Raw genomic sequence first — 57,671 nt, 5'->3', positions numbered from 1 at the left:
GTTTTCTTTCATAATCATTAGCCTCCTGTAAATTATCCAATCCTATAAAAGCTGTATCTTCCTTATTCATATTATAAGTATCTAAAGCAAGCAATGCACAGCCGTAAGCACCCATAAGCTCGGATATATCTGGGCGTATAACTTTTTTATTTAAAAATTTCTCCACAGAACGGAGGACAGCAGAGTTTTTGAAAGTACCGCCTTGAACAACTATATGCTCTCCCAAAACAGATGTATCAGTAATTTTTAAAACTTTGGTAAAACAATTTAAAGTAACACTCTTAGCAAGTCCTGCGGAAATATCGGAAACCGAAGAACCTTCCCTTAAAGACTGCTTAACTTTACTATTCATAAAAACTGTACAGCGGCTTCCCAAATCGCAAGGGCTTGAAGATTCGCAGGCAATATCGGCAAAATCCGAAACATTATAACCCATTCCTAATGCAAATGTTTCTATAAAAGAACCGCAGCCAGATGAACAGGCTTCATTAATTTCAATATTTTCAATTATGCCGTCTTTAATAAATATTGCTTTCATGTCCTGTCCGCCTATATCAAGTATAAAGCTTACATCTTTATCAAAAGCTTTAGCTCCTCTGTAATGAGCCATAGTTTCAACTATACCCTCGTCCATATTGAAAGCAGCTTTTATTAAATCTTCTCCGTATCCTGTTACAGCTGTCCTTACTATATTTATTTTTATATTTTTTTCATCTAATTCTTTTTTTATTTCAGTAAGACCTTTGGTAACAGCGCCTACAGGATTACCATTATTATTTCTATAATGTCTTAATACTACGCTTCCTTCTTCATCAATAATAACTATTTTTGTGGTGGTAGATCCTGAATCTATGCCTAAGAATGTATTTCTGCCATTAACCGATGATACATCGGAAGATTTTACTTTATCTCTGCTATGCTCTTCTTTCCATTCTTCGTATTCCTGCATACTTGAAAATAAAGCTTCCCTTGTTTTAGAATTAGTTATTTTTGCTTCAGCAGAAATATTTCTTACTAATTCTGTAAACTCTGAAACTTTTATTATGGTTTGATCCTCACTTTCTGAGAAAGCAGCTCCTATTGCAGCCGTCAATTCAGGGTGTTCAATAGTATACATATCGTCTTCCGAAGCATTTAAAAGCGCTAGGAATGTTCTTCTCAATTCGGGAAGAAATGTCAAAGGACCGCCTGTAAATAAAATTTTAGACTTTATTTCGAAACCTTTAGCCAAAGTATTAACTGTCTGAACCGCCACCGCTTGAAATATACTTTTAGCAATATCAGCTTTAGGAATATCACGGCTTATTAAGGTCTGAACATCGGTTTTAGCAAATACCCCGCACCTGCTTGCTATTGGGTAAACAGATACGGATTTTTCAGCTAATGCAGAAAGTTCCGAAGGCTGAATATTGAGAAGCGTTGCCATTTGGTCTATAAAGGCTCCAGTACCTCCAGCACAGTTTCCATTCATTCTTATATCGGCTTTAAAATTATTGTCAAATACTATGATTTTAGCGTCCTCTCCCCCGATATCAATTAAAGTTCTTCCATAAGGATAAATTTTTCTTATAGCTGCCGAAGAAGCGATAACCTCTTGTACAAAGCTCACTCCCGTTTTTTCGCATATACCCATACCTGCAGTACCTGTCATAGCAAGAGAAAGATTTAAATCACCATGCATAATATGCAGACTATCCAGTATTGACAATAATGTATCTTTTATATCTGCATTATGTCTCACATAAGTCTTAAATATAATATTATTATTATCATCGTATACAACCATTTTTGCTGTAGTTGAACCTATATCAATACCAGCTCTAAAAATTTTTCCCATAATCTCTCCTAAATATAAACTATGCTTTATCTATTATAATATTATTTATATTAACGAATATAATTTTAGCTTTATGTTTCTTTATATTTTCCTCAGGTATATGACCGTAAGAAAGAATTACTATCGTATCATCTTTTTTTGCATAATGAACATTGCTTCCGTTGATTCCGATAATACCTGTATCTCTTATGCCCTTAACCGCTACCGCTTCAAATCTATTATCATTGCTTAAATTAATAACAGATACCCTATCCCCCTCAATTATATCAGATTTATCTAATAGAGCTTCATCTATGGTTATAGAATCTTTAAAATTTAAATCAGTTCTTGTTACGGTAAGCCTATGTATTTTGGATTTTATTATAGTTCTCATCATAATAAATAAAGCCGTAAAGCTAATTTTTTAAAATATTTAACCTAATATTATAAAAAATGTCAATATTATAAACAATAATATTTATTAATAATTATTACATGCTGTAAACATTTCTAATTAATAATACATATTATACACTTGATATAAAAAATATTTTACTAAAAAAGCTTATAAAAACATTAAATAAATTACAATCTGTAATTATATCCTAATTAAAAACTTTTTTACTGCAATCCTATAATTAACATAATTATATTTTTCATACGATATTATCTCTATAAAATAAATTTTACTCATAAAAAAATACCTCTTTATTAAATGAATCAGATATTCTATTAAGTAAAAACTACGCCGATTCATAGCCCCGTTATTTTTCATAAACTCTAATTCCTGCAATTATTTTTTTAATAAGTTAACTCATATATAATAATATTGCCTTGCAATAAAATTATACCGATTTATTAAAAGCTAAATAATATATTGATAATTATTTATTTTTATAATAAAATTATTTTCAATATATTAAAGGAGTTGTCAATGAAAAAAGACATTTTCACAAGCTCTGCAGGTGTTATAATATCGGGTGCTGTTATAGGAGCTATAGCTGCTTGGCTTTCCGTAATGGGCAATCCAGCCAATATGGGAATATGTATAGCATGCTTCACAAGAGATTTATCTGGAGCTTTAGGGCTGCACAGAGCATCTGCAGTGCAATATATAAGACCTGAATTAATAGGACTTATTATCGGGGCTGCAATTTCAGCACTATTGTCTAGAGAATTCGTCCCTAAAGGTGGAAGCTCTCCTATTATAAGATTCTGCTTAGGATTTTTTGCCATGATAGGAGCATTAGTTTTCTTGGGCTGTCCTTGGAGAACTCTGCTTAGAGTAGCGGGAGGAGATATTAACGGAATATTCGGTTTAATAGGTATCATTTTAGGAGGAGGAATCGGAGTTTTATTTTGGAAGCAGAACTTTTCTCTAGGTCAGCCTAAAGCCTATAAAAATAAATTAGTCGGATTTATTCCTTTAATTACAGCTGCAGCTCTTTTAATCTTACTCTTAAAGCAGACTAAATTTTCAGAAGAAGGCGCATTATTCTTTTCGCAATCAGGTCCGGGAAGTATGAAAGCTCCTATAGCAATTGCCTTAACTTCTTCTGTAATAATAGGATTCATAGCCCAAAAATCAAGATTCTGTACTGTAGGCGGACTTAGAGATGCAATATTTATGAAAGATTTTCATATGACTAAAGGCGTCATTGCATTTATATTAGCCGCATTAATAGTAAACTTAATAACCAACAGATTCAATTTTTCTATGGAAAATCAGCCTATAGCTCATACAAATATTTTATGGAATATAGTATCAATGATTCTCACAGGATTAGCTTTTACTTTAGGTGCAGGATGTCCGGGAAGACAAATGATACAATCGGCAGAAGGAAATACAGACAGCTTTATTTTTGTTATAGGTATGCTGGTAGGCGCAGGATTTGCCCATAATTTCAATTTAGCAAGTTCGCCGTCAGGTCCGACAATATACGGAATGGGTGCTGTTATTTTAGGATTAGTATTCTGTATAATCATAGGTTTTACAATGAAAGAAAATACCTGATATATTCATTTTGCATCATATAAATATATACTGTATAGTTCTTTTATAAACTAAAATAAAACCAATATTTATTATAATACAGCATATATTATAATAAATTATTACAGATGCAAAAAGGAAATTAATATGGCAAAAATTATTAAAATAGACACCAGAGGAATGTCATGTTCTCAGGCATCTTTTCATGCTAAATCTGCCGCTATCAATAATCAGAAAATAAATACAATTATAGAAGTATTGGTAAGCGGGCATTCAAGCTCTGAAAGTGTAATAAGAGGATGTGAAAAATACGGATATGAAGGTATTTTTGAAAATATAAAAAACAAGGATATACTCGTAATTCTAAAAAAAGTAAAATAATAATTATATTGTAAAAATACAAGGGCTTACTTAAATTGAGTAAGCCCTCTTATAGAATTATTTATATAAATATTTTATTAATTATTTCTTCTTAGAAGAAGTTTTTTTAACAGATGAAGCTTTTTTAGAAACAGCAGCCTTTTTAGAAACTGCAGATTTCTTAGCAGAAGTCTTCTTAGAAGCAGATGCCTTAGCCGCCGTTTTTTTAGCAGATGAAGCCTTTTTAGAAACAGCAGCCTTTTTAGAAGATGCAGATTTTTTAGAATCAGCTTTTTTATCTGTTTTAGAACTTATTATTCCCTGTGCAGCTGCAAGTCTTGCTATAGGCACCCTGTAAGGAGAACAACTTACATAATTTAATCCTATATCATAGCAGAACATAACCGTTGCAGGATCGCCTCCATGCTCGCCGCAAATACCCACTACAAGATTTTTATTGGCTCCTTTTCCTTTAGTTACCCCTATTCTTAAAAGCTCTCCTATACCCTCCTGATCTAAAGATTGGAAAGGATCTTTTTCATATATTTCTTTATTAACATAATCTTTTAAAAACTTGCCAGCATCATCTCTTGAGAAACCGCCTCCCATCTGAGTTAAATCATTAGTACCGAATGAGAAGAATTCAGCTTCGGAAGCAATTTTATCTGCAACTAAAGCAGCTCTAGGAACTTCTATCATAGTACCCACTTTATAACTTATTTTAGAATCCTCTTTTTCAAATACTTCTTCAGCTATTTTAATGATTCTTTCCTTAATCATTTTAAGCTCTTTTAAAGTACCTACAAGAGGAATCATTATTTCAGGGTGAACATCTACACCGTTTTTCTTAACTTTAACGGCAGCCTCAATTATAGCTCTTGCCTGCATATCATATATTTCAGGATAACTAATACCAAGTCTGCATCCTCTATGACCAAGCATAGGATTAAATTCATGTAAAGAATCTCTTATAGCTTTTAATTTATCAAAACTTACATTCATTTCATTTGAAAGTTCCTGCAACTGAGAATCTTCATGGGGAATGAATTCATGCAGAGGAGGATCTAAAAGTCTTACTGTTACAGGATATCCGTTCATAGCCGTAAATATTCCAATAAAGTCTTCTCTTTGCATAGGAAGAATATTGTCTAAAGCATCATCATAAAGTTTTCTAGGCTCTCTGTATAAAGCTTCAATCTCCTCAGCTGATTTTTTATCGCCGATTTTTTCAGCTTCTTCTAATTTTTCTTTTAATTTCTTTACTTCTTCTGCAACAAGTATAAGCTGTCTTACGCTTTTTATTCTGTCGGTATTAAAGAACATATGCTCTGTTCTGCAAAGTCCTATACCTTCGGCGCCGAATTTTCTTCCGATTTCGGCATCATGAGGAGTATCGGCATTGGTATGAACTTCAAATTTCTTTTCTTTTCTTTTTTCATCAGCCCATTTCATAAGTTTTCTGAAGTCTTCAGACATTTCAGCTTCTTTAGTATCAACTTTGCCAAGCATAACTTCGCCTGTAGAACCGTCTATAGATATATAATCTCCTTCATTAATAATATCATCGGCTACCTTCATACATCCGTTTGAATAATCAATTTCCAAAGCGCTGCATCCTGCCACACAGCATTTGCCCATACCGCGTGCAACAACGGCGGCATGCGAAGTTGAACCGCCTCTGGCAGTAAGTATGCCTTCTGCAGCATTCATACCTTTAATATCTTCAGGGCTTGTTTCTATACGAACCAATATAATCTGCTCTCCAGCCTCCTTCATAGATTCGGCTTTCTGTGCTGAGAATACCACTTTACCTACAGCAGCTCCGGGAGAGGCATTTAAACCTTTGGCAAGAACTTTAGCCGTTTTCTTAGCATTAGGATCAAACATAGGATGAAGCAGCTGATCTAAATCGGAAGGATTAACTCTCATTAAAGCCTCATTTTTAGATATTATTTTAGCTTCGGCAAGTTCAACTGCAATTCTTACGGCAGCTGCGGCAGTTCTTTTGCCGTTTCTGGTTTGAAGCATATAAAGTTTTCCCTCTTGTATAGTAAACTCCATGTCCTGCATATCGCTGTAATATTTTTCTAATTGATTTTTATAGCTTACAAGCTGTTTATATACATTAGGCATAACCTCTTCAAGAGAAGGAAATTTTCTTTTTCTGTCCTCTTCGCTTATGCCGTTATTTTTAGCCCATTCCAAGCTTCCTTCCAATGTAATTTCCTGAGGATTTCTGATACCTGCAACAACATCTTCGCCCTGCGCATTGATTAAAAACTCGCCGTAGAATTTATTTTCGCCTGTTGATGGATTTCTTGAGAAACATACGCCTGTGGCTGAAGTCTCTCCCATATTTCCGAATACCATAGACTGAACATTAACAGCCGTACCTAAAAGATTTTTTATATCATTTAATTTTCTGTATGCTTCGGCTCTTGGATTATTCCAGCTTCTAAATACCGCATTAATGGCATACCATAGCTGTACTTTAGGATCTTCTGGGAACTCCTCGCCTTTTTCCTCTTTATACATAGACTTATATTTTTCCACAACTATTTTTAACTCTTCAACATCTAAATCGGTATCTTTTACATCTTTTTCAGGTTTTCCTACTTTAGGCGCTATAATTCTTTTTCTCTCTTCCAATATTTCTTCAAATTTATCATGTTCTACACCCATAGCTACATCACCAAACATCTGTATAAATCTTCTGTAAGCATCCCATGCAAATCTTGGATTATTAGTTTTTTCTATAAGTCCTTCAACTACCTCCTCATTAATACCTAAATTAAGTATGGTATCCATCATACCCGGCATAGATATAGCGGCTCCAGAACGCACAGAAACAAGCAAAGGCTTTTTTGGATTACCGAATTCCGAATTCATTGCTTTTTCTAATTTTTTAATATTATCTTCCACTAATTTGTCCAATCCTTTGGGATACGACTTGTTTTTGGAATAGTAATCGCAAACTTCGGTAGTTATTGTAAATCCTGCAGGAACGGGTACTTTACTTTCTGTCATCTGAGCAAGTCCTAAGCCTTTGCCTCCTAAAAGCGCTTTAGTTTCTTTAGCTCCTTCAGATTTACCATTACCAAAGAAGTAAACCATCTTTTTTGATGCCATAATGAACTCTCCTATTTAAATAAAATATTTATATAAATTTAAATTACTACTATATTATATAGTATAATGTTATTTTTTCTAATGTCAATTTTTATGCAAAAATTTAGTTATTTTTTATTTTAAATAAAAAATATATTAATTATAACGACATAAAAAATATTTAAATTTTTTTATATATATTGTATAATTAATAAATGCGTAAAGAGGATTTTTTTAATATGATAAAAAAAATAAATATATTATTTGCTCTGTTACTTATAACATTAAATGCATACGGAGCGGTAGTAATATCAACATATAAAAAACCAAAAGAAATTCCTTATGAATATAAATTAACTGAAAGAGGCAAAGTTTTAATAGTGCCTGACAGCATATTATTTAATTTAAACAGCAGCGAAACGGATTTAAAAAAATATTCAAAAACTTTAAAATATGTGGGAGATTTAACCTATAATACCAACATAATAAGTATTATTATAGAAGGTCATATAAGCGGCGACGAGTATAAAAAATTCTCTAACGGTTATAGAAAAAATGATATCTTATTTCTATATAATAGAGAAACTATTGACAATTTATCATATAATAGATCTTATGATGTTTACTCAGCTATAACAAACGGCATATCGTCAAAATTAACTAATAACGGTATTCATGACTTATTAAATGAATATAAAGATATGGAAAAAAATAGAAGAGCGGAGTTTATTTTAATAGAGAGCAGCAATGACCTATATATATATACTAATTATATATACAATTTAATAATATCAAATAATTAAATTATTTGATAAAAATATTATTATGGCAGTCAATATTTTATAATAAATATATTAATTTTATCCCTGCTAATTTTTTGATATATTAAGTATTTTATTTTTAAGTTCATTTTCTATATTTCTAAGCTCAGTTTCTGCAGCTTTTCTTTTTTCTCTTCCCTCATTCTGTATCTTCATAACTTCGTCCAAAGTAGAAATAAGCTTCTCATTTGTATATTTTAATGTTTCAATATCTACTATTGCTCTTTCAGATTCTTTGGCTGTTTCTATTGTTGATGTTTTAAGCATTTCTGCATTTTTTCTCAACAGCTCATTTGTAGTGTCTGTAACGGATCTCTGCGCTTTTGCCGCCTCATTAGAATGATGAAGTCCTATAGACAGAACCATTTGATTTTTCCAAAGAGGTATGGTATTTGATATTGTGGATTGTATTTTTTCTGTCATTATAACATTATTATTCTGAACCAATCGTATTTGAGGTATTGTCTGTATGGAAATTGTTTTTGTAAGTTCTAAGTCATGTATTCTTTTTTCAAATCTGTTAGCCAAATCTTTAATATCTCTTGCTCTCTGAACATCTTGAGGAGAGTTACTTGCGGCGGCTTTTGATTCTAAAGCGGGTATTTCATCGGCAGCTAATTGATTGAGTTTCTGTTTTCCAGCTTCTATATATATTTCCAATTCTTTTAAATATTCCAAATTATAATTGTACATTTGATCTAGAACGCTTATATCTTTAAGCAGATTTCTCTGATGAGCTTCCAGCGTTTTTACTATATTATTAATATTAGCTTCAACATTTGTATATTTAATTTTTAATTTACTTAAATTATTGCCAGCTTTCTTAAAAAATCCTAATAATCCTTTTCCCTTAGTTTCATTTTCTATATTAAATCCCTTAAGCTCCGTTATAACATCGGCAATAGCATCTCCGACTTCTCCCAAATCTTTATTCATAACATTGCTTAAAGTGTTTTCAGAAAACTGCATCATTTTATTCTGAGCCGATGCGCCGTAAGACATTATTGAAACGGAGTCTTTTAAATCAATATTATCAGCCGTTTCATTTATTTTTTTTAAATCTTCTTTGCTGAACTTCTGATTTATATTAAACACTTCAGAATCTCTGTTTTTAGCATAATTATTATCTGCAGAATTTTGTATAGGAATATTATTTTGCTGAAACTCTATATTATTATCGTATAAATTATCAGACTGCATATTATTTAATTGATTATTATTTTCCATAAGAATATTCTCCGTATATTATTTTTTATTTATTATTAAAAACAATTATAAACCTTCTTTTTCAAGCATTGCTTTTAATACATCTATATCGCTGTTTATATCTATTAGTTTATTTTGATTCATATCTATAAGCATTTTTTTTAATGCTTCATTTAATTTTATTATAACATCTTCTATTTCTAATGCCGTTTTTTCCATATTTGAATTTTTTACAGGGAAACTGCAGAAATCCAGATATGAATTAAGCATCTTTACAGCTGCAGGAAGATGATACTCATTAATTTTTTCAAGCTTTTTTTCTCCTTCTTTATTTACTTTAGAATAAGAAGTCATTTCTTTTAACACCGATACCATATCTTTTAAAACAGTTTTAAGTTCTGCATCATCTATTTTTTTAGATAAATTTGTTATATTATCTATATTTCTTTCAGTTTCTAAAATTATAAGGCTCTCTTTATCGGAATAATTTTCATTTTTATAATTATTCAGACTGTAATTATCATCTTCTATAGGAAAATTTCTCTGTATATTCCGTCTTAATTTCTGAAAAATAATATTGTCCTCATCTTTTGCCATATTTCCCCCTAAATAAAACAGCATACTTAAACTATAAACTTAAAAATATATGCATCTTAATTTATTATAAATAATTAATATATTATTTGCAATATATATTATTAATATGTTATGCAGTAATGAAGATATTCTATAGTTTTTGATGATAAATTGCGTCTTTTGCTGTCGGCTTTGAATCTGCCGTATTCTTTTTTAAATAATCCGTATCTGCCTCTTGATGACATAATATTTTTTATATCTTCCGATGACATTAATCCTTCATTATTATAGCTTAAAAAAATATATTTTGCATTGGCATTATTTATTAAGTCTTTAAATATATTATAAATATTATTCTTACTGCAGTACAGAGATTTTATACCGTCTTTTCTAAGTCCAGTTTTTCCTTTTATTTCAGGATTATCATATTTTGCTATTGTTTCAAGTATATGATAATTATCAGAATACTGTCTTCTATTATACGGCGGGTCAATATATAAAATATCTGTATTTATTTTTTTTATCAATTTATTGGCATCTTTATTATAAACCTTATGCTTATTAAAGCTTAATATAAAATCTGCAGGGCTATAGGTAAAAGTTTTTGAAGCTGTTTTTTTTATCTCTTTTAAAAATGCTCCGTATACAGATGCAGTGTTGGCACATTTATCAATACTTTCAAGCAGACTTGCAAGCAGAAAATAATATTCATTAATATTAATTTTTTTATTTTGAAACCATTCTTCTATTTTTATTCTGACAGCATCGCATTTACAGGCATTTTCATCTGAAAAATATATCCTTTTATACTCTTTATTTTTAGTTCCGCCTAAAGAATAATTATTGTATATAAAGCCTTCTTTATAATCTATGCTATTTAAATATCTGCATACAATATTATATTTTTCTTTAATTTCAGTTTCTTTTAAATTTTCTATTTCATCATTAAGATTCCTGAAAAATAAATACTTATGATTTTCTATATAATGCTTATTTAAAACATAACTGTAATACTGAATATCATTAGAAATAACAGAAAAACCTTTGGTCTTAAAGTATCTTCCGACAATGCCTGTTCCTGCAAATAAGTCAGAGAATACGAAGCAGTCACTATCTATTACAGAATTAACAGATTCATATAAAAAATTCATAAGCGATAATTTGCTTCCTATATAGTTCATTAATTAAGCCTTAATAGTTTATAAAAATAATATTATAGTTTTAAAAACATTTCTATAAAATAATTTTTTAGGATCACTATTTTTATATAAGCAATAAATATAAACGGTATTTTAATTTTTATATTTTATCATATAATATAAAAATTATAAGCAAGATGAAGCATCTGACTTAATTTATTTAAGTCAAACTGAGCATAATAATAAATAATAATTTTTAAATGTTATAGTAATAAATTATAAAAATTGTGAGCCTCTGGCATTCAAAGAATGACAGAACCTTTAAGCGAACAATTTTTATTAGCAACAATAATAAATAATAATTTATAAGGAGAATATATTATTATGAGAATTATTATCACAAATGAAAGCGTTTATGAGTGGACTGCTTATTATACAGTAAAATGTATGCTGGATTATTCGGATAAAGATAAGCCTTTCGTACTGTCTTTTCCTTTAAGATATGTTAATAAAGCATATTATCAGAAACTGCTGTCTTTTTATAATGACAATATTGTATCATTTAAAAATATACATATAGTTTCATCAGGAGAATATATAGATTCTAATATATCTCAGAAATATTTAAAAGATAATTTTTTAAATTTTATAGATATACCTGAAGAAAATGTGCATTTATTTGACAGCAATATAGCAAACAGAAAAGAAGAAGCTAAAAGAATGGCTAATTTAATAAAAAAATTGGGAAATATAACATTATTAATAGATACATTAGCTGAGGACGGAAGTTTTCTTCTTAATACTCCAAGTTCTTCGCTTGAAGGAAGCGTAAGAGATAAGAAGATAAGCGAAATAATAAGAAGCTATGAATCTAGAAAATTAAATATGCCTATGGAAATGTTTCCGAAAGAAGGATTTACATTAGGATTTGAAGAGGCTTTTAATGCAAGATATGTGCTTGTAATGGCTAATGGATATGATGTGTCGGATTCTTTAGCCCATTGCGTAGAAGGTGCAATAAGTCAATTCTACCCTACTTCGGTACTTCAGGAGCATAAGAAACTAATAATAGTAGCCGATGAAGAGGCAAGCAGCGATTTAAAAGTAAAAACTTATAAATATGCTAAAAGTTTGGAAAGCAAAAGCCTGCATCCTAAAGAACTTATTAAAGGACTCTATAAATCCTACTATGCACTTACCAACATAAAAATATTTGACGGCGAGAAGTTTATAGAAGGGCACTGCATTGTTATAGAAAACAATGTTATCAAAAGCGTAGAAAAAGAAATAGATGTTGATGCAGTTATTACAAGAATAGATTTAGGCGGTAAAATAGTTGCTCCCGGCTATATAGATCTGCAAGTTAATGGCATAGGAGGTTATGATATTAATATTAATCCGTCTGCTGAAACGCTTAAAAATATTAATGAAGTTTGTCAGAGATACGGATGCACCTCATATTTACCTACAATTATCACTAACGGCGACGATTATATGCTTAAGATTATAGATTTATTTAATAATATAGAAGATTTATCTGTACTCGGAGTTTTAGGCATCCATTTTGAAGGACCTTATATTTCACATGAAAAAAGAGGCATACATAATAATAAATTTATAAGAGAACCTAATAAAGAAATGATAGAAAAAATAAAACTTTCAAAATGCGTTATGGTTACATTGGCTCCCGAAACTGTTGAAGGAGAAATAATAAAAGATTTTGCACAAGCTGGAAAGATTGTATCTGTAGGACATACTAACGGAACATATAATGAAATCAAAGAAAAAATACCTTACGGAATAACTTTTGCAACTCATTTGTTTAATGCTATGCGTCCATGGGGCTCAAGAGAACCGGGCGCTGTAGGAGCTGTGCTTGACAATAAAGATATATATGCAGGATTAATATGCGACGGCGTACATTGCGATTTTGCCTCAGTGGAGCTTGCATACAAATTAAAAACAGGTCATATATGTATAGTAACCGATGCAATTGCACCTGCCGCTTCAGATATAAAAGAATATATTTGGGCGGGTAAAAAAATACATAGAGATGGAAATAAACTTATAGATGATAATGGTACTTTAGGAGGAGCTTCTATTACAATGAGTCAGTCGGTAAGAAATGTAGTTAATCATGTAGGGGCTGCTGCGGAAGAGGCTTTAAAAATGGCTTCGCTTTATCCTGCCAAAGTTATGGGCATAGATGATAAATACGGCAGAATAAAGGAAGGATATATAGCAGATTTAGTTATATTAGATGAAAATTTAATAGTAAAAGGAGTCGTATTTAAAGGCAATTATAAAGAGTATGACTATGATTATGAATGGGCAACATATAATTAAAAATAAAGCGCAGCAATAAAAAATAATAATTTTTTATTTAAAGTTTTTAGTTGATTTCTTTTGTTTCTGCAGCTATACTTAATCTTGTAAATCCCGCATTTTTTATGCTGTCTATAACCGATATTAATATTTGAGTTTTTACATCTTCATCTGAGCGTATTTCAACGGGCTTTTCTAATTCTCCTTCAGTATTAGAAATCTCTTTAAGATCATCATTCAGATTCTCGGATTCATAGCCATTAATATATTTTCTGCCGTCTTTTGATATGCTTATTACTATAGTTTCATTCTTTTCGCTTCCCTTGGCAGATTCGGATTTAGGCAGACTTATTTCTATTTGAGGAGTTTCTATAATGGTAGAACCAACCATAAAAAATATAAGCAGGTTAAATACTATATCTATCATGGGGGTTAAATCTATTCCGCTTTTTATGTTGAATCTTCTTCTGAATTTCATTTATATTTTCCGCGCTGAAATATTATTCTATAGTTATTGTTCTTACATTGCTTAAAAAATGATGACCTTTATATAAAATAGATATTTTATACTCTCCTTTGCCGTACTCCGCTTTGAAAGTTTTTCCCAATATGGAATTGCCTAAATCTTTTAAATCATATATTACTTTTCCTATATATGTTTTTCCGTCATCTCCTATGATACGTGCTTCTTTATCTGCAGTTTCCACAGCTAATTTAAAATCGGTTGATGCGGCTTTATTTAGAATTCTGTATTTTATATTTATATCATCTCCTAATTTTGCAGTCGGATTAAAATCCACAGATTCTGCAACTATATCTGCAAATGTTAAAGCAACATATACGCCGAGACCTCTTTTTACTGCTCCTACACCTACGGCATTGAAGTTTTTATCTAATATATTTTTTTTGCTGTCAGGAGTTGCCATTAAATTTTTTACAATACTTTCAGCAGCTTTTTTATCGGTAAACGGAATAACATCAAGCTTATATAAACTTTCGCTTATATTTCCTACCATTTCAGGATATAATTTTATTTGTCTGTCTTTGGTAGTCAATCCGTCTAAGTCAATATTGCTTAAAAATTTATTATTAGCCATATTATCGGCATGATATAATGCCAAAGAATGCAGTCTTTGATTATTAGGAAGAGGAGCAAGAGCAACTTTGCTTCTTTCTAAATTAATTAATCTGAATATTTCATCTTCTATTGTATCGGCATTTAATGCTAAAACTGATATAAACATAAGTATTATAACTATTTTTAATTGCTTCATAGTTTATTTCCTCCCGCTCTAGTTATATTTTTATTATAAATTATTTTTATAAAAAATAAAAGTTTTAATTATATATTAAAACAGTATAAAATTAATTTAATAAAAGATTTTAATTTTTAAAAATTATATTATATAAGATTTTTTATTGCTGCTGATAAACTCGCTAAAACATTATTATTTTTTATTTTTGCTAATAAATACTGTTTACTTAAAGGTTATGTCACTCTTACGAATTCCAGAAGCCCTCAATTTTTATATTTCTGATAAAATTTTTTATTTTTATTTTATTATTCCTTATTTCTAATATTATCTTTTATTATTTGGTTTATTTGTTATTTTTTATACATTATTTAAATATATCATTAGTAGCATCATACCAAAATACGAAATCCAAATATTCCATAGGTATTTTTTCGCTTTTTGAATATTCTAATAGACTTTTTTCGCATTTAAGATAATTACTTTTTGTAAGGCTGGTTTTAGGAGTCATACCTTCAGGCAGAATACTAAGCTTATCCATTACCCGCATTATATGTCTGTCAAGTATAGCTATTTTTTGTCCGAATCCTATATTTCTAAGAAAATGGCTTGCCTCTTTAAGACCGTATCCTTTTACTTCTTTTGCTAAAGCATTTCTTAATTCAACCATAGAATCATTTTTTAAAGCTTCATTTATTCTGTATTTTAATATAAACTTTTCATTAGGAAAATACAGTTTTCTTGCCAATACTATATTCTCCGCTTTCATATTATGAAATCTTACATGCTTAATCAGTATTGAAGCAACTTTTTCTGCGCTTCCTTTAAAAAGCAAATTATTATTGTATAGATTAACTATAGCAGCGGCTCCGCTTCTGGCTTTTGTCTGAGGCGTACATATACAAAAAGCAAGCTCGGCAAATAATCTATGATCATTGTCTCTTTTAAAAACTCTTTCAAAATATTCAAGTCTCCTTTTCATTCTTTCATAAAGCTTTTTATTTTTATATATCTCCATTAAATGCTCAGCATATTTTATATCCATAAATCAGCTCCAAAATATAAGTATATTGATAATACCGCTATATAAATTAAATTTCAATACATGTATAAATAAATATTGATTAATTAAAATATATGATTTATAATACAAAGATACAGTTTTATTTTTTATTAATTTTATTTTATAAAGAAGATTATTTATGCCAAAATTATTAATGTCAAGCGATTTGCATTTAAGTGTTCAGGAAAAAGATTATTCTCTTTCTGTATTAGATGAAATAGCTGAAAAAGCCTTAGACTATGACGCTTTATTTTTTCTTGGTGATACATTCAATACTTTTGAAGATTTACAGCAGTTAAAAGATATATTTTCTGAAAAAATGGAAAATTATAAAAAGAATGTATATCTGCTTAAAGGTAATCATGAGAGTTTAAGGTCTAAAGGCATAACATTAAATAAATTAAATTTTCCTGAAAATGTTGCAGTAATAGAGGATATAAGTTTTTTTAATATTTATAATTTAGATATTTTGGCTTTACCCTACAGCGAAAAATATATTATAGACAATGATTTAAACAAAAAAATAAAAAGCCTAAATGGAGATAAAAGAATATTAATAGCGCATGGAATAATTGAAGGTACATTATGGGCTGTAGAAGAAAATGAGGAAACAGCAAGCATACCTATAGATATCATAAAAAAAATATCTCCTGATATAGCTGTAGCGGGACATATACATAAACAAATGCAGATTAATATTCAGAATATAGAAATAATATACACGGGTTCCGCCAGAGTTTGGAGAAGATCTAAATCTGAAATCGGGGCAAGAAGATGCTTAGCCTTAGAAATTGAAAACGGCATTATGAATAAAAAGTTTATTAATATAGAAAATGCAGGGGAATACAGAATATACAATATTAATATTGATAATTTATATAATTTAGAACAGAAGGCTTTGCAGTGGAATTCAAATGATACTATAGATATTAATATTTACGGAATAGCTGAAGATGAAAATGATATTTATGAAAAAATAAATTCTATAAAAAACAAATATTCAAAATATGTTCATGATTTTAATATAAAAACCAAAGAATTATTTTTACTTGAAAATGCTTACAGCGAAAGCATTATTAAAGAATTTTTATCTGTAGCTGATGAATATGAATTTAATACCAATAATGAGGAAGATTTGGAAATTGTCGAAACTGCAAGAAGAATAGGTATTGAAAAAATATATTCAGCATTGCAGAATAAAAAAAGATAAATAACGGAAAATAAAAATGACGCTTAATCTAAATAACTTCGGAAAGTTTAAAAATAAATCTTTTGAAATATCGGATAAACTTACATTATTTTACGGAGAAAATGAATCAGGTAAAACTACAATATTCGATTCATTAATGCTTCTGTTTTCAGAAAATAAAAAGACATCATCATTTGCAAAACAAATAAAATCAAGATACGGAGATGATATAGATATAAGCACTGAGCCAGAAATAGACGAAGCTTTAAAGATTCATCCGCAGTCTTATAATAATCTTTATTCTATAAGACAAAGCGAAATAATATTTGAGATGTCGGACAGCAAAAAAGATTCCAAAGATTGGGAAAGTGAAATAAAGAAAAAATTATTTGCTTCGGATGTAGATTTAGGAAAGATAATATATGAAATAAAATCGGAATACTCGGGAAAATCTCAAAGCTCTGTACCTGCTATGTTAAAAAAATTAAAGAATAGAAATGAAGAAATTAAAGAAGAGTTGGAAAATTTATACGGCAAAGTAAATACTGAAATAAGCGGCAAAGATAAATTAGAGGAGCTTAATCAATTATTAAAAGAAAATGATAATCTCATTAAAGAAAAAATTAACGAATATAATAAATTAAATCTGCTGAAAGAAGAAAAAAATAAATCAAAAGAAAAAAACAAGCTTCTTAATATAATAACTGAAATCAGTAATTTTTATAAAAATGACAAATTTATAAAAGAAAACATACATCTGCAAAATGATCATTCAAAAATAATAAACGATATAAGCATTAAAATAGATGAGGCTGAGAACAAAATATCATACTTGAAAGGCAAAATTGAAACTTTACAGAAATCTTCACTAGAAAGAAATAAAACCGACTATGAAAGCATAATGCTTAGGATAGATAAGGCTCTAAATAAGATAGATTCATTCAGCGAAAAAAATAATATAATACCGAAAATAGTTTTTTTATCCGCCGTAATTTTAATATCATCTTTTTTAAGTTTATATTTTAAAAATCCTTATTGGTTTTTAATAATACTTCCTTCTATACCGTTTATGCTTATAAAAGAAGGAAAAAATAATAATCTTATTAATGATATATCGGACTCTCTGCCCGAACTTAATATAAATGCAAATAATACTGATTTATCAAAACTTAAGGATATATTGACAAAAGAATCGGCAAAGATAGAATTGATGCTTGAAAAAAATAATGATGAAGAGCTTGATAATTACATAAAACAATTAGAAGATGCAATGCTTAATTTTAATGATTACAGCAGGCAATTAAATGATTTATTCTTAAAATTAAATGTAAAAAATAGAGAAAACTATTATGAAATAAAAACATATTTTGATAATATGCTGAAAAATACCGAAGAATTATTTTCAAAACTTATGACCGAAGCAAAAAATACGGGACTTAAGGATATATCGGCATTAGAGGCAAACTGCGGCAGAATATTAAGAGAACTTGATGAAAAAGGAATTAATCCTGACAATTTTAATGAAATGGAAATGAAATCCATAGAAAACAGATTGAAAGAATTAGAAATAGAAATCAGCGGCATAAAAGAAAATATGAATAAATTTATTTCAAATGCTTCATATATTAAGGGACTGCTTAATAGTTCTGATAATATACATAACAGCATAGTACATTTTGAAAGCGAATTTGCAGAGAATAATGAGAAGATAAAAAGCTTAAAAAAGAAAAAAAAAGCTTTGGAACTATTGGAAAGCATGCTTTTAAAAATAAATAAAAAAAATGACGATATATTCGGCTCTATTTCTAATGAAGCTAATGTTTTATATAACTGTATAACGGGAAAAAAATTATCCGATGAAGGAATATCTATGTCGGGTTTTGATAAATCTAAAATAATGGTAAAAGACAAGCAGAATGAAAGCAGAAATGTTGAATTATTATCTTCTGCAGCAAAAGATGCTGTTTATATAGCAATGCGTCTTTCAATACTTACAAAAATACATGAAAGCGGAAGATTAATATTATTAGATGATCCTTTTATAACATTTGACAATAACAGAACAAAAGAGGCATTATACTTTATAAAAGAATACAGCATAAAATATAATATTCCTATAGCAATATTTACAAAAGACGCCTATATAAGAGATATAATGAAGGAATATAAAGAAGCTGTAATACATGAATTATCTTGAAAAAAGATAATAAAGTATTTTATATATAAATTTAAAGCATTATAAAATTGCAGAAAATATATATTTTTACCGTACTTTAATATAAATTAATACTGATAATTAATTTTTTTATGGAATAAAATCACTTAAGTGTATGATATTTATATATATTTTTATATTGACAAAATTAAATAAATGTGTTAAAATAAATTGTATGGAAATAATAACAACCGACAACCGACAACCGACAACCGACAACCGACAACCGACAACCGACAACCGACAACCTTTTAAATTTTTTTTTTATATACTGAAAAAGTCATTAATTTTTCTTTTTATATATTTTACATGCCTCATACTATGCATTTTTTAAAATAAAATATCTAAAACCCTAAAACATTTTATTTTAATAAACTCCTGATAAAGCATAGTATGAGACACCTTATTTTATATTAATAATAAATATATAATATGCCTGTAATATTTTATAATCATAAAATAATTAAACTTATATGGTTATTTATTTTCTATGCATTCACAGAGTATTGAAACAGCTTTTTCCAATTCCTTATATGTTATTGTAAGAGGAGGAAGCAGCCGTATTTTATTTTTTGCAGTTAATGGAATAACCCCTTTTGATATGCATTTTTCCGCTATTGCTTTTGTATTTAATTCATCTTTAAGCTTTATTCCAAGCATAAGCCCTATACCATCAACACTCTCTATATTATCTAATTTTGATAATTTATCTTTTATATATTTAGATTTCTTTTCAACTTCTTTTAATAATTTTTTGTCTATTATATTTAATACTTCCAAAGCTCCAGCCGCAACCGCAGGATTTGCTCCGAATGTAGAGGCATGATCTCCTTTTGCAAACACATCGGAGCATTTTTTATTCATAAGCATAGCACCTATAGGAAGACCTCCCCCTAAACCTTTAGCTAATGTGGTTATATCGGGCTTTATGCCGAAATGTTCTGAACATAAAAATTTTCCAGTTCTTCCTGCACCTGTCTGAACTTCATCAGCTATAAAAAGTATATCGTTTTTTTCACAGTAGTCTCTGACTTTCTGCACATACTCCTTATTAAGAGGTATAACTCCTCCTTCTCCCTGTATAAGCTCCATCATTACTGCACATGCATTATCTTTAAGTTTTTCTACAGTATCTTCATAATTGCCTGCCTCTGCAAATGAAAATCCTTCTAAAAATGGGAAAAAGAAATTATGAAATATATCCTGACCTGTAGCCGAAATTGCAGCCATAGTTCTGCCATGAAAAGAATTCTTTAATGTTACTATTTTATTTCTTTTATATTTATTATCATGGTTTGAATATTTATTGAAAGAATATTTTCTGGCTAATTTAATTGCAGATTCGTTTGCTTCGGCTCCTGAATTACAGAAAAATACTTTATCATATTTTGTAATAGTGCATAGTTTTTCAGCCAAATAAATATAAGGTTTTGTATAGTACAGATTTGAAGCATGCTGCAGAGTTTTTAACTGATTAGACACGGCATTAATCCAATTTTTATTTCCGTATCCTATGCTATTAACTCCTATTCCGCTTCCTAAATCAATATATTTTTTTCCTTCAATATCTTTTAATTCAGCGCCTTTTCCTAATTCCAATACTAAATCAAATCTTTCATAGGTATTTGCCACATATTTTTTGCTTTTACTGATATATTCTTTTTTTAACTTTGATTTTTCATATCTTTTAATAGTTTTTTTCTCAGTATTTTTTCTCAGCATTTTTTCTCCTTAAATATTATCAATCTTTATAAAACATAGTTCCTATACCTTCATCAGTAAACATCTCTATTAACAGCGAATGACATAATCTTCCGTCTATTATAAAAACTTTTGAAACCCCATTTTTAACTGCATCTATGCAATGTTTTACCTTAGGAATCATACCTCCAGATATAGTTCCGTCTTCTATAAGATTATCTATATCTTTAATATTTATCTGACTTATTAAAGAACTCTCATCATCTTTATTTTTCAAAAGACCAGGCGTATCTGTCATATATATTAAAGTTTCTGCTTTAAGACTTTCCGCTATTTTCGCAGCTGCAGTATCTGCATTTATATTATATATATTTCCTTCATTATCGCATCCTATGGTGGCAACTATGGGAATATATTTATTTGTTATAATGGTATTTAATAAATCTGTATCAACATTATCAACATCGCCTACAAAACCCAAATCTCCTTCTCCTTTATATCTGCTTACCTTAAACATCTTTCCGTCAATACCGCATATTCCTAAGCATTTACCCCCTGAGTTTTCAAGAGAAGCTACTAAATCTTTATTTACTTTTCCAGCTAATACCATTTTTACTATTTCCGCAGTTTCTTTGTCCGTATATCTAAGTCCGTTTATAAACTTGGATTCCTTTCCCATCTTTTTCAGTACGGCTGTAATATCTTTGCCTCCTCCATGAACTACTATAACTTTTATTCCAACTGTGGAAAGCAAGGCAACATCGGTCATAACTTTATTTTTTAATTCCTGATTTTCCATAGCGCTTCCGCCGTATTTAATTACAATGGTTTTTCCAGTGTATTTTTGTATATAAGGCAGAGCCTGATTTAATATAAAAGCTTTATCTGCATTTGAAATATTTTCCATTTTTTTACTTCCCGATTTTTTTAATTTCTGTATGAGCCGTTAATCTTTACATAATCATAAGTTAAATCACAGCCCCAAGCGGAAGCTTTGCATTCGCCTATGTTCATATTTATTGTTATTTTTATTTCATCTTCTTTTAATATTTTTAAAGCTTCTTCTTCGCTGAACTCTATACCGTATCCGTTTTTATAGACATTCATATCTCCGTATTTAGAACTGACATTAATAGATACTTTATTAATATCAAACTCCGCATTCTCAGTATATCCTACCGCACATGAAATACGCCCCCAATTCATATCGCAGCCGAATACAGCAGCTTTTACCAAATTAGAAGTTATTACAGATTTTGCTATTTTTCTTGCCGATTTTATATCGCCTGCATTTATTACCTCGCATTCTATTAATTTTGTGGCGCCTTCTCCGTCTTTAGCCATAGCTTTTGATAAATATGTATTAATCATATTCAATGCTCGGCAGAATATTTTATAATTATCATCTTCTTTATCTATTACAGTATTTCCAGCCTCTCCGTTGGCAAGCACTATGCACATGTCATTAGTAGAAGTATCTCCATCAACACTAACCATATTATATGTAGATTCTACATCACTGCTTAATGCTTTTTGAAGCATCTCGCTTGTAATATTTAAGTCGGTTGTTAAAAATGCAAGCATAGTAGCCATATTAGGGTGAATCATTCCGCTTCCTTTCGCCATTCCTCCGATATGAATAGTTTTGCCGTCAATTTCAAATTGGAATGCAGCTTCTTTCATAGATGTATCTGTAGTCATTATTGCAGCTGCGGCATTTTGGGCATGATGCTTAGAATGTCCTGCATTATCTATTAAATATTTTATATTTTTTTTTATAGGCTCTATTTCAAGCGGCATGCCTATAATACCTGTAGAAGCAACAGCAACATCTTTACAGTCAATATTTAAAGCTTCTGCTGTAAGTCTGCACATCTCTTCCGCTTTTTCAATTCCGTCTTTATTGCATGTATTGGCATTTCCTGAATTGCATATAACAGCTTTTGCTCTGCCGTCTTTTAAATGATCTTTGCTTACAATGATATTTGCTCCTAATACTTTATTCTGCGTATATACTGCGCCTGCTGAACATAAGCTTTCGCTATAAATTACAGCTAAGTCTTTTTTTCCGTATTTTTTTTTTATTCCAGAATGTATTCCGTTTGCTATGAAACCCTTAGCAGCGCATACACCGCCTTCAATTTGTTTAATATATGTCATTTTTTAAGTCTCCTATTATTATTAATAAAAATTGTCCGCTTAAAAACTCTGACAAGTAAACTTGTCAGAGGCGCACAATTTTTACGAAAGTATTATTAATAAAAATTGTCCGCTTAAAAGCTCTGACAAGTAAACTTGTCAGAGGCGTACAATTTTTATGAAAGTATTATTAATAAAAATTGTTTTTATTACTGATAATTATAAAGCCGCTTATAGCTGACAACAACTAAAGTTATAATCTAGCGTTTATCACTTTAAAACTGCATTTATTCCTCCTAAAATTTTTATTAAAAGGCAGGAGGAATCATGTTTAATCCATCATCTTCTTTTAATCCTAATGCTATATTCATATTCTGTATTGCCTGTCCTGCCGCTCCCTTTACCATGTTATCTATTGCCGATACTATTATAAGCTTATTGGTTCTTTTATCTATATGCAAAGATATATCACAGTAATTTGAATATTTAACATATTTTAAATTTGCAGTTTTTCCTATATTTAATATCCTTACAAATTTAGAATCTTTATAAAATTCTTTATAAATATTATGTATATTTTCTAATGCATTATTGTTATTTTCTAATTTAGCATATATTGTTGAAATTATTCCTCTATTTAAAGGAAGCAAATGGGGTACGAAAGTTATTTTTATATCTTCTCCGTATATATTTGACAATGTTTGTTCTATTTCAGGAGTATGTCTGTGCTCTGCGACTTTGTACGGAGAAAATGCTTCATTACATTCTGCATAATGGGTATTTAATGTTAATTCCCTGCCTGCTCCTGTAACACCTGATTTTGAATCCGCTATTATATCATCTTTTGATATTAATCTTTTTAAAAGAGCTGGCGCCAATGCCAAACCTATAGAAGTAGGATAACAGCCCGGATTTGCTATAATTTTAGCATTTTTTAATTGTTTTTTATTGTGCACACTATCATATTTAATTATTTCAGGTATTGAATACACAGCCTCTTTATGTATATTTTTATGATTATATTCTTTTCCATACCATTTTTTATAATCTTCTTCATTATCCAATCTGAAATCGGCTCCCAAATCTATAAACAAAATATTTTTTTCATAGCATTTATTTGCAATATCTTCGCTTAATCCTGCAGGCAATGATGCAAATACGGCATCGGTATCTTCAAATATTTGATTTTCGTTTGATAATATTTTATCGCAATTTTTGTTTAGATTTGAATATATTTCATTGATATTTTTACCTGCAAAACTTTTTGATGAGAGATTTTTTAATTCAACTTTACTATGAGATAATAATAGTCTGATTAATTCTATTCCTGCATATCCTGTTGCACCTATAATGGATACTTTTATCATAATACTATGCTCCTATAATTATTTTTTTACTGCAAAAGAAAAAATTTTAATCGTTTTTATTTAAATAAAGAAATATTGGAAATATATGAAGGCTTAACGCCTTGAGGAACTATTTTTTAATTTTGAATTAATATTATACATTTTTACTTTCCTAAAAGTGTTTAATACTTTATTCAAAGATAATAATATAAATACAAAAAATGTCAAGCGTTTTTTATAATACAAATTCTAAAAAAATAAAAAGCTTATTATCAGCAAAGCTATTGAAATTATAAAATACATAATAATATCAAAAGCTATAATACTCAAAAATATAATAAAATATATGAATTATATATTGTTTATATATAAATTATACAATATATAGTTTGTTTTTTGTTTGAAATGTATAGTAATACTATACACATAATTAATTGATGGCACTAAATAACAAAAATATTAAAATTTTTTAACCGCAGATAAAGAGGCTGAAATATTTATATTAATTGATGGTTATACAGAGAGAATAATAAAAATAACTGCTGAAAAGGTACAACAGGACTAAAGAATACTATAAAAAATAAAGTTTATATTTCAGAACATAGTATAATATTTTTTATATAAGATTTGTCATAATATGCAGTAATATTTTATTTATATTATAAACAGGCATTAATTGTATAAAAATCATATATTAATAATTATCAATACAAATAGCAATTTAATTTATTATCCGAATATCTTTATTAATCTTTGAAAAGGCAGATGATTGGTATCTTTTATAAAAGAACCGTTTTTATAATATCTTAAATAAGGTATAAGATCATTATTCCATACGGTTTCTTTAAAATTCATAAAAGATTCATATAAAGAACTTTCATTGTATAAGCAAACATAAATAGTTATATCTATAGGGCATGTTTTCTCATTAGCATTTAATTCTCTTTGCAATCCTTTCCAATCTCCGCACCAATTTTGAGTAAATATTGCTATAACATTTTCGGAATCATTTTTTATATTATCGCTTATCTCCTTAGTATCAATAATATTCTGCATCTCTTTTTCATCAATAGTTTTAAAAGTTAACATTTGATATATTCCTCCTTAAGTTATATGTTTTATTATTATAAATGATATAGCAAAATCTATTTTTTATCAAGAAAATATTAATTATAACGATATTAAGTTATGACAGAGGTTTTTGATAGTTTTTTATGAAAAAAGTTTTTATTTTTATTATTATTTTTAATACTTTCAATTTTATTTTATTTGCAGGCGGTTTTCTTGATGAGCAAAAAAGATACAAAAGGGTAAGAACTGCGGTAAAAGAAAAAGAAGAGTTTATTAAAAACATATTAAAAAATAATAATATAATATTGCAAGATATTAATATATTAATAACAGTATATAAGCAGGAAGACATACTTGAAATATATGCAAAGAATGAATCGGATAAAATATATAAAAAAATAGCATCGTATAATATAGCTGCAAAATCGGGAGTACTTGGTCCTAAAAGAATGGAGGGAGATTTGCAGGTTCCTGAAGGTTTTTATTATATAGACAGATTTAATCCTGCAAGCAGCTACTATCTTTCTTTGGGTATTAATTATCCGAATGAATCTGATAAAAAGAAAAGCGTTAATCAAAGACTCGGCGGAGATATATTTATTCATGGTTCTTATGCTACAATAGGATGCATACCTATGACCGATGATAAAATAAAGGAAATTTATATGTATGCTGTATATGCAAAAGACAGCGGTCAGAATAAAATACCTGTTTATATATTTCCTTTTAAAATGAACGATGCAAATTTCAATCATTATAAAAAATATTACAATAAAAATATAGTTAGTTTTTGGACTAATATAAAATCCGGCTATGATATATTTGAATATACTAAAAAAGAATTAAATATAAAAACAGATTATAATGGAGACTATATATTTTAAATTCTTGCAATTTTTTATAAAAATATTATCATAATAATATATATAATAATCGGATAATAATTAATGCTTCAAATAAATAAAAATACTTCTTTTGTAGTAACATACAATTTCTGGTCATATATATTAATTTCAGCCGTATTTTTTAATTATATACTTTTCAGATCATCTGTCATTGATAACAACTCTTATTTTTATACAATTTCATTTATTTTTGATTATATTGTACTAATATTATTTTATTTTTTAGTATTTTATAAATTCTACAATAGCTTATTTAGTTCAAATATTTCCTTATTCATATTTGGAATATTATTTTTAATATTCGGCACTTTAAAGCTGTATATGATTGAAATTAATATTTATAATATAATAGAATTATTGTATTTTATATCTATGCTAATTCTAATAATAAAAATACTAATGCCTATAATATTTTCAAAAAACATAACAGAATTGGAAAGAGGCATATATATGTTTATACTTCTTTCTTTATTTTCATCTAGTATTAATTATATTTTAATATCTTCAAATAAAATTATAGACAAGGATATTTTTCACTATGTATCTATATTCGTATCAAAATATATGAGCAAATTATCATCTTTTTCATTTTTAATATTAATGACAGCCTATATATTAATATTCATAAAAAGAATTATCATTTCAAATATTGATAAATATTTAATTTTTATAATTATATTGATAATATTATTAATAACGGGCATATTAATTTTCGGAAGAAATTTCTTTTTGATTATGATGTCTTTTTTCGGAGCTTTAGGCATTATTATGTATCTGCCTTTTACCGTTTATATGGTAATTATAATAATGTTTTTAATGACTTTATTTTCATCGTTTATGATTTCTTTATTATCAAAAAAATATTATCCAAAACTTATATTATTTACTTTATTTTTACTTTCTGGTCTTGATATGAGTAATTTTTCGCTAAGATTAATATCCATATTTGCCATTATGGAAATTAACGCCGTTTATAATGCAAAATATAATATTACATATTTGACAAATAATATTCTATAATATATTATTTTTATAATTTAAAAAATAAAAACTATTAAAATATGAAAAAAGAAATTATAAAAGAAGAAAAAAATATAAATGAGGAAAATATAGAAATCGTTGCCGAGTATTTAAAAAGCATAATAAAGAATAGAGATATCATTATTATGGAAGGCAATTTAGGCTTCGGAAAAACTACATTTGTGAGAATACTTTCAAAATTGCTTGAAAGCGGCGATATTATAAGCAGTCCTTCTTTTACGCTGATAAATGAATATAATATAATGCTTAACGGAAAAGAAAGCATACTCAGACATACCGACTTATACAGACTTAATACTATAGAAGAACTTGATGATATAGGATTTAATGATAAAATCAGAGAAAACGGAATTACCATTATAGAATGGGGAAATAAATTTATAGAATATTTTGAAGCTCCTTATTATCTGCTTGAAATAGAAATGTATGAAGAAAATAACAGATTATATAGGATTAGTATTATTTCATGAAAAAATTATTTATATTATTTACGGCATTGCTTATATTATTAATATCATGTAAAAAACAAATAGAAAAAGATACTATAATAAGGGCAGCATATAATATTTCTTCCATAAATACTATAATCGGAGATACTATAGATTATGAGATTAGTATTATATCAAAAAATAATATAGATTATAAATTTGAAGATATATCATTTGACAGCAGAGATAATAAATGCCGTATTATATCCGTAAAAAATATTAATAGAAATACAGTCAAATATAAAGAAAGAATAATAAAATATAAAATAGGGTTTTATGATGTAGGTCAGTTTGTAATATATCCGTTTAAGATTTCATATAATTATAATAATGAATATAGAGAACTTATAGGAGAAGATATAAATATATTAGTTCATTCTTTTTCTGACGGAAAAACTCTTCCTCCTATGAAAAGCACAGTAAATATAGATATGCCTAAATATGTATGGATATTTATAATATTAATAGCGTTTTCAGTTATAGGAATAATAATATTAATTTTTGCTTTGGTGAAATATATAGAAAAAAAATTCAATGAAAAAATAAATATAAAAGAAGATACTGAGGCATTAAATGCATTAAAACTTATAGACTGCGATTTATATTATAATGAAAATAAATATGCACAGTATTATTTTGAACTGACATTTATATTCAAAAGATATCTTACAAAAAGATTTCAGTTTAATATAGAGGATATGACAACCAGTGAAATCGGAAATTTATTTAAGAATAATTATTTTAATGAAGGCGAATATATAATAAAGATGCTTGAAAAATCCGATTATGTTAAATTTGCAAAACAAATACCAGAGCTTAATATAATGCATAAAGATTATAATTTTTGCTTGGATTATATAATTAATAACGGCAATTTGCAGACTGCATTAAAATCAGAAGAAAAAGAAAAGAAAAAAATACAAAAATATGAGAAAAAAAGACTAAAGAAACAGAAAAAACTGTAATCAGCTTTCTGCAGCTTTAATTATGTATTACCTGCAGTACAAGGCATTTTTAGTATTTATGATTTTTCAGAATTTACTAATATTGATAATGCATACAAAAAAGAAGCCGTTATTATAATAATAAGGGTAATCAGCCTATTCAAATTAATCTCTTCTTTATAAACAAAAACTGCAAGCAATGTGGCAGACATGGGAACTAAAAACTGCAGAAAACCAAGAGTAGAAATTTCAAGTCCCTTAGCAGCCTTAGCATATAAATACAGAGGTATTCCTGTTGCAATTCCTGAAAACATCAAAGCAATCCAAGTATGAATCGGCTGAGGCGAAGAAGGAAAATATATTTTACTTAAAATTAAAGACGGAATAATTATAGCTGCCGTTTCTAAAAATAAACTTTCCGAGCTGGAATATACCGTAAGTTTTTTTAATAATCCGTACACTGCAAAAGTAAGACCTATAAAAAATGCTGTAATAGGAGGCTTTCCTAATGTTATAGTCTGATAAATCATTCCGATAAACATTAAAATAATAGCTGCATATTCTAATTTAGTTTTTTTATCTCTAAAAAATATTATTCCTATCAAAATACTTAAAATCGGAGCTATATAATATGCAAGTCCAGCATCAAGAACATGACCTGAATTGACAGCATAAATATACAAATACCAATTAATACCTAAAAAAATACCTGCAGTAATTATTAATATCAAATGCCTTAATCCCTTATATAAATCAGATCTTTTATATATAACAATAATTAAACTGAATATAAAAGTAGTAATGATTCTTATGCCTAAAACGAATGCGGAATCAAAATTTTGAACCTGCTTCCAATACAAAGGAAGAAGCCCCCACATTATATAAGCCAATAAAGCAGTAAGAATAAATTTATTATTATCTGACACAATTATACCCTTTTTCTAAGTTTATTAATAATATCTTTTTTATTATTGCTGTCAATTACGGCGCTTCCAGCAATTAAAAAATCAGCTCCTGATTCAGATACTTTAGCGCATGTATTAAGATTAACTCCTCCGTCTACCGCAAGCATTATATCTCTGCTTCCTATTAATTTTTTAGCTTCTTTTATTTTTTTTACAGACGATTCTATAAACTTCTGTCCGCCGAATCCGGGATTTACGCTCATTATAAGCAGATAATCAATATCATCAATAATGGGTTCTATTACATCGGTTCTTGTATGAGGATTAAGCACTATACCCGCCCTGATATTATGAGATTTTATTTGATAAATTAATCTATGAATATGTATATTTCCCTCATAATGCACGCTTATAATGTCTGCGCCCGCTTCAGCAAAATCGTTAATATGATTTTCAGGATTTATTATCATTAGATGTATGTCAAGAGGAATTTTACTTATTTTTTTTATATCTGAAACCACCTTTGCACCGAATGTAATCTGAGGTACAAACACACCGTCCATAATATCCAAATGCAGATAATCGCTTCCCGCTTCTTCAAGTTCTTTTATAGTATCTTCCAAATTTGCAAAAGATGCTGTAAGTATTGAAGGGGCTATCAGAGTTTTATTCATAAATTTTACCTTTTTTATCTGTTTTTTTTATAGTATAGCTTATATGCTTTATTTTTTCCAATGCATTTTTTGCGGCTTCCGTTTCAGCCTCTTTCTTGCTTTTACCAATACCTAAAGCAAAATTTTTATCATTAACATAAACTTCGGCTTTAAACATATCATTATTACCCTTATCATGATATTCAAATAATTTATATATAGGACTTGTTTTATGCTTCTTCTGTATAATCTCCTGAAACATTGTTTTATAATCTTTATCAAAATTGTCTATATCTAAATTATTAAGCTTTTTTTTATAGGCATGCATAACAAACTCTGCGGCATTAGTAATACCTGAATCTAAATATATAGCACCTACAACAGCCTCAAATAAATCTTCAAGCATATTATCTCTGTATCTTCCTCCCGAAGTCTCTTCTCCATGTCCTAAAAGCAAAAAATCGCCGAGTTTCATCTCTTTTGAAATATCAGCCAAACTTTTCTGAGATACTAAAGAAGATTTTATTTTAGACAAAATCCCCTCTTTGCTGAATTTATATTTTCTAAACAGATAATCTGATATTATAAGAGAGAGAACAGAATCCCCCAAAAACTCAAGCCTCTGATTATATTTCATTTTATTTTTTGCTTCATTAGCATAAGTTCTATGAGTTATAGCTTCCAAAAGATACGACTTATTTATAAACTCATATTTTATAGCCGTCTGACAATCGATTAATATCTTCTCCACATTCATAATATATTCTGCCTAAAAATATTAGCATTATAATACAATGAAAATAATAACAGTCAAGAAAATAATATAATATTTTTAATATTTTTTATAACTTTAATTTAATACTTATTTAATATAATTTTATAATTGTTTTTTTACTTTATATATATTATAATGTTTTTCTATTTAAATGTATTTTTAATTTTTTAAAAATTATTTGACAAGATAAGGAAATAAAATGATATCGGTGGAAAATTTAAATAAATATTACGGAGATTTTCATGCCTTAAAAGGCGTGAGCTTTGAAATAAATGCAGGAGAGATAGTGGGTATATTAGGACCAAACGGAGCAGGAAAATCAACCACTTTGAGAATACTCACCTGCTATCTATCCCCCACAAGCGGAAATGCAGTTATAGACGGAAAAAGCATATTAAACCAAGAAATAGAAGTAAAAAAAATAATAGGATATCTGCCCGAATCAGCGCCTCTTTATGATGATATGAGCGTATTTGACTATCTTGTTTATATGGCTGAAATACAGGAACTTGAAAGAAGCAGATTAAATGAAAGACTTCATTATGCGGTTAATGCATGCAGCCTAAAAGAGGTTATATCAAAATCTATAGGAGAACTTTCTAAAGGCTATAAACAGCGCACAGGTATTGCGGGAGCTATTATTCATGATCCCAAAATACTTATATTAGATGAGCCAACTAACGGACTTGACCCTAATCAAATAGCCGAAATAAGAGAATTAATAAAAGAGCTTGGAAAAGAAAAAACTGTTCTTATATCAACGCATATATTAAGCGAAGTTGAAGCTTCCTGTTCAAGAGCCATAATTATTAATCAAGGCAATGTTATTGCTGATGCACACCCTAAGCATTTAACTTTAAATAACAGAAAAGAAAATAAAATATCTTCCAGAATAAAATTATCTATAAAAAGCAATGATGATAATAAAAAAATAATAGAAAAACTAAAAAAAATAGAAAATATTTATGATATAAAAATAGAAGATAATAAAACTTTAAAATATATTACATTATATTCCAATGATGAAGAGCCCAGAGAAAAAATTTATTCATTTATAAAAAGCACCGATTGGATAATATATGAAATGATGAAAGAAAGAGAAAATTTGGAAGAGGTGTTCCATACATTAACAAAAGGAGATAAATAAATGGAAAATATTTTTTCATTGAAAAAAATAAATAAAACCATAAGAAAATCTAATATCATATTAAAAAAAGAATTAAGACATATTTTCTTTTCTCCAATAGCGTATATATTTTCGGCTATATTTTTAATAGTAAGCGGAGTGTATTTTTTCTCAAGATTTTTTATACTTCAGCAAAACGATATGCAGGATTTTTTCAGTATTCTGCCCATAATACTTTCTCTTACAATTCCGCCTATAACAATGGGTTCATTATCAAGTGAATTTTCAAGCGGTTCTTATGAACTTATAATAACACAATCCGTATCTGCTTTTGAAATCATATTAGGAAAATTTTTTTCGGCGGTTATATTCATGCTTTTTGCATTAGTTCCCACAATACTCTACCCTATAACATTAACTTTTCTAGGCAGATTAGATATAGGTCCTGTAATAGCAGGGTATATAGGAAGCGTATTTCTTATAGCAGAATTATGCTCCATTGGAATATTTGCATCATCTGCAACTAAAAATCAAATAATTGCATTAATAGTAGGACTTGCCATTATGATATCATTAAATATGTTTCTAAGACATATAGCTCTGCTTCTTCCAGCATCAGCCAATATTATAGAAGTTATAAGCGGAGATTATCATTTTGCAAATACCGCAAGAGGAGTGCTTGATTTAAGAGATATTATATACTTCTTATCAGTTACCGCAATATTTTTATATTTAGCAAATATTATGCTTGAAAATAAAAAATAATAATGAATAGGATAAATAAAAATGAATAAGAATATTACAAAAATTATAATTTTACTTGCGGTTTTAGCTTTAATAAGCGTAACAGCTTTTTTAACTACAAAACAAAAACGCATGCAGATAGAAGCTAATAAGCCTAGAAAACAAATTTTTGAGCTTAATGAAACAAATGTTACAAAATATGAATTAAAATATGATAAAGAACCTATAATAGTAGAAAAAATTAATGAAGCTTGGAAAATTATATCGCCTTCTAATGATTATAAAATAGATCAGATGGAAGCATTTGCAAATGTTAAAAACTTTAATACTCTTAATATTGATATGATAATAACAAACCTGATAGAATCTGAATCGTTCGGATTTGATAATTCAAGCAATGAGTTCAGCGTATGGGAAGGAGATAAAGAATATAAAATATTTATAGGAAATAAAACTCCAGATGAAGAAAAGTATTATGTTAAATATAATGATGAATACTTCAGTGTTGAGCTTATATATATAGAGGCATTAAAGAAAAGCATTGATATGCTGAGAGACAAGCAAATATTTGACAAACCTGTATATATAGATTCGGTTATAAGAACTGAAAGCAGCATAATAGATTATACAAATACTATAAGAAAATCAAATAGAACAAATTGGACTGTTGACGGCATAGATGGTGAAATTAATTTGGATAAAGCTTATAGAGATTTTGAAGCATTATCTTTAATTAAAGCAGCGGGGTTTGTATATGATAATAACACTATAAGATATTTAGAAAGATTATTCAGAATACCTGATGCTGTAATTACAATATATATGGAAGACAATACTAAAAAAACTTATGAAATAGTATATGATAATGATGATAACAGAGTATATGTAAAACCTGAAAACGGAATGATATACGAAGCGGACTATTCAATATATAATGCAGCTATGCGGGATAAAAACTACTATATAAAAACGGAAAATGATTATACGGAAGAAAATAACATGGCTGAAGAAAGCATAAGATTAGATGAAAATAACTTTAGATAAAACTTTTTACAATTAAAAGGAAGTTAATTTATGAAAAAGCATATACCTAATTTATTAAGCATCAGCAGAATAGTTTTATCTCCGCTTGTTATATTCTTATATTTTTATAATTCTATAATAAGTTCCGTATTGGCATTAATATTTCTTATAGCACTTGAAATAACAGATGCTTTAGACGGAGCTGTAGCAAGAAAATTAAATTTGGTAAGCGATTTAGGAAAGGTTTTAGATCCGTTTGCAGATACAGTATTTCATATAACGATGTTTACAATATTTTTATATGAAGGTTCTATGCCTATATGGATGTATATAATTTCGCTCTACAGAGATATGTTTTCAATGTTTATAAGAATCCTAGGAGGACTTAGAGGATTTGCAGTTGCAGCTAAGTTCAGCGGTAAATTAAAAACCGCTTCCAGAGCGGCTGCAGTTATTATAATATTTATTATAAAAATATTAAAACATACTTCCGCAGTTCTTCCTTATGACACAATAATATACTTTAGTTTATTAGCGGTTACAATAATAACTATATATTCATTCTTTGATTATATACCTCTGGTAAAAGGAAAAAATAAAATCTAACTTTATATTTATATAAAAAATTTATTAAAACCAGTATCTAAATCCTATATCACCTGAGAATCTGAAGAATTTAGAAAAAGTCCAGCCTGTATGACTAGGATACCAGCCGAAAGTTCCGAAACCTTCATTTCCAAAGGCTATTACATTAAGACCAGGAGCCGCTTGCAGAAATATTTCCCAATCCCTATCAATTATAAAAGAAATACCTAAAGGAAGTCTGAAACCTAAGCCTAAATTCCAATAATTATTTCCAAACTCAGCTATAAACTCTCCTCCCGGTCCGAAATAAAGCCTTATATCAGATCTGCCTACCCTTCCTATTCTGTATTTTAAAGCCCACCAATCTGCGCTTGCACTTAAACCAAACCAAGCCCAGCCTTTAGAAGATATGCCTATATTAAATATTGCCCCAAACATTAATGGAATATTCTCAATTTTTCCTGTAACCCCTAAAGATGCCTGACTTGGAAAACTAAATCTTAAAAAAAATCCTCCAGCAGAGCCGTTTGGATAATTGGCATACAATTTAGATGATATAGAAAAAACAAAAATCAGAATAGTTAAAAAAAAACTGTATATCGCCATTCTTTTAAACATAAAAATAAAAACCTAATTAGTATTTTATATAAATATAAAAAATAATATAAAAAAGTAAAGAAATTATTATAAAAGTAAAAAGCCCAGCTAATAAATAGCTAGGCATAAATACTATAAAAATTATAAATCAGAACCAATATCTAAATCCGAATTGGAAAGATATGCTTAATAAATTACCTATATAAAAACCTCCGCCACCTTTAGCAATATTAATCCCCAATATGCTGATTCCGTCGGTATCGGCATGAAGCACATTTAAAATAGGAGCAGGCTCTAAGAAAATCTCCCATTTCTGCTTAATTAAAAAAGAGAATCCTAAAGGAACTCTTAAACCTGCAGATACAGTCCAATAATTGCTTCCAAATCCTACCGAAGCGGCAAGTCCCGGTCCTACATAAAAATGAACATCTGATGCTCCCGCTTTGCCTAAAAGAGTTTTATATCCCCACCAATCCATAGTAAGTCCGACACCGAAATATGAATTTCCGAAAAATCCCGCATTTAAACCAATACCAAACATTAAAGGAACGCCTTTAAATTGTCCCAGTAAAGTTAAACCTGAATTCGGATATCCGCCGAATAATGAAACTCCTATTGATGCACCGTCAGCATAAGCGGCATCGGCTTTTTTAGGGACAGCAATCGCTAAAACAGCTATCATTACACATACAAAAGTAATCTTTTTTAACATAATTTTCTCCATTTTTTTATTTTAGACATAATACAATATATGTCGGAAAAAGTAAATAGAATAAATATAAAAATTTTTGTTTTTATACAACAAACTTTTTACATATTAGAATAATAAAATAAGATTATTTTTAACAGATTGAAATATGCTATTTTTTTATCTGCATTTTAAGATACGCAGATATAAACTCATCTATATTACCGTCCATAACAGAATTCATATTTCCGCTTTCATATCCAGTTCTTAAATCTTTAACCATTTGATAAGGCTGAAAAACATAGCTTCTTATTTGATTGCCCCAAGCTATATCCGTTTTTTCTCCAGCTATCTTCTGCTTTTCTTTATCAAGCTTATCCTTTTCAAGCTGATAAAGTTTAGCCTTAAGCATTTTCATAGCCATATCTTTATTATTATGCTGACTTCTTTCCGCCTGACATTGGACAACTATATTAGTAGGTATATGCGTTATTCTTATTGCAGATGAAGTTTTATTAACATGCTGTCCGCCAGCTCCAGAAGCTCTGTATGTGTCTATTCTCAAATCTGCGGGATTTATTTCTATTTCAATATCTTCGTCTATATCGGGCATAACGCTTACAGCCACAAAGGATGTATGTCTTTTAGCATTAGCATCAAAAGGCGATATTCTCACCAATCTATGAACTCCTATCTCGGAGCGTAAATAACCGTATGCATAAAGACCCTGAACATAAAAACTTATCTGCTTTATACCTGCCTCATCTCCAGGAAGCTCATCTGTTATTTCTACAGTAAAACCATGTCTTTCACAGAATCTTACATACATTCTTGAAAGCATAGAAGCCCAATCACAGCTTTCAGTTCCTCCTGCTCCCGCATTCAAAGTTAAATATGCATTCTTGCTGTCAAACTCTCCTGAAAACAGATTCTTAGTTTCAAGCTCATTAAAAACTTTCTGCAATTCCAAACACTCATGCTCCAATTCATGTTCCATTTCCGTATCATTGGATTCTATAGACATTTCAGCAAGCTCATAAATATTATTAGAATTTTTTATCAAAGCATCTATAGGATCTATTTTATCTAAAAGAAGCATTCTTTCTTTCATAAGTTTTTGAGCTGATATATTATCATTCCAAAAATCATTTTTAGAGGATATTTCATCTATCTCCTTAACCCTTTTATAAATTGAATCAGGGTCAAAGATACCCCCTTAATATTTCCGATTGTTCTTTAATGTTTGATACAATAATTTTAATTTCTGATAATGTCATAAAATGTCCCTATTTTTAACTCGCATATACGATTATAAACTTATTTACTAATATTTACCAGCAATATAAAAAATAAAACTTTATTTATATTAATTTCTATTTTATTAATTAAAATATTTTAAAATTCATTATTCCGTAGGTAAAATTCTAATGCCGTCTGACAATTTTAATATATAAACATCTGCATCTCTCCTAGTTCTTTCTTTATAATGAGAGTATAAATTTTCTATAACATTTTCAACTTCGGTCTTTTTGAGGAACATTAAAACGCCTCCTCCGAAACCTGTTCCTATCATTCTTGCCCCTAGAACTCCGTCCATATTCATAGCCTCTTCAACTAATATATCCAGCTCTGCAGTTGAAACCTCATATAATTTACTTAATCCGTCATGAGTTTTAAGTATTAAATTAGCCAAATCTTTAACGGAACCTTTTTTTACAGCTTTAACAGCCTGATTAACTCTATTCTGTTCGTCGCAAACATATAAAGCCCTTCTCTGTTCCTTATTTTGTAAAGTTTCTTTAATAAAATCTGCATCTTTAGGCTTTAAATCGGATAATAACTTTAAATTAGGTTTTTTATCCTTAAGTTTTCTCAATGCATTTTCACATTCTCTTTTTCTTGCATTATATTCGCTGTCACTTGAAGTTCTTTTTTTATTACTGTTTACAACAGCCATACAATAATCGCCTAAATTAAAATCAAAATATTCATATTCAAGTTTTTTCATATTAAATAGAAATAAATTATTTTCTTTAGACATAAATATGGCAGCATGATCGCTTAGAGATGTTCTATGAGATGCATATTTTGTTTCTCCCTCATAAGAAAGTTTAGCCATCTCTATAGGCTCCACATCTTTTATATTATTTATATCCAATACGGCATGAGTTAAGCATACGCATAAAGAGCTGGAAGACGCTAAGGAAGTATTAAAAGGAAGATCCGTATATACAAATATATCCATTCCATGTATTTTATATTCTTTTTCTAAAATGACTGAAAATACACCCTTAAAATAAACAGCCCATTCATCTTCTTTATTTTTCTCCAAATCATCTAATGTAAAACTTTTTCTAGACTTAAAAGAATGAGCATATATATTAACTTTATTATCAGGTCTTTTTCTAGCTACCATATATGTGCCCCTGTCTACAGCTGAAGTTATAGTATCTCCTCCAGAATAATCTATAAGCTCCCCTATAACTGTAACTCTTCCTGAAGCAAAATAAAGCTTTGTATCCCCTTTATGTCCGAAAACTTCTCTAAATCTTGCCACTATTTTTAAATGTAATCTAGGTATCATAATAATTAATCTCTCAAAAATTATCTGTTATAAATATCATAAAATAAAAAAAAATCAATAGTATAAAATAAGCTAATTATAAAAAAATGATATTTTTATAATTAACTAAAATAATAAATCGTAAATTTTTATTAAAACTAAAATAAATAATTTTAGAAAATGTTAATTATGATAAAAAACAATAATATAATATTCATCATCATGATTTAATATGGCAAATTTAATGTACAAAAAATTATACAGTAATTATATAGATATACCAATGAAAGACTGTACTATGCCCATAATAACTAATTCAGGGCATGGCAATCAGGGAATAACCGTATCCGTACCTGTAATAATATATTATTCATACTATGAATGCACCTGAAGATAAATTATACAGAGCATTAGTTATATCAAATTTAATAGCAATAATGCAAGCATATTAGGAAAATTATCAGCATTCTAAGGAGTTGTATGCACTGCAACAGGAACCGCATCTGCAATATCATATTTTAATAATGCTGAATATAAAATTATTTGCAGTACAAATACATTATGCACTATAGGCGAAATGGTAAATCTTCCTGAATTTCAAAGATTACAGAGGATATTGAATTAGCATTTTTAACTTAGCCAGAGAAGGAAATATATTCAAATCTGGAGAAAGACCTATAAAATATGATAGATAAATAAACCGCTTAATAATTATCATAAATAATTTTTAATACTGGATTTATTTAAAAAAAATTATATAATTTATTAACGGTATTTTTCGATATATTATTACAGCAGCTAATTTGCAGTAATTTTTTGCATAAAATATTTTTCATAAAGGAGGCTTCAATGGCTGGTTTAAGCGATAAAGAAATAAATTCAACTTTAACAAGAATAAGAACCGAATATGAACGGGGTGCTGAAAAATATGGAAATAAAATATACAATATAAACGGTTTTAATGACAGATACAGAGAGGCATTGCAAAATAGACAGGATTTATCTAATTTCCTAATAGTTGAAATAAAAATTTTAGAAGACATAAAAACTACTTTAAGAGACAGAGAATTGGAGCGTCAGAGAAAAAAGGTGGAAGAAGAGAAGGCAAAAGAAAACTCTTTTATGAATAAAGTTGACAGTATGATAGAAAAATTTAAAAGCGCTACAGAAAAATATCCTATGGAAGATATTCATTCTAAAGCTGATGAGGAAATATGTCATTTATACGGTGCTTTTAAGGAATTATATGATTGTTTTTCAGTTATAAGATATTTTTCATGCGGACCTGCAGGCGATTATGTTGTGGAAACTGCCGTAAAAGATTATGACAATAAATTTCAGAAATTTATAATACCTGTAGGAGAAACTAAAGTCCCTCAAATATTTGCAGATTATGTACTTGCCTTAAATAACGGAGACAATTCAAGCAGAGCCGAACAATTCATATTAAAAGAATCAGGATTTTTTTTGCATTCATTTATTGACAAAATGAGCAATATAAAACAATTAGCCATAAAAGCATCAAGCGACGGAGAAATAGTACTGCCTGATTATTTAAATACACAATCTCCTAGAGTATATAAATTCTTTAAAGGAAAAACCAAAGAAGAAATGTATGATGCAACTATAGCATATGCTAATGCAATGATTAATGATTTCAGGCTTCAAAGTTTCAAAAAAGATGAACGCTAATAGATTATCCGCTATATTATTTTTATTAATAGTATTATCATTATACTCTAAGACCAATGATATTTTTTATTATGACAGAAAAAATTTACCTAATGCATATATATATTATAATTCAAAAAACTATAAAAAAGCAGCCGAGTTATTTGAATATGAAATAAAAAACTCTCCTATTTTAAAAATAGAATATTTTGAAAACTTGGCTAATGCATATATGAATCTGAAAGATTATACAAATATGCTTAAAACGGCAAGAAACGGAATAATAGTAAATAGATTCTCATCAAAACTTTATTTTCAAAAGGGATATGCATTATATAAATTAGGAGATACAAATAAAGCCATAGCTTCTATAAGATATTCAATCAGTTTAAAACCTAATGATGCATATATGAATAACTTTCTCGGATTACTCTATTTATATATTGAAGATTATAAACAAGCAGAATCTTATTTTTTAAAAGCAACCGTTTACAGTCCTAATAATGTAGTTTATATGGTAAATCTTGCAGCAGCATACGAAAGAGATAAAAACTTTTATTCTGCTCTTAATATATATGAAGAAGCATATAAAATAGATCCGAATTACAGAAGCTTGAAAGATTCAATAAACAGAAATAAAAATATATTAGCCAGAATGTCGGGAATTACTAATGAATATGAAATAGAAAATAATAATATAAGCACAAATCAAAATATAATTTATGATGAAGATATGGAAGCTAAACCTATAGAAATAACAGAACACTCTACAAATAATACAATCATTACAAATATCATAAATACAAATGATTATAATATTAATAATACAGCAGAAAATACAAATAATATAATATTAACCAATCATTAATAATATTGATTATATAAAAAATTATTGTATTATATAAGTATCAGGATTGTTATATATGAATATTATTAAAAATATATTGGAAGAATACTCTGATAAAAAACTATATCAGAATATAAATTTAGCAAGCTATATTAAAATATCTCAAAAATGGAATGATATTATGGGCGAAGTGCTGTCAAAAATATGCTGTCCTTCATTTTATAGAAATTCAATTCTTACTATTACGGTAACAGATAGCGTATGGGCTAATGAAATATTTATAAACAGGGCAGATATATTCAAAAATATAAAAAAAGAAACTAATATAGAAGTTTCCGAATTAAAAACAAGAATAGGCGAAGTAAAAAATAATATTATAAAATTAAATGCAGATAAAAAAGAAGAAATAGAAAAAGAATTAACTCAGGAACATAAAGAATGGATTGATAACATAATAGAAGAATCGAATATAAAAGATGAAAGAATGAAAGAAATATTTTACAATATACTCATACATGAGGATAATAATGATTGATGATGAGTTTATAAAAAAATCTATCTTGCAGTATAAAGCAACCAGAAGCATTGAAGTAATGAGAGAAATTAACGAACATTTATCAAATTATATTTATAATTACCCAAGAAAAGTTTTCGGAGCGTTTCATGATAATGCTTTGGATTTTTATTCATACTATATAGAAAGAATAGAAAATATTATATTAAAATATAATGAAACGGACGCTAAATTTATTACTTGGTTTACCTATACATTAAGAAGCAGTTATTTAAACTTTTTAGACTATAAAAAAAGAAAAGAAAAATATAATAAAAAAGAAATTTCAATGGATGCTCCTTTATATGAAAGAGAAGCTTTTACATTGCATGATGTTCTATATGACAGTAAATCATATTCTATAAATGAATATGCAAAAGATTATAATGAAAGCAATATTGAAGAATTGGCATTAAATATATTTAATTATACGGAAAAAAAATACAGCAGCAGAGATTCCATAGCATTTTTTATACATAGTCTTGAACTATTTATAAACTTTATAATTTCTCCGCTTATGAAATATTTTAATATAAACTATGAAGAAGCTTATTCTATAGTGGAAAAAGCAAGGGCAACATATATAAATAAATATAATGATATATTAAGGCAGCAGGATAAAATAGCAAAAATAAATGCACAAATAGAAGAAAATAATAAAAAAGGACTTTTTACTGTACATTTAGCAAGCAAAAAGCAAAATTATATAAAAAAACTGCATTCTATAAAAATAAATGTACCGTACAGTTTCATAGCTAAACTTTTAAACATTACAGGCAATGCGGCTGCAAAAATTGTAAATAAAATAAAGAATGATATAAAATCAAATTTTAATAATTTATCAGGTTTATAATATGGATAAATACAACTATACAGAAGAAGAAATAATAAATTATGTAAATTCATTAAAAGTTTCCGATGATTTTTTAAATGAGCTTGAATCAAATACGGAACTTCAAAAAATGGTTGCCAATCTGAAAAACGATCTGTTTATTATGGAAAATACGGAAGATTCAAATATGCTTCAGTATTCAAATAATAAGCCGTTTATAAGTATAAAAAACTCAGCTGCAGATTATATTCTCTATTTTACAAGATTAACTCAAGCCCCTTCAAGAGGCAGTAATCATAAAAATGAGGTTAATGATATTTATATTTATAAAAATATAGAGGTAGGCAAAAATAAAGAAGAATATTATATTAATATAAATAATATAAAAAACAGATGCATTATAGAATACAACGGGGAAAAAACAGTTAACATAACAGGAGAGAAAGATAATTACTTCTCATATTTAAAAAACGGATCATATAATATAAAAATTGATAATTATGAATGCAATATAAATATAGAATAAACAACAAAGAAGAGGATAATTTTTATTTATGCAGAAAATATGTAAATGGGCTAAAAGCGAAATAGAGATAAAATATCATAATGAAGAATGGTGCCGCATTTGCCATGATGACAGAAAATTATTTGAGATGCTTATATTAGAAAATATGCAGGCAGGATTAAGCTGGAAATGCATATTAAATAAAAGAGAAAATATGAGAAAGGCTTTTGACAATTTTGATTATAAAAAAATATCAAAATATGATGATGAAAAAATAGAAGAGCTTCTTAATAATAAAGGAATAATAAGAAATAAAAGAAAAATTAATGCTCTTATTATAAATGCGAATAAATTTATAGAAATACAAAAAGAATTCGGGAGTTTTGATAAATATATATGGTCTTTTACTGATAATAATCAAATAGACAATAAATTAGATGATGAAAATATTCCTCCTGCAAAAAGCGGATTGTCAGATATAATAAGCAAAGATTTAATAAAAAGAGGATTTAAATTTGTAGGAAGCATAACAATTTACAGTTATATGCAGGCTGTAGGAATTGTAAATGATCATTCTATTAACTGCAGTTTTTATAAAATAAATAATTGAATATTATTTTTTACTGCCTAAATTACAGACAATCATTTTACTTTTTTAATAATATATAAAAGTATATAAAAAATTATTTACGGAGTTTTATAAATGCCAACATTAAAAATAAGTATATCAGGAATAAGAGGAATAATAGGAGACGGTTTAGATATAAGAACAATAGTGGATTTTACTTCAGCATTTGCCTGTCTTTTTCCGAAAAAAGCTAAAATTTTAGTTGCCAGAGATACAAGAATAACAGGAAAATCCATACTAAATGCGGTTGTTTCCACCTTAACGGCATCTGGAATAAATGTAATAGATATAGGTATAACCCCTACCCCAACAGCTTTATATATGGTAGAAAAACTTAAAATACATGGCGGAATTATGATATCTGCAAGTCATAATCCAATAGAATGGAATGCATTAAAGCTTATAGGAAAAGGCGGACATTTTTTAGATGAAAAAACAGTTAATGAACTTATTAAATTTTATGATAAAAGATCCTCAAGATTTGTAAAAGCATTGGAAACTGGAACTTATGAAAAAATAGATAATGCTATAGACGAACATATAAAACGAATCATCAGGTTTATAGATACAGAAAAAATAAAAAAAGCTGATTTTAAGGCGGCATGCGATTATGTTAATGGAACAGGTTTATTTGCAACGCCTCCTCTATTAAAGGCATTGGGAGTTAAAGAAATTTCTATCAACAAAGAACATACAGGCAAATTTGCCCATATTGCAGAACCTTCGGCTTCAAGTATGAAGAGCTTATCCGATTTAGTAAAGAAAAATAAAGTTAATATAGGATTTACTCAGGACCCAGATGCCGACAGACTTGCAATAGTGCTTGATGACGGAACCACAGTAAGCGAAGAATATACTTTGGCTCTATGCGCTAAATATTTATGGCTTAAAGGAAAAGGCAATGCCGCAGTTAATTTATCTACTTCAAGAATGATAGATGATTTAGCTAAAGATAAAGGCTATTCTGTTAATCGCACAAAGATAGGAGAAATAAATGTTTCTTCGCATGTAGTAAAAAATAAATTATATTTCGGAGGCGAGGGAAACGGAGGTATAATAGTACCTTCTGTAACTCCCGGAAGAGATTCGCTTTTAGCAATAGCTTTAATATTAGAATTAATGGCGGAAACTGGAAAAACTATAACAGAACTTGTAAATGAAATACCAAAATATGAAATAGTAAAAGAGAAATTGGAAGTATCAAAAATAGATGAAAAAAACTTCCTGAAAAAGATAAAAGAAGAATATCCGAAAGCCAAAATAACATCCATTGACGGCATAAAAATAGATCTGCAGGAGAGCTGGCTTCATGTAAGATCTTCAAATACTGAGCCTATTGTCCGTATTATAGCCGAAGCTAAAAATAAAAAAGAAGCTAAAGCATTAATTAAAGCAGCTATGAATATGATTAAAGGAAAATCAAAAGAGTTAAAAAAAGAAGCGGTAAAAAAAGCTGAAAATAACAAAAAAAAATAAAATATTATGTCCGACTTTTATACCAAAAAAGTCGAACATTTTAAATTTATTATTTTTACTTGACAAATTCAATATATTTTGTTTTAATATATGTATATTTTTAACAAATAAAAAATTATTTTATACTATATATATTTAATATCTGAAAAGGATAAATATGGATTTAAATCTTAAAAATAAAACAGCAGTAATAACAGGCTCCAGCAGAGGAATAGGAAAAAAAATAGCTGAAACTCTTGCAAAAGAAGGCGTTAATATGGTTGTTACTGCCACAAACTTTGAAAAAGCTTCTAATACTGCTAATGAAATAAAATCAGCATACAATGTTGAAGCTTTAGCGCTGCAGCATGATGCTAAATCAAGCGAATCTTGTAAAGATATAATTGCTGAAGCTATAAAAAAATTCGGCTCTATAGATATACTTGTAAATAATGCAGGCATAACCAAAGATATGCTTGTAATACAAATGGAAGATAATTTTTGGAATGATGTAATTTCAACAAATCTTTCAGGAGCCTTCTACATGTCAAGAGAAGCCGCTAAATATATGCTTAGAGCAAGAAAAGGAAAAATAATTAATATATCCAGCGTTATAGGAAAAATGGGTAATGCAGGACAGGTTAATTATTCTGCATCCAAAGCAGGAATTATAGGCATGACAAAGTCTATGGCTAAAGAGTTTGCTCCAAGAAATATATGCGTAAATGCTATAGCACCCGGATTCATACAAACGGATATGACGGATATACTTTCGGAAGATACCGTAAAAGGAATAATGAGCATAACTCCGTTAAAAAGATTAGGAACTTCGGAAGATGTGTCCAATTTAGTATTATTTTTAGCTTCCGATATAAGTAATTATATCACAGGAGAAGTTATAGCTGTTGACGGCGGAATGTCAATGTAATAATAGCAAAAAAGCATATAATGACGCTTATAAAAGCGCTTTATTAATAAACAATAAAATTTAAGGAGACTAAAAATGGCATTAATTGATGAAATTAAAGATGTTGTCGCCAACCAATTAAACATCTCAGACAAAAGCAAAATCACCGATACGGCTTCTTTTGTAGACGATTTAAACGCTGATTCACTTGATTTGGTTGAATTAATTATGGAATTAGAAAAACGTTATGATATCAAAATTCCTCAAGAAGATCAAGAAAAAATTAAGAATGTGGCAGATGCAGCTAAATATATTGAAGAACATAAGAAATAATAATTATATTATTAAATTTTCCCGTTTAAAGATAATTATGTCTTTTACGGGAAAGTTTTTGATATAGTTAAAAATTATTAGGAGTTTTATATATGAGTGAACGCAGAGTTGTGATTACAGGACTTGGAATAGTAAGTTCTCTTGGAAATGATGTTAAAACTTTTTGGAATAATTTGCTTAATGGTGTTTCAGGTGTTAAAACATTAAGCAAATATTTTGATCCTGAAAAAGAAGAGCTTATTACCAAAATCGGTGCCGAAGCTTTACCTGTTGAAGGTGATTATTATTCCGATAAAAAAATGCTGAGAAGATTAGATCCTTTTATAAATTTCGGAATATATGCCGCTCATCATGCCTTTAAGCAGGCTGGAATAGAACCCAAAACAGGCTTTGATCCTTTAAGAGCCGGATGTGTTCTCGGCAGCGGTATTGGAGGAATAACTACTCTATTATCAAATCATAATACTATACTTTCCGATGGTCCAAGCAGAGTATCACCTTTCTTTGTGCCTATGCAGATAATCAATATGACGCCTGGATTAATATCTATGGAATATGGTATGAATGGTCCTAATTACAGTACTGTTACAGCATGTGCTTCTTCAAATCATTCTATAGGTTTGGGATACAGGCATATTAAAAATAATGAAGCCGATATTATGATAGTAGGAGGTTCGGAAGCTACTATAAATCCTCTCACTATTGCAGGTTTTAATAATGCAAGAGCTTTGTCTACAAGAAATGATGAACCTCAGAAGGCATCAAGACCTTTTGATAAAGGAAGAGACGGATTTGTTATTGCAGAAGGCGCAGGCATATTGATACTGGAAGAGTATGAGCATGCTAAAAAAAGAAATGCGCAAATACTTGCCGAAGTCTGCGGCTATGGCTTTACTGCCGATGCTAATCATATTACAGCTCCTTTAGATAACGGAGCTATGGGGGCTAAAGCTATGTCTTTGGCTATTGAAAGCGCTGAAATTTCACCCGGCAAAATCAATTATGTTAATACGCATGGTACTTCCACTCCTGTGGGAGATATTGCAGAAATAAAAGCCATTAAAAAATCGCTGGGCGAAGAGCATGCTAAAAAAATAAAAATCAATTCCACCAAATCTATGATAGGTCATGCATTAGGCGCAGCGGGAGGTATGGAAGCTATTGCGGTTGTTATGAGTATAATTGAAAGAAAAGTTCATCCTACTATTAATGTGCAGGAGCAAGATCCAGAATGCGATTTGGATATTGTGGCAAATACCGCTCAAGATTATAAAATAGAATATGCTATAAGTAATTCTTTCGGATTTGGCGGACATAATGCTTCTATAGTATTTAAAAAAATATAATAATTTAAATTTTAAAAAAGCTATGTTTTTATGAACATGGCTTTTTTATTTGTCTTAAATTGCAATTCAGCAATAAAATAATTCTTCTGCAATATTTAAGCTGATATTATACGGCTTAAAAAAATCAAATAAAAATATACACCATATATGTATATCAAAAAATAAAAAAATTATTGACTTTTAATTAAGTTAGAGTATACTAATAAAATAAATCATAAAAATAAGCGAGGAATATAAATATGTCAGTACAAGAATTAAAAACAGATAATTTTGAAGCAGCTATATCGGGAGATAAGGCTATATTAGTTGATTTTTTTGCAGAATGGTGCGGACCTTGTAAAATGCAGACTCCTATTTTACATAAGGTAGCAGATCAGAATGCTGATAAAATGAATTTCGGAGCTGTTAATGTTGATAATTCAGAAGAGGTTGCCGCTAAATACGGCGTTCAATCAATACCTACTTTAATAGTATTTAAAGGCGGAGAAGTGGTAAAAAGAGCGGAAGGAATGAAAAATGAAACTCAATTAAAGGAATGGCTGAAAGAATATCTATAAAATAAATTATTTTATTTTTTAGCCTAATTTTAATAAAATTAGGCTTTTTTTTATTCCAAATTGATATATAATTTTACAATATACTATGAAATTTAAAAAGGCAATATATGTATAAAACTAATAATAAATTGATAAAAAATATATCAGATGAATTTAAAATGACTTATAATGAAATTGATGATATCATTAAAAAACTTTTTTCAGTGATAGCAGATTATATTATTAACAGAAAAACTTTTTATATGGACAGATTGGGAATTCTGGGTATAGAAAATAACGATATAATTTTAAAAAATGAAAATGAAAACTTTGACGGTTCATTAGAATCTATTAATATTGAAGGAAATATAAAAAATATTTTTTTGGAAAAATCAATATATAAAAATATATTTAAGAATATAAAAGATATATTGAAAGAAGAAAATGTGCATATAAAAGATTTCGGCACTTTTTCAAAAAGAAAAAATATTAAATTTGATGCAGATTATTATTTAAAAAATAAATTAAAACAATTAAACAGCAATGAAATAATTGAAGATATATCTGATGAATCCGACAGTGAAATAAAGTATAAAAAAAATAATTATAATGATGATATTATAGAAGAGGTTGTTGAAATATCGGATAAGCCTATAGATGATAATGCAATAAGAAATATATGTAAAAACAAGACTTATAACTCTATAGATATAACAAGTATAATAAAAAATCTAAATGAAAAAGAAAGAAATGAGGGAAAAACAAAAGATGATAATAAAAAATTAGATATTAATAATTTAGACAGAGAATATCCAGAAGCTGCATATCCTGATAAAAAAGAAATAAAAAAATATGAAAGCAGATATTCTGAGGAAAAAACTCATATAAAAAGCGGAAACGGAAAATTATTTTACGGTATTATTAAAGTAGCATGCATAATAATATTTATACTTATAATAGGATTATTATTGTCAATATATTATAACGGAAATAAAACATCATTGGTAAATAACAGCATAGAAAATCAAAAACTTTATGATATAGTAAACATGTACTTTAATAGTATAGATTCTGCAAATTTATCATATATAACCACAAAAGATATGTATTATTGGGATATAGCAAAAACTTTATATAAAGATGCAACATACTGGACATTATTATATGCATATAACAGCGATAAATACAAAATAAGCAATATAATAAAAAAAGGAAGTTCAATATTATACAGAAATATACCAGATTTTAATTCTATTAAAGAAATAAAATATTTATATAATACTTTATCGAAATCTTATATTTATATTTATCCTATACTTGCTAATGATAAAGAGACTAAACATGCACTATGGAGTTTAAAACTATCCGCATATTATGATTTAGATGTATTTAAAAATAATTCTAATATAATGCCTAAAGAAATATATAATAATATACTTCAAAACAATAATGAAAAAAATACATACAATGAAGCTGTAAAATACAGAAAATTAAATAAAAATATTTTTTTACCGCTTTTTGAAATAATAAAAGAAAAATTGGGAATTAATAAATGAAAGTTGTAACTGCGGAAGAATTGATCGATATAGATAAAAAAACATCAAAGAAAATACCTTCCATACTTCTTATGGAACATGCAGCAAGAGATATTTTTCATCTTCTATTAAAAAGACATAAAAAATTATTATCCAAAAAAACCGTATATATTTTCTCATCTGTTGGAGGAAACGGCGGAGACGGTCTTGCCGCAGCTAGGTATTTAATAAATAATAGATGCAATGTTAAAATATATATCATAGGAAATATTGACCGAGTTAATAAAGATACATATTCCAATTTTAATATATTAAAATCTATGAATATAGATATAAATTATTTAGGAAGTGAGGAAGATGTACTGCATGCTGTCAAAAATATTGAAAAAAAGTCCGTCATATTAGATTCATTATTCGGAACAGGAGGAAGCAGACCTTTAGAAGGAATATATAAATTATTAATAGACAGTATAAATGGGCTTGATGTTCTGAGAATTGCAATAGATATTCCGTCAGGGCTTGTTTCAAAAATAAATGACAATAATAATATATACAGCTGCTTCAAAGCCCATGAAACTTATACTGTATGTTTTGCCAAAGATATATTTTTTTTGTACAAAACAAGAGAGTATATAGGAAAGCTATTTATAATAAAATCAATATTTCCAAAATCTGTATTAGACAGCTGCAAATACAAAGCAAAATTAATAGACTGTAATGAAAAAATAAATATAAACAGAAATGCATTCTCAAGCAAAAGAGAACAAGGAATGCTTGCTATAATTGCAGGAAGCAATGATTATATAGGTGCTGCCGTTTTAGCTTCTAAAGCAGCGTACAGATTGGGAACGGGATATATAAGATTATATGTACCTTCGGGAATAGTAAAAAATATAAGAGATGCTGTTATATCTTCTATGCCTGAAATAGTAATTATAGGAATCGGAGAAGAAAATCAGAAATGCTTTACTGAAAATGATATAGAAATAGTAAATGACATAAATAAAAGCGATGCATGCATAATAGGTTCAGGTATAGGAAGAGATATGCAAACCGAGATTTTTGTAAACAGCATATTAAAGCAAATAAAAATACCTGCAGTTATAGATGCAGACGCTTTATATTTAATGTTTGAAAGTACATTTAAAGAACTTAAAGATAATTTTATATTAACTCCTCATATATATGAATTTGAAAAGTTAACACAAATTAATCATATAGAGGCATTAAATAATCCTTATCAGGCATTATTAAAATTCAGACAGAAAACAAATGCCTCCGTTATATTAAAAGATGCCGTAAGTTTTTTAATGCATAATAATGATATATATATCAATTATAATCCTAAAGAGTCTATGGGAAAAGCAGGTATGGGAGATGTTTTAGCTGGATTTATAGGAGCGCTGCTTGCCAGAAAATTAAATACTTTAGATGCTTCCAAAGCAGCATTAATTATACAATCTAAATCTTTTAATATATTATCTAAAAAATTCGGAAACGATTATATTCAGCCTAAAGACTTATCCGATATTTCATATAAAATACTAAAAAGGAATAAATAAATTGTCCAGAGAAGTTTATGATCCAAAACAAAAAGAACATGAATTTTATGCCGATAAAAAAATAAAACATAATATTGTTAAAAGAGAGGTAAGCATATTTGCAAGAAGATGGTTTATGTTTTTATACGGCACATTTTTGACTATAGCAGTTATAGGAATGCTTCTCTATAAAAGAGGTTTTTTTAATAATCTTCCGTATTTTGATATCTTAAAAACTAAAAATGATATTATAGTAAAAATTAATAATGCAGAGTTTATAGAAGACGCCGTTATAATAACAATAGAATTGGAAAACTCAGATTATACTAATTCAAATAATATAGAAAGACTAAATGCATCTTTTTCATTATACAAAAATAAAAAGTTATTATTTTCAGGAAATAATTCTTTTTATAATATAAGATTTCCATTAGGTCAGAGAATAGGCTTTAAAACGCATTTTGACAGAAATTATTGGCGGCAGGCAGATAAATTAGAAATGGTATTATACTTTGATGATAACCTTATAAAAACCAACAATATAGATATAAGAAAATTAAAAAAACCTAAATAAAAAAATTATATAAAAAAGTTTATTAACAGTAATATTACTGAATAGAATTTGTAATACCTGTATTATTATCAATAGGAGCGTTTAACGGAGTCGCCATATTTTGATCATTTGTTTCGGCAGTTTCAAAAGCTGTTTTCTGTGTGCTTATGGCAATAGATATAAGCAATGCACCAGCTATAAATATAGTGGAGAGAAAACTAGTAGCTTTGCCTAAAGCATTTCCTCTTTGACTTCCCAAAACATTAGCCTGAGCACTGGAAAACAAACCTTCTGCTTTACCTCCCTGTATTATTATTAATAATATTAAAAGTACGCATATTATAGAATAAACAACTATTCCTAATGTAAGTAAGGCATTCATATATATTTTTTCCTTAAAAACTGATTTCTATTTTAAATCAAGAGTATTATATCATTTATAAAATATTTATCAAGTATAAAAACTTTTATTATATCATATTTTTATAATTAATATATAATATATATTATTAATTATTTTAAGGAAAATATTTTTATCGGCAAATTTAAATTTTTTCCGTTAATATTAATAATATAAAAATATAATGGCAGGCATTTTATATGGCGGTAAAAAAAACAGAAAGTATTAAAAAAACTGAATCATCTGAAACAATTAATAATAAAAAATCAGGCAGAATCTCTTATAAAGAATTATCTGAAGAATTAAAATTAAAACTGAAGCAGTCTGAAGAAAAAATAGCTGAGCTAAATCAAAAATATAAAAAGGTTGTGGATATACAAAAAAAGAAAATAGAGGATAAATATAAAAAAATAATAGAAGATTTAGAGCAAAAAAAATCAATACCTGCCAAAACTCAAAGCAACAGTACAGAAATAAGTAAGCTTCAGAAAAAATTAGATAAATTAGAAAAAACTAATCAAAAACTTGAAGAAGAAAAAAGAAAAATAGAATTAAAAAATGAAGAATTAAAACTAAAAGCAAAAGAAGCCTCAAAATCAAAAACTGAAAATGCTTTGAAATCATCAAAACAGGATAAAGAAACTTTAAAAGAAATTAAAGCTTTAAAAGAAAAGCTATTAGAATCGGAGCTGGAAAAAAAGGAATTAAAAGCTAAATTAAAAGAAGCTGTATCGGAATTAAAAAATACTAAAAAAAATACAAATAAGCTGTCAAAAGAAGATAAAGAACAGTATAAAGAAAACCTAAAAGTATTAAAACAGATAGAAAAAGAATCAAAAGCATTAGATAAAAAAAGAGAACTTTTAAAAAAGGAAGAAGAAAAACTTAAAGAAATAAGAGGAGATATTAAAACTTCAGCAAAAGATATAGCTTCCACAATGAAAAAAAGCTATATTTCGAATGAAGATTATGATGACAATACAGAGTCTGACGGCAATTTATTATCAAATATGGATTCAAAAACTGAAGAAGGTATTACAAAATTAGCTACTCTATTATGCGCCGCTATGGATGATTACAGAGAGCAAAAGGAAAAGAAAAAAGAAGAGGCTTCTACAACTATTATATCAGAAGGAGAAGACAGATTAAATAAAGCTTCCGAGCAATTAGAAAATCTGGTTGAAAACAGACTTGAAGATTCGCAGAGTTCTAAAGATGAGAACTTAGGAAAAAGACCTTTTACTATAATAGATAAAATAGAAAACAGCCGTGTGGAAATAAACGAAGGCTATGCACCTCCTTCAGGCGGACAAACAATAACTGCTGAAGCTTCTCAGGATACAGCTCCTCAAGTACAGCAGCCTAATATAACGGTAAAAGTTGAAGCTCCTAAAGAAAGCGCTAAATTGGCTAAACCTGAAACTCAGCTGAAGCCTGCAAGCGAAACTCCGACTATGAGAATGAAGCTTTTAGACGATATAGATGATTATGAAAAAAAACTTGTAATAACTTACGGATTTGATAATATGCCTGAAAATACTTATTATTCCAAATATAAAAGGATACTTAGAAATGCCGCAAGAATCAGCTTATTCGGAAACCTGCAGGAAGGTCTTGAAATGTTTAAGCTTATAAGAGATCAAAATATACCTGATGAATACAAACAAATGATAGATAAAAATATTCAGGATATAACTTACTATCTGAGAGGTTTGCATAGAGTTAGAATGGAATAATATATATTATATAAAAATGAAAAAGATTATAAAAATTATATTCATAACAGCAATGATATTTTTTGCTTTATCCTGTTCAGAAAAAATAATAGTTAATATGGAAATAGAAGCTCTTTATAATAAAAAAGATAATTCATATACTATTGTATATCCTGAATATAATAAGCAATATCCGAAATTCATAACATTAAAATATAAAAAAAGCGTTAGAATACAAAACGGAATATCTCTTACTTATAATATATATTCCGACAATATACCTGTGCGGCTTAATATATCGGTAAAAGAAAATGATACGGAAAAAAAATACATAGTAGAAAATCCTTTAGTTAATAGAAATATAAATCTTATATTGTATGCAACTAATTTTATTCCGCCGCTTGAAAAAGATAAAATTGATAAAATATCCGTAAGTATAGAAAGCATCGGAGATAATGATACCAAAGACAAAGTAAAGCTGGCAATATCAGAGTATGATGATAAAATAAAATCTGCGGAAAGTATGGCTTTAATACTGCCTGAAAGCGGACATATATCAAAAAGCAATCCTCCTTTTATTATGATTAATAAAAAAACGGCATTAACTAGAATATCGGTGTCCAAAGAATTATCTTTTACATCTCGTTATGAATACACATTAAGAAATAATAATTTTTTTTCAATGACTAATATTTTAGATAACGGCAAATGGTATATAGCATTTGATGAAAACGGAGATACCAATTTAAGAAAAATATATCATTTCTTTATAGATGAAAGCAGTACGAAAATCATACCTATAACAAATAAAACATTCAATATGAAAAGACCTTTTGTTTTTATAGATAAGCAGACATTTGAAATTTTATACAATCTTATATACATACAAACAGCAATTCAATCCCCTACCCTTCTAAAAAATATAAATGCATTTAAATTATATACATCTGAAAATGTAGGAAAATGGTCAGTTAATAATATAGAATATTCAAACAATAATAACACAAATAAATTATATTTTGAAAACTTACCTACTCATACTATGCTTATGTCTTTAAAAGGGGCATTTGAAACTAATAATAATTTATTAAAATATGAAATAAAAAAAATGATAAGAGATATAGTAAATTTAGATGAATCAAATATAGAAAATTATAATGATGCAGATGCCGCCGCCGTATTGGCTAATTCTCTGCTTATGCCTTTTGATATTATGTATAATGATTTTTCACCGGAAGAGATAGTTCTTATGAAGCAGAAATTTATAAAATACGGAGAGATTCTATACAGCTATATAATAAATAATCCTGATAAATACAAAAAAAAAGATACTATAAAATATATAACAGCATTAGGGCTGATATCTGTAAATATGCTTAATGAAAATGTAAATCAGAATCAGATTAGAAATTGGCATTATTTTTCTATGAATTATATTAATGGAATGATATTCTCTATGTTTGAAAGAGACGGAAGCTTTAAATCTTCTGTAAGCGAATCATTCGACACTATTCTTCCGATATTATTATACGCTTTAACATTAAAAAATGTCGGTATATTTGATGCATTTACTTTAGAATCTTTCAAAAATATAGGAAAGTATTTATCTGCTGTAGGATATCCTTCAGGCTATACTATGCCTATAGGATATACAGCAGTATACAATAGGAGTAAATTAAGATTTGATACAGGAGCAAGAAATGCTGTTATGGAGCTTTTAAGCAAAATGTATGCAAATCCGCTGTATAAAAATTATGCTGTATTCGCTCAAAGCGAAGCTGTAAACTTTCAATATCTGCCTTATGCATTGATATGGAATAATTATTATTTAAAAGACAATGCCCCTTCAAATGAAGACTTTCAATTTGACACATTGTTTTTTAAAAAAATACAAACGGCAATATATAATGAAAATATAAAAACTCTTGATTCTCCCTATTTAGCTGTTTACGCCAAAGGAAGAAATACCGACAGTTCTTTCGGGCTTAATCATAATGACAGAATGAGTTTCGTATATTATAATTACGGAGATTCTATTATTGATGAATTAGGATATAATTTTGACACTAATAACTATGAACTATTTAAAGAAGCAGATTTTCATAATAATATAATAATAAATAATTATAAAATTAATGAAAATGCGGGAAGTTTTTCATATATAGAAAATGCAACTAATTACTATAAAATGTTTTATGCGCATGCAAAAGCAAATCAAAAATATACTTATGAAATTAATCTGAAAAATTATGACAGAAGATTTTATTATTTAAAACCTAATATTTTAATAATAAAAGAAGACATAGAAGCGCTGCCCGATATAATCACAGAACATTATGTTTACGGATATAAATATAAATGGGCTGCAAACTCTAAGCTGCCTATTACATTTGATGAAGCAAATAAAAGGTTTATTATTGACGGAAATTACTCGTACAGCTATATAGATATATTATCCGAATATGACTTGGAATATGATATTGTACATACTAATATAGATCAGAATAAATTATACAGAGCAGAAGCTTCAACTAAAGAAAATGTAAGGCTTTTTAATCCTTGGATAATAGTAACCACAATTCCTAAAAATAATATTCCTGTATCTATTAGAAGAAATATCATTAATACAAATATAACTGTAAGTAATTTTACAAGTACAAATTTAATTTTTGAAGCAGGATATAAGCATTATAATATAAATATAGATACAAATAAAATAAGCAGTATAGTATATACAGAAAATAGGGAAAATGTTATAATAAGTTCAGATTAATCGTTATATAATTAAAGGACTTATTTATGAATATATATATTGCAGATTCATATAAAGACTATACTATATTTACGGCAAAGCATATATTAAATTTCTTAGAGAAAAAACAGGAAAAAAAAGAAAAACTTTATATTTCAGTTTCCAGTCAATATGATGCTAAAGATATTTACTCATCTATAATAGAAAACATCGGTAATTATAAAATTAATGTAAAAAATATATTTATATTTCAGCAGTCTGAATATATAGGGCTTTCTCCAAACGATAAAAACAGCAAGGCATATTTTTTAAAAGAAAATCTTATTTCAAAAATTGATATACCGAAAGAAAATGTTTTTTTATTTGACGGAAAAGGCAGCGAATATCAAATGGATAAGCAGCTTGAAATTATTCAAGAAATGGGAAGATTTGATGTTATATGGTATTCCCTTACAGCCGACTCCACTTCGGCAGGCAATGAAAGAATGTCTTCGCTGTCATCATTATTCAGAATTAAAACATTAAGCGAACATTCAATAAATGAAATTAAATACAAATTTGAAGAAAATAATATAGAAGTTCCTACAACTGTATTCAGTATGGGTATGGGATTTATAGATATTGTTGATACAGTTTTGCTTACCTCGTCAGGAATAGAAAATTCTTGTTCTTTAAGAGATTGTCTTGAGCATGGCATAAGTAATTCTTCTCCTTTAAGCAAGCTTCAAAAACACAGCGATGTTACTGTAATAGCCGATTATGAATCTTCTTTGAGATTATCTAGGCAGACGGTATTTATGAAAATATAAAATTTCGATAAGTTTATAATACAGAGAATTTACTTCCAAATATTTCAGTTAAGATAAATGCTTTTTTCAATTCCTAATAGTAATAAATTAAATTCGTATTAGAAAATCATATATTAATATATAATATAAGACCGTATTTAAAAATAGTATGGTTTGCCAATACTAATGATGTTTGTTCATCTGATATATTAGTTTTTGAAGTAAACAATAGTATATATACAAAAAATATATATATTATTTAATGATGAAGAGCACTTAAAAATTATATCCTTAAAGAAACATAAAAAAGCAATGATGCAGCATCTCTTATCAAGTATAAGCGGGTAAATTTTCTTTCATATTTTATTATTTTTATTATTGCTATGCTCGAACTCGGCTGATTACGGCGGGTTTAT

54 protein-coding genes (1 of these 54 running past the window's edge) are annotated in these 57,671 nt (G+C 28.1%); 32 read left to right on the top strand and 22 right to left on the bottom strand.

Features of this window, described 5'->3' with window-relative positions; genetic code table 11:
* Both QZ306_RS06545 and QZ306_RS06540 read right to left on the bottom strand, forming a co-directional pair.
* Nucleotides 1-1,837 carry the start of an acyl-CoA dehydratase activase-related protein gene (locus tag QZ306_RS06545; protein WP_295162323.1) on the bottom strand. The gene continues 2,468 nt to the left of window position 1, outside the view, so the window shows 1,837 of its 4,305 coding nt (coding positions 1-1,837); it begins with the start codon at nt 1,835-1,837; its stop codon lies beyond the left edge, outside the window.
* Nucleotides 1,838-1,856: 19 nt separating this feature from the next.
* Complete coding sequence (locus QZ306_RS06540; protein WP_295162321.1) at nt 1,857-2,213, bottom strand: aspartate 1-decarboxylase; 357 nt, start codon at nt 2,211-2,213, stop codon at nt 1,857-1,859.
* Between the two features lie 531 nt (nt 2,214-2,744).
* Here QZ306_RS06540 and yedE point away from each other — a divergent pair.
* Together yedE and QZ306_RS06530 are read left to right on the top strand one after the other, a co-directional pair.
* The gene (yedE, locus tag QZ306_RS06535) at nt 2,745-3,830 is read left to right on the top strand and encodes a YedE family putative selenium transporter (RefSeq protein WP_363322639.1); all 1,086 of its coding nucleotides are present in this window, start codon (nt 2,745-2,747) and stop codon (nt 3,828-3,830) included.
* 126 nt (nt 3,831-3,956) lie between these two features.
* Nucleotides 3,957-4,190, top strand: a complete 234-nt coding sequence (locus tag QZ306_RS06530; protein WP_295162317.1) for a sulfurtransferase TusA family protein — start codon at nt 3,957-3,959, stop codon at nt 4,188-4,190.
* An 81-nt stretch (nt 4,191-4,271) separates the two neighbouring features.
* On the opposite strand, the gene ppdK is transcribed toward QZ306_RS06530, so the two are convergent.
* Nucleotides 4,272-7,298, bottom strand: coding sequence for a pyruvate, phosphate dikinase (ppdK, locus tag QZ306_RS06525; RefSeq protein ID WP_295162316.1), 3,027 nt, complete (start codon nt 7,296-7,298; stop codon nt 4,272-4,274).
* Nucleotides 7,299-7,516: 218 nt separating this feature from the next.
* Here ppdK and QZ306_RS06520 point away from each other — a divergent pair, with 218 nt between their 5' ends.
* Nucleotides 7,517-8,080: a hypothetical protein gene (locus QZ306_RS06520; RefSeq protein WP_295162315.1), complete on the top strand. Its 564-nt coding sequence runs from the start codon at nt 7,517-7,519 to the stop codon at nt 8,078-8,080.
* A 66-nt stretch (nt 8,081-8,146) separates the two neighbouring features.
* Here the strand turns inward: QZ306_RS06520 and QZ306_RS06515 are convergent, their stop codons facing one another.
* The 3 genes from QZ306_RS06515 to QZ306_RS06505 form a co-directional block, all read right to left on the bottom strand.
* Nucleotides 8,147-9,325, bottom strand: a complete 1,179-nt coding sequence (locus QZ306_RS06515; protein WP_295162313.1) for a toxic anion resistance protein — start codon at nt 9,323-9,325, stop codon at nt 8,147-8,149.
* Between the two features lie 45 nt (nt 9,326-9,370).
* The gene (locus QZ306_RS06510) at nt 9,371-9,901 is read right to left on the bottom strand and encodes a hypothetical protein (RefSeq protein WP_295162312.1); all 531 of its coding nucleotides are present in this window, start codon (nt 9,899-9,901) and stop codon (nt 9,371-9,373) included.
* A gap of 101 nt (nt 9,902-10,002) precedes the next feature.
* Nucleotides 10,003-11,061 carry a DNA adenine methylase gene (locus QZ306_RS06505; protein ID WP_295162311.1) on the bottom strand — a complete coding sequence of 353 codons (1,059 nt, stop codon included), beginning with the start codon at nt 11,059-11,061 and terminating at the stop codon, nt 10,003-10,005.
* A 342-nt stretch (nt 11,062-11,403) separates the two neighbouring features.
* On the opposite strand from QZ306_RS06505, the gene nagA reads away from it, so the two are divergent.
* Nucleotides 11,404-13,365, top strand: a complete 1,962-nt coding sequence (gene nagA / locus QZ306_RS06500; protein ID WP_295162309.1) for an N-acetylglucosamine-6-phosphate deacetylase — start codon at nt 11,404-11,406, stop codon at nt 13,363-13,365.
* A 46-nt stretch (nt 13,366-13,411) separates the two neighbouring features.
* On the opposite strand, the gene QZ306_RS06495 is transcribed toward nagA, so the two are convergent.
* The 3 genes from QZ306_RS06495 to QZ306_RS06485 all read right to left on the bottom strand — a co-directional run bounded on the left by QZ306_RS06495 (nt 13,412) and on the right by QZ306_RS06485 (nt 15,642).
* The gene (locus tag QZ306_RS06495) at nt 13,412-13,822 is read right to left on the bottom strand and encodes a biopolymer transporter ExbD (protein WP_295162308.1); all 411 of its coding nucleotides are present in this window, start codon (nt 13,820-13,822) and stop codon (nt 13,412-13,414) included.
* Nucleotides 13,823-13,844: 22 nt separating this feature from the next.
* Nucleotides 13,845-14,618 (bottom strand): CAP domain-containing protein, encoded by a 774-nt coding sequence (locus tag QZ306_RS06490; RefSeq protein ID WP_295162306.1) that lies wholly within the window; start codon nt 14,616-14,618, stop codon nt 13,845-13,847.
* A gap of 346 nt (nt 14,619-14,964) precedes the next feature.
* Nucleotides 14,965-15,642: a transcriptional regulator gene (locus tag QZ306_RS06485; RefSeq protein WP_295162304.1), complete on the bottom strand. Its 678-nt coding sequence runs from the start codon at nt 15,640-15,642 to the stop codon at nt 14,965-14,967.
* 157 nt (nt 15,643-15,799) lie between these two features.
* On the opposite strand from QZ306_RS06485, the gene QZ306_RS06480 reads away from it, so the two are divergent.
* On the top strand, nt 15,800-16,870 hold the full coding sequence (locus QZ306_RS06480; RefSeq protein ID WP_295162302.1) for a metallophosphoesterase: 1,071 nt from the start codon (nt 15,800-15,802) through the stop codon (nt 16,868-16,870).
* Nucleotides 16,871-16,886: 16 nt separating this feature from the next.
* On the top strand, nt 16,887-19,046 hold the full coding sequence (locus tag QZ306_RS06475) for an AAA family ATPase (protein WP_295162300.1): 2,160 nt from the start codon (nt 16,887-16,889) through the stop codon (nt 19,044-19,046).
* A 495-nt stretch (nt 19,047-19,541) separates the two neighbouring features.
* Here the strand turns inward: QZ306_RS06475 and QZ306_RS06470 are convergent, their stop codons facing one another.
* From QZ306_RS06470 to QZ306_RS06450, 5 genes are all read right to left on the bottom strand, one after another.
* On the bottom strand, nt 19,542-20,786 hold the full coding sequence (locus QZ306_RS06470) for an aspartate aminotransferase family protein (RefSeq protein WP_295162299.1): 1,245 nt from the start codon (nt 20,784-20,786) through the stop codon (nt 19,542-19,544).
* A 19-nt stretch (nt 20,787-20,805) separates the two neighbouring features.
* Nucleotides 20,806-21,672 (bottom strand): acetylglutamate kinase, encoded by an 867-nt coding sequence (gene argB, locus QZ306_RS06465; protein ID WP_295162297.1) that lies wholly within the window; start codon nt 21,670-21,672, stop codon nt 20,806-20,808.
* A gap of 20 nt (nt 21,673-21,692) precedes the next feature.
* Complete coding sequence (argJ, locus tag QZ306_RS06460) at nt 21,693-22,925, bottom strand: bifunctional glutamate N-acetyltransferase/amino-acid acetyltransferase ArgJ (protein WP_295162295.1); 1,233 nt, start codon at nt 22,923-22,925, stop codon at nt 21,693-21,695.
* Nucleotides 22,926-23,212: 287 nt separating this feature from the next.
* Entirely contained in the window at nt 23,213-24,271 is a 1,059-nt protein-coding gene (gene argC, locus QZ306_RS06455; protein ID WP_295162293.1) for an N-acetyl-gamma-glutamyl-phosphate reductase, read from the bottom strand.
* Nucleotides 24,272-24,979: 708 nt separating this feature from the next.
* A complete protein-coding gene (locus QZ306_RS06450; RefSeq protein WP_295162292.1) occupies nt 24,980-25,339 on the bottom strand; it encodes a hypothetical protein in 360 nt (119 codons plus the stop codon).
* 125 nt (nt 25,340-25,464) lie between these two features.
* Between QZ306_RS06450 and QZ306_RS06445 the strand changes: the two genes are divergently transcribed.
* From QZ306_RS06445 to QZ306_RS06430, 4 genes are all read left to right on the top strand, one after another.
* Nucleotides 25,465-26,205, top strand: coding sequence for a L,D-transpeptidase family protein (locus QZ306_RS06445; RefSeq protein WP_295162289.1), 741 nt, complete (start codon nt 25,465-25,467; stop codon nt 26,203-26,205).
* A 63-nt stretch (nt 26,206-26,268) separates the two neighbouring features.
* The gene (locus QZ306_RS06440; protein ID WP_295162287.1) at nt 26,269-27,246 is read left to right on the top strand and encodes a WESB_1763 family membrane protein; all 978 of its coding nucleotides are present in this window, start codon (nt 26,269-26,271) and stop codon (nt 27,244-27,246) included.
* A 41-nt stretch (nt 27,247-27,287) separates the two neighbouring features.
* A complete protein-coding gene (tsaE, locus tag QZ306_RS06435) occupies nt 27,288-27,737 on the top strand; it encodes a tRNA (adenosine(37)-N6)-threonylcarbamoyltransferase complex ATPase subunit type 1 TsaE (protein ID WP_295162285.1) in 450 nt (149 codons plus the stop codon).
* The gene (locus tag QZ306_RS06430) at nt 27,734-28,720 is read left to right on the top strand and encodes a hypothetical protein (protein ID WP_295162283.1); all 987 of its coding nucleotides are present in this window, start codon (nt 27,734-27,736) and stop codon (nt 28,718-28,720) included. The genes tsaE and QZ306_RS06430 overlap by 4 nt, the downstream gene beginning before the upstream one ends.
* A 56-nt stretch (nt 28,721-28,776) precedes the next feature.
* On the opposite strand, the gene rarD is transcribed toward QZ306_RS06430, so the two are convergent.
* From rarD to rnc, 3 genes are read right to left on the bottom strand one after another with little or no spacing between them, the layout of a single operon-like run.
* Nucleotides 28,777-29,628, bottom strand: a complete 852-nt coding sequence (gene rarD / locus QZ306_RS06425) for an EamA family transporter RarD (protein ID WP_295162510.1) — start codon at nt 29,626-29,628, stop codon at nt 28,777-28,779.
* Nucleotides 29,628-30,278 (bottom strand): ribulose-phosphate 3-epimerase, encoded by a 651-nt coding sequence (gene rpe, locus QZ306_RS06420; protein WP_295162281.1) that lies wholly within the window; start codon nt 30,276-30,278, stop codon nt 29,628-29,630. Before rpe ends, rarD begins: the two co-directional genes overlap by 1 nt.
* A complete protein-coding gene (gene rnc, locus QZ306_RS06415; RefSeq protein WP_295162279.1) occupies nt 30,271-31,014 on the bottom strand; it encodes a ribonuclease III in 744 nt (247 codons plus the stop codon). The genes rpe and rnc overlap by 8 nt, the downstream gene beginning before the upstream one ends.
* Nucleotides 31,015-31,231: 217 nt before the next feature.
* On the opposite strand from rnc, the gene QZ306_RS06410 reads away from it, so the two are divergent.
* The 4 genes from QZ306_RS06410 to QZ306_RS06395 are packed head-to-tail and all read left to right on the top strand — an operon-like array spanning nt 31,232 to nt 34,531.
* The gene (locus QZ306_RS06410) at nt 31,232-32,179 is read left to right on the top strand and encodes an ATP-binding cassette domain-containing protein (RefSeq protein WP_295162277.1); all 948 of its coding nucleotides are present in this window, start codon (nt 31,232-31,234) and stop codon (nt 32,177-32,179) included.
* On the top strand, nt 32,180-32,923 hold the full coding sequence (locus tag QZ306_RS06405; protein WP_295162274.1) for an ABC transporter permease subunit: 744 nt from the start codon (nt 32,180-32,182) through the stop codon (nt 32,921-32,923). It begins immediately after the preceding gene.
* A 21-nt stretch (nt 32,924-32,944) separates the two neighbouring features.
* On the top strand, nt 32,945-33,946 hold the full coding sequence (locus QZ306_RS06400; protein WP_295162272.1) for a DUF4340 domain-containing protein: 1,002 nt from the start codon (nt 32,945-32,947) through the stop codon (nt 33,944-33,946).
* A gap of 30 nt (nt 33,947-33,976) precedes the next feature.
* A complete protein-coding gene (locus tag QZ306_RS06395) occupies nt 33,977-34,531 on the top strand; it encodes a CDP-alcohol phosphatidyltransferase family protein (protein ID WP_295162270.1) in 555 nt (184 codons plus the stop codon).
* 24 nt (nt 34,532-34,555) lie between these two features.
* On the opposite strand, the gene QZ306_RS06390 is transcribed toward QZ306_RS06395, so the two are convergent.
* The 4 genes from QZ306_RS06390 to galK form a co-directional block, all read right to left on the bottom strand.
* On the bottom strand, nt 34,556-35,128 hold the full coding sequence (locus QZ306_RS06390; protein ID WP_295162268.1) for a DUF3996 domain-containing protein: 573 nt from the start codon (nt 35,126-35,128) through the stop codon (nt 34,556-34,558).
* 127 nt (nt 35,129-35,255) lie between these two features.
* Nucleotides 35,256-35,819, bottom strand: a complete 564-nt coding sequence (locus tag QZ306_RS06385) for a hypothetical protein (RefSeq protein ID WP_295162266.1) — start codon at nt 35,817-35,819, stop codon at nt 35,256-35,258.
* A gap of 148 nt (nt 35,820-35,967) precedes the next feature.
* Nucleotides 35,968-37,072 (bottom strand): peptide chain release factor 2 gene (gene prfB / locus QZ306_RS06380; RefSeq protein ID WP_295162264.1). Its coding sequence is split into 2 segments (ribosomal slippage): nt 35,968-36,999 and nt 37,001-37,072, totalling 1,104 coding nucleotides; the frame shifts between segments, so codons are not numbered across the junction.
* 128 nt (nt 37,073-37,200) lie between these two features.
* A complete protein-coding gene (gene galK, locus QZ306_RS06375) occupies nt 37,201-38,379 on the bottom strand; it encodes a galactokinase (RefSeq protein WP_295162262.1) in 1,179 nt (392 codons plus the stop codon).
* Nucleotides 38,380-38,602: 223 nt separating this feature from the next.
* Here galK and QZ306_RS06370 point away from each other — a divergent pair, with 223 nt between their 5' ends.
* From QZ306_RS06370 to QZ306_RS06300, 15 genes are all read left to right on the top strand, one after another.
* Nucleotides 38,603-38,749, top strand: coding sequence for a hypothetical protein (locus tag QZ306_RS06370; protein ID WP_295162260.1), 147 nt, complete (start codon nt 38,603-38,605; stop codon nt 38,747-38,749).
* Between the two features lie 458 nt (nt 38,750-39,207).
* Nucleotides 39,208-40,050 (top strand): hypothetical protein, encoded by an 843-nt coding sequence (locus QZ306_RS06365; RefSeq protein ID WP_295162258.1) that lies wholly within the window; start codon nt 39,208-39,210, stop codon nt 40,048-40,050.
* Nucleotides 40,010-40,897 carry a tetratricopeptide repeat protein gene (locus tag QZ306_RS06360; protein WP_295162256.1) on the top strand — a complete coding sequence of 296 codons (888 nt, stop codon included), beginning with the start codon at nt 40,010-40,012 and terminating at the stop codon, nt 40,895-40,897. The genes QZ306_RS06365 and QZ306_RS06360 overlap by 41 nt, the downstream gene beginning before the upstream one ends.
* A gap of 55 nt (nt 40,898-40,952) precedes the next feature.
* Nucleotides 40,953-41,411 carry a DciA family protein gene (locus QZ306_RS06355; protein WP_295162254.1) on the top strand — a complete coding sequence of 153 codons (459 nt, stop codon included), beginning with the start codon at nt 40,953-40,955 and terminating at the stop codon, nt 41,409-41,411.
* On the top strand, nt 41,404-42,282 hold the full coding sequence (locus tag QZ306_RS06350) for an RNA polymerase subunit sigma (protein WP_295162252.1): 879 nt from the start codon (nt 41,404-41,406) through the stop codon (nt 42,280-42,282). Before QZ306_RS06355 ends, QZ306_RS06350 begins: the two co-directional genes overlap by 8 nt.
* A 1-nt stretch (nt 42,283) precedes the next feature.
* Nucleotides 42,284-42,787: a hypothetical protein gene (locus QZ306_RS06345; protein ID WP_295162251.1), complete on the top strand. Its 504-nt coding sequence runs from the start codon at nt 42,284-42,286 to the stop codon at nt 42,785-42,787.
* Between the two features lie 28 nt (nt 42,788-42,815).
* Nucleotides 42,816-43,376 (top strand): DNA-3-methyladenine glycosylase I, encoded by a 561-nt coding sequence (locus QZ306_RS06340; RefSeq protein WP_295162249.1) that lies wholly within the window; start codon nt 42,816-42,818, stop codon nt 43,374-43,376.
* A gap of 93 nt (nt 43,377-43,469) precedes the next feature.
* Nucleotides 43,470-44,870 (top strand): phosphoglucosamine mutase, encoded by a 1,401-nt coding sequence (glmM, locus tag QZ306_RS06335; protein WP_295162247.1) that lies wholly within the window; start codon nt 43,470-43,472, stop codon nt 44,868-44,870.
* 157 nt (nt 44,871-45,027) lie between these two features.
* Entirely contained in the window at nt 45,028-45,777 is a 750-nt protein-coding gene (gene fabG / locus QZ306_RS06330; RefSeq protein WP_295162245.1) for a 3-oxoacyl-[acyl-carrier-protein] reductase, read from the top strand.
* A gap of 75 nt (nt 45,778-45,852) precedes the next feature.
* Nucleotides 45,853-46,089 (top strand): acyl carrier protein, encoded by a 237-nt coding sequence (acpP, locus tag QZ306_RS06325; RefSeq protein WP_013115070.1) that lies wholly within the window; start codon nt 45,853-45,855, stop codon nt 46,087-46,089.
* 92 nt (nt 46,090-46,181) lie between these two features.
* Nucleotides 46,182-47,435, top strand: coding sequence for a beta-ketoacyl-ACP synthase II (gene fabF / locus QZ306_RS06320; RefSeq protein WP_295162243.1), 1,254 nt, complete (start codon nt 46,182-46,184; stop codon nt 47,433-47,435).
* Nucleotides 47,436-47,674: 239 nt separating this feature from the next.
* On the top strand, nt 47,675-47,992 hold the full coding sequence (gene trxA / locus QZ306_RS06315; RefSeq protein WP_295162241.1) for a thioredoxin: 318 nt from the start codon (nt 47,675-47,677) through the stop codon (nt 47,990-47,992).
* Nucleotides 47,993-48,099: 107 nt separating this feature from the next.
* Nucleotides 48,100-49,527, top strand: a complete 1,428-nt coding sequence (locus QZ306_RS06310) for a hypothetical protein (protein ID WP_295162239.1) — start codon at nt 48,100-48,102, stop codon at nt 49,525-49,527.
* Nucleotides 49,524-51,068 carry an NAD(P)H-hydrate dehydratase gene (locus QZ306_RS06305; RefSeq protein ID WP_295162237.1) on the top strand — a complete coding sequence of 515 codons (1,545 nt, stop codon included), beginning with the start codon at nt 49,524-49,526 and terminating at the stop codon, nt 51,066-51,068. The genes QZ306_RS06310 and QZ306_RS06305 overlap by 4 nt, the downstream gene beginning before the upstream one ends.
* A 1-nt stretch (nt 51,069) precedes the next feature.
* The gene (locus tag QZ306_RS06300; protein ID WP_295162235.1) at nt 51,070-51,621 is read left to right on the top strand and encodes a hypothetical protein; all 552 of its coding nucleotides are present in this window, start codon (nt 51,070-51,072) and stop codon (nt 51,619-51,621) included.
* A 34-nt stretch (nt 51,622-51,655) separates the two neighbouring features.
* Here the strand turns inward: QZ306_RS06300 and QZ306_RS06295 are convergent, their stop codons facing one another.
* Entirely contained in the window at nt 51,656-51,982 is a 327-nt protein-coding gene (locus QZ306_RS06295; protein WP_295162233.1) for a preprotein translocase subunit SecG, read from the bottom strand.
* A gap of 218 nt (nt 51,983-52,200) precedes the next feature.
* Between QZ306_RS06295 and QZ306_RS06290 the strand changes: the two genes are divergently transcribed.
* Genes QZ306_RS06290 through QZ306_RS06280 form a run of 3 tightly spaced genes read left to right on the top strand, consistent with a single transcriptional unit; the run spans nt 52,201 to nt 57,276 of the window.
* Nucleotides 52,201-53,736, top strand: coding sequence for a hypothetical protein (locus QZ306_RS06290; protein WP_295162231.1), 1,536 nt, complete (start codon nt 52,201-52,203; stop codon nt 53,734-53,736).
* 16 nt (nt 53,737-53,752) lie between these two features.
* Nucleotides 53,753-56,488, top strand: coding sequence for an RNA polymerase subunit sigma-70 (locus QZ306_RS06285; protein WP_295162229.1), 2,736 nt, complete (start codon nt 53,753-53,755; stop codon nt 56,486-56,488).
* A 26-nt stretch (nt 56,489-56,514) separates the two neighbouring features.
* Entirely contained in the window at nt 56,515-57,276 is a 762-nt protein-coding gene (locus tag QZ306_RS06280) for a glucosamine-6-phosphate isomerase (RefSeq protein WP_295162227.1), read from the top strand.
* Nucleotides 57,277-57,671 lie beyond the last annotated feature (395 nt).

The organism is uncultured Brachyspira sp. (assembly GCF_910588665.1).
Classification (GTDB): Bacteria; Spirochaetota; Brachyspiria; order Brachyspirales; family Brachyspiraceae; genus Brachyspira.
This window is presented reverse-complemented; position numbering and strand designations above follow the sequence as displayed.

Excerpts from the sequence above, each read along its gene's own strand:
- QZ306_RS06540 (WP_295162321.1), bottom strand. The coding sequence starts at position 2,213 with ATGATGAGAACTATAATAAAATCCAAAATACATAGGCTTACCGTAACA.
- QZ306_RS06530 (WP_295162317.1), top strand. The coding sequence starts at position 3,957 with ATGGCAAAAATTATTAAAATAGACACCAGAGGAATGTCATGTTCTCAG.
- ppdK (WP_295162316.1), bottom strand. The coding sequence starts at position 7,298 with ATGGCATCAAAAAAGATGGTTTACTTCTTTGGTAATGGTAAATCTGAA.
- QZ306_RS06520 (WP_295162315.1), top strand. The coding sequence starts at position 7,517 with ATGATAAAAAAAATAAATATATTATTTGCTCTGTTACTTATAACATTA.
- QZ306_RS06515 (WP_295162313.1), bottom strand. The coding sequence starts at position 9,325 with ATGGAAAATAATAATCAATTAAATAATATGCAGTCTGATAATTTATAC.
- QZ306_RS06510 (WP_295162312.1), bottom strand. The coding sequence starts at position 9,901 with ATGGCAAAAGATGAGGACAATATTATTTTTCAGAAATTAAGACGGAAT.
- QZ306_RS06505 (WP_295162311.1), bottom strand. The coding sequence starts at position 11,061 with ATGAACTATATAGGAAGCAAATTATCGCTTATGAATTTTTTATATGAA.
- nagA (WP_295162309.1), top strand. The coding sequence starts at position 11,404 with ATGAGAATTATTATCACAAATGAAAGCGTTTATGAGTGGACTGCTTAT.
- QZ306_RS06495 (WP_295162308.1), bottom strand. The coding sequence starts at position 13,822 with ATGAAATTCAGAAGAAGATTCAACATAAAAAGCGGAATAGATTTAACC.
- QZ306_RS06490 (WP_295162306.1), bottom strand. The coding sequence starts at position 14,618 with ATGAAGCAATTAAAAATAGTTATAATACTTATGTTTATATCAGTTTTA.
- QZ306_RS06485 (WP_295162304.1), bottom strand. The coding sequence starts at position 15,642 with ATGGATATAAAATATGCTGAGCATTTAATGGAGATATATAAAAATAAA.
- QZ306_RS06480 (WP_295162302.1), top strand. The coding sequence starts at position 15,800 with ATGCCAAAATTATTAATGTCAAGCGATTTGCATTTAAGTGTTCAGGAA.
- QZ306_RS06475 (WP_295162300.1), top strand. The coding sequence starts at position 16,887 with ATGACGCTTAATCTAAATAACTTCGGAAAGTTTAAAAATAAATCTTTT.
- QZ306_RS06470 (WP_295162299.1), bottom strand. The coding sequence starts at position 20,786 with ATGCTGAGAAAAAATACTGAGAAAAAAACTATTAAAAGATATGAAAAA.
- argB (WP_295162297.1), bottom strand. The coding sequence starts at position 21,672 with ATGGAAAATATTTCAAATGCAGATAAAGCTTTTATATTAAATCAGGCT.
- argJ (WP_295162295.1), bottom strand. The coding sequence starts at position 22,925 with ATGACATATATTAAACAAATTGAAGGCGGTGTATGCGCTGCTAAGGGT.
- argC (WP_295162293.1), bottom strand. The coding sequence starts at position 24,271 with ATGATAAAAGTATCCATTATAGGTGCAACAGGATATGCAGGAATAGAA.
- QZ306_RS06450 (WP_295162292.1), bottom strand. The coding sequence starts at position 25,339 with ATGTTAACTTTTAAAACTATTGATGAAAAAGAGATGCAGAATATTATT.
- QZ306_RS06445 (WP_295162289.1), top strand. The coding sequence starts at position 25,465 with ATGAAAAAAGTTTTTATTTTTATTATTATTTTTAATACTTTCAATTTT.
- QZ306_RS06440 (WP_295162287.1), top strand. The coding sequence starts at position 26,269 with ATGCTTCAAATAAATAAAAATACTTCTTTTGTAGTAACATACAATTTC.
- tsaE (WP_295162285.1), top strand. The coding sequence starts at position 27,288 with ATGAAAAAAGAAATTATAAAAGAAGAAAAAAATATAAATGAGGAAAAT.
- QZ306_RS06430 (WP_295162283.1), top strand. The coding sequence starts at position 27,734 with ATGAAAAAATTATTTATATTATTTACGGCATTGCTTATATTATTAATA.
- rpe (WP_295162281.1), bottom strand. The coding sequence starts at position 30,278 with ATGAATAAAACTCTGATAGCCCCTTCAATACTTACAGCATCTTTTGCA.
- rnc (WP_295162279.1), bottom strand. The coding sequence starts at position 31,014 with ATGAATGTGGAGAAGATATTAATCGATTGTCAGACGGCTATAAAATAT.
- QZ306_RS06410 (WP_295162277.1), top strand. The coding sequence starts at position 31,232 with ATGATATCGGTGGAAAATTTAAATAAATATTACGGAGATTTTCATGCC.
- QZ306_RS06405 (WP_295162274.1), top strand. The coding sequence starts at position 32,180 with ATGGAAAATATTTTTTCATTGAAAAAAATAAATAAAACCATAAGAAAA.
- QZ306_RS06400 (WP_295162272.1), top strand. The coding sequence starts at position 32,945 with ATGAATAAGAATATTACAAAAATTATAATTTTACTTGCGGTTTTAGCT.
- QZ306_RS06395 (WP_295162270.1), top strand. The coding sequence starts at position 33,977 with ATGAAAAAGCATATACCTAATTTATTAAGCATCAGCAGAATAGTTTTA.
- QZ306_RS06390 (WP_295162268.1), bottom strand. The coding sequence starts at position 35,128 with ATGTTTAAAAGAATGGCGATATACAGTTTTTTTTTAACTATTCTGATT.
- QZ306_RS06385 (WP_295162266.1), bottom strand. The coding sequence starts at position 35,819 with ATGTTAAAAAAGATTACTTTTGTATGTGTAATGATAGCTGTTTTAGCG.
- galK (WP_295162262.1), bottom strand. The coding sequence starts at position 38,379 with ATGATACCTAGATTACATTTAAAAATAGTGGCAAGATTTAGAGAAGTT.
- QZ306_RS06370 (WP_295162260.1), top strand. The coding sequence starts at position 38,603 with ATGTACAAAAAATTATACAGTAATTATATAGATATACCAATGAAAGAC.
- QZ306_RS06365 (WP_295162258.1), top strand. The coding sequence starts at position 39,208 with ATGGCTGGTTTAAGCGATAAAGAAATAAATTCAACTTTAACAAGAATA.
- QZ306_RS06360 (WP_295162256.1), top strand. The coding sequence starts at position 40,010 with ATGATTTCAGGCTTCAAAGTTTCAAAAAAGATGAACGCTAATAGATTA.
- QZ306_RS06355 (WP_295162254.1), top strand. The coding sequence starts at position 40,953 with ATGAATATTATTAAAAATATATTGGAAGAATACTCTGATAAAAAACTA.
- QZ306_RS06350 (WP_295162252.1), top strand. The coding sequence starts at position 41,404 with ATGATTGATGATGAGTTTATAAAAAAATCTATCTTGCAGTATAAAGCA.
- QZ306_RS06345 (WP_295162251.1), top strand. The coding sequence starts at position 42,284 with ATGGATAAATACAACTATACAGAAGAAGAAATAATAAATTATGTAAAT.
- QZ306_RS06340 (WP_295162249.1), top strand. The coding sequence starts at position 42,816 with ATGCAGAAAATATGTAAATGGGCTAAAAGCGAAATAGAGATAAAATAT.
- glmM (WP_295162247.1), top strand. The coding sequence starts at position 43,470 with ATGCCAACATTAAAAATAAGTATATCAGGAATAAGAGGAATAATAGGA.
- fabG (WP_295162245.1), top strand. The coding sequence starts at position 45,028 with ATGGATTTAAATCTTAAAAATAAAACAGCAGTAATAACAGGCTCCAGC.
- acpP (WP_013115070.1), top strand. The coding sequence starts at position 45,853 with ATGGCATTAATTGATGAAATTAAAGATGTTGTCGCCAACCAATTAAAC.
- fabF (WP_295162243.1), top strand. The coding sequence starts at position 46,182 with ATGAGTGAACGCAGAGTTGTGATTACAGGACTTGGAATAGTAAGTTCT.
- trxA (WP_295162241.1), top strand. The coding sequence starts at position 47,675 with ATGTCAGTACAAGAATTAAAAACAGATAATTTTGAAGCAGCTATATCG.
- QZ306_RS06310 (WP_295162239.1), top strand. The coding sequence starts at position 48,100 with ATGTATAAAACTAATAATAAATTGATAAAAAATATATCAGATGAATTT.
- QZ306_RS06305 (WP_295162237.1), top strand. The coding sequence starts at position 49,524 with ATGAAAGTTGTAACTGCGGAAGAATTGATCGATATAGATAAAAAAACA.
- QZ306_RS06295 (WP_295162233.1), bottom strand. The coding sequence starts at position 51,982 with ATGAATGCCTTACTTACATTAGGAATAGTTGTTTATTCTATAATATGC.
- QZ306_RS06290 (WP_295162231.1), top strand. The coding sequence starts at position 52,201 with ATGGCGGTAAAAAAAACAGAAAGTATTAAAAAAACTGAATCATCTGAA.
- QZ306_RS06285 (WP_295162229.1), top strand. The coding sequence starts at position 53,753 with ATGAAAAAGATTATAAAAATTATATTCATAACAGCAATGATATTTTTT.
- QZ306_RS06280 (WP_295162227.1), top strand. The coding sequence starts at position 56,515 with ATGAATATATATATTGCAGATTCATATAAAGACTATACTATATTTACG.